The organism is Parabacteroides faecis (assembly GCF_014647375.1).
GTDB lineage: Bacteria > Bacteroidota > Bacteroidia > Bacteroidales > Tannerellaceae > Parabacteroides > Parabacteroides faecis.
On sequence record NZ_BMPB01000017.1, the window covers coordinates 57,672 to 115,342 of the forward strand.

Consider the following 57,671-nt stretch of genomic DNA (forward strand, 5'->3'; position numbering starts at 1 on the left):
ACTATTATTACCTGATCGACCTTTATCGCAATCCGGGTGTTGTCTGGGATGACAGTCCTACGGATGATAAATCGTGGAAACCTTCACAGATAGGAGCAGAAGCATTGTTTGAAAAGGTAGTGAATGAACTTGTCGACCTGTCAGAGAACGGTGATCTCGATGAAACACCTTCTATGGCAACGTATGGCCGTATCACCAAACCGGTAATCAATACCTTGTTAGCCAAGATGTATCTGAACGCCGAAGTGTATACAGGTACACCGATGTACGATAAAGCTGCTACTTATGCTAAGAAAGTGATCGATGCCGGTTTCGGCCTGGAGGATAATTATGCGAACCTTTTCTGTGGTGAGAACCATCTGACCGGTATCCATAAAAATGAGATCATCTATGCCATACCTTTTGACAATGTCAATGCAAAAAGTTATGGAAGCACGATTGTCTTGACTGCCGGTGCTTTCGGTGGCGACCTCGACCAGACGTGGTTTGGTATGTCTTCTTCCTGGACTTGCCTGAAACCGACACGGCAAATGATCGAATTCTTTGACGAAAGCCCGGATGCCGGAACCGATAGTCATGGAAGCCGCGTCAAGAAAGATAAACGGTATGCTTTTTACGATGGTGCCGGAAAACGAACACCTGAATCAAAGATGCAGGACTGGGATTCCGGTTATCTCTGCTATAAATTCACTAATCTGGGATGGGATGGTGCTGCTGTAACACCGACTCCTGATCCGAACACCGACTTCCCTTTGTTCCGTCTGGCCGATATTTATCTGATCTATGCCGAATGTGCAGTCCGTAATGCTGCCGGAACCAGTAAAGAACAGGCTGTTGAATATGTGAACAGATTGCGTGAACGTGCTTATGGCGACCAGAGTGGAAACATTTCTCTATCCGATCTGTCTCTCGACTTTATCCTCGATGAACGTGCCCGTGAATTATATTGGGAAGGACAACGCCGTTCAGATTTGGTGCGTTTCGGTAAATTTACCAGAGATTACGCCTGGGCTTATAAGGGCGGTACACTTGAAGGTGTTGCCAATCTGGACAGCCGTTTTAATGTGTATCCTATCAGCGACCGTGATCTGACGGCCAATCCGAACCTGAAACAGAACACCGGTTACGAATCTTTGAAATAATAACGATTAATCTGAAAGAAAATGAAGAAACTGAATATATTCATGCTGCTTTTAGCCGGTTCCCTGTTATGGATCGGATGCAGCAACGACAGAGACGATAATCCTGTTTTTCAGGAGCCGACCGGGTTCAATCTGAATACACCGGAACAAGCATCCGGTATATATGACCTGCAGAATATTTCGTCTGTCGACCTGACATGTGTACAGCCTGACTATGGCTATGCAGCCGGAACAACTTATAGAGTACAACTATCTTTGGAAAATACCTTTAAAGAAGCCGATGAGGCAACCGGTACAACTGCTAACTATGTAACTTTGTCTACAACTTATCCCCGTCCGGAATTGAAAGTAGATGCAGTTGAGTTTGCAATGGCTTTACTGGATTTATGGAAAGCAGCCAACGAAAATACAGAACTTCCGGAAACACCTATGGCGGTGTATGTCCGTCTGAATGCGGCTTTATCCAATAACGGGATGGGGCAGATCTCGTCCAATGTTATTGAGTTACCGCAAGTTTTGGGATATAACGTAGAGCCTCCCGTATCTTTACCGGGACAGATGTTTTTAGTCGGTGACTTTGCATCCGGTAGCAGTTGGGGTAAATGGGTTGAAATGATTCCGGTAACGGATACTCCGGGTAAGTTTTGGTCTGTTCAGTATTTCGGAGGCAATAATGTAATGAAGTTCAATGCACAGCCTATGTGGGACGGTAATCAGGTCGCTTATTCGGAAGGTCTTGTCCCTGCTGAATCGGCCTCTTTAGCCGGAGTGTCCGGCGTGGATGACGGTAGTGGCGGAATGAATATCGGCGTAAAGAATGCAGGTTGGTATATTGTGGTGGTTACTACGGCATTGGAAGGTAAAAGTCTGAATTATATATTGGAATTTTTCTCTCCGGATATCTACGTAACAGGTGATGTTTCAGGAGGTTGGGATACCTTCGATGATGCTCGTAAGTTTACGGTACCTTCCGGTGAAGGTGAGTTTGTTTCACCTGCTTTTGTTGCAAACGGAAATTTGCGCCTTTGTGTCAAATTACCGTCGACAGACTGGTGGCGAACCGAATTTATGGTCATGAATAATAAGATTGAGTATCGGAAGAACGGAGGTGATCAGGAGGCTGTAAGTGTATCGGTCGGTCAAAAAGCCTATCTGAACTTCCTGGATGGCTCCGGTCGTATCAGATAAAGAACTTTGCAATACCTGATATAATTCGTTTGGTATAGTATTCTGTTTTCGAGGGCGTCATAAATATTTATGGCGCCCTCGTGAATATTTATGGCGCGTAACTGTTATATTTGCAGTACAAAAACATAAAGATATGATAGTCAGAATACTTTGTCTGCTGGTATTTGCGTTGATTTTTAGCTCATGTCATGGTCAGCAAACTGTAAAAACAGGAAAAAAGGATACAACATCGAAAAGCTTTGAAATGGTAGCTGTCCCAAGTATGATCACCGATCCGGGTGAACGGGCGAAATATCTGGTACAGCATTATTGGGATAAATTTGATTTTACCGATACGGCTTATATCCATCTACCGGATATAACGGAACAGGCACTTACAAACTATATCGATCTGATGAAATATGTATCTCCGGAAGTAGCATCTTCGTCTATCAAAGGAATGATGCATAAGGCGACTGCCGATAGTATTTTCTTTGCTCATATGGCCGGTTTATATGAGAAGTACTTGTATGATCCTAATTCTCCGATGCGTGATGAGTCGTTATATATACCGGTTTTGGAATCGATTCTGGCTGCTCCGGTTTTTGATGAAGTGAATAAGATACGTCCGGCCCATTTATTGGAACTGGCATTGAAAAACAGAGTAGGAGAACCTGCTACGGATTTTACTTATACGCTTGCCGACGGAAAGACGGGTACATTATATAATGTAAAGGCAGACTACTTGTTATTATTCTTTTATAATCCGGATTGTCACGCTTGTAAAGAAATTACAGGACAGTTGTTGTCTTCACCGCTGATCTCGGGTTTGCAGACAAACAAAAAACTGAAGATCCTGGCTGTTTATCCGGACGAAGATCTGGAAGCATGGCGAAAGCACATACCGGATGTTCCGGTAGAATGGATAAATTCTTACGATAACACAGTGAGCCTTAAAAATGATGAAATATATGATTTGAAAGCGATTCCTACGCTTTATCTGCTGGATAAAAACAAAAAAGTTATATTGAAAGATGTCACACTTAACCAGTTGATGGAATTTTTACAAATGCAAACAAACTAAGTATGTAAATAAACAAATTGAAGTATGAGAACAACGTTATTATCATTAGCCTTTTTGGCAGGGATTAGTCTGACTGCATCTGCCCAGTTCAAAATTGGAGGAAAAACCATTAATACTAAGAAAGTTGTCGGTGCCGCGACCGATGTGGCAAAAGCGATCACACTTAGTGATACCGATATTGCCAATATGAGTCGCGAATATATCGAGTGGATGGATACGCATAATGAAGTGGCCGGACCTGATACGGAAATGGGAGCACGTCTGGAACGTCTGACCAAAGATATAAAAGTGGATGGCTTGGATCTGAATTTCAAAGTGTATAATGTAGTCGACGTCAACGCTTTTGCCTGTGGTGACGGAAGTGTACGTGTTTGTGGCGGATTGATGAAGATAATGGATGACAATGAAGTGATGGCTGTTATCGGGCATGAGATCGGTCACGTACTTCATTCCGATTCTAAAGATGCTATGAAGAACGCTTATCTGACTTCGGCAGCCAAAAATGCGGCAGGGGCAACTAGCGATGTTGTTGCTAAGTTGTCTGATTCTCAGTTAGGCGACCTGGCTACGGCTTTGGCTGGTGCACAGTATTCGCAGAAGCAGGAAAATGAAGCGGATGATTACGGTTTTGAGTTTAGTGTAGCTAATGGATATGATCCTCACAGCATGCATGATTCATTGGCTAAATTGTTGGAGTTGAGTGCAGATGCACCTAAGTCGTCCAAGTTTCGTCAGCTCTTTTCCAGCCATCCGGAAACGGAGAAACGGGTTCAGCGAATGAAAGAGAAAGCAGACAATTATACAAAGTAGTACGTATATTATGTTATCGTCTCTTAAACGGGTGGAGTCTTTACTGAAATATTGCTAAAACAATCTTCTTTTATGTCGAAAAAGTATGTTGGATAACATAAAATTGCATATATTTGCACTGTGTTTTTCATGGTATTAGATTTAAGGTTAGCAATGAAGATTGGTTGTCGGGAGACAACCTTTTCTTTTTTATATACCTTACTGAATCATTTTCAGCCTTTCTCCCTTTTAATTCCGAAATAATATTACTTTTGTATAGTGACTATAAAATTTATGTGGTGTGGATGCAAAAATAAAATTACGGGTTCAGGGGCTAACGAATAGTCAGATCCAGTCTGGAGCTTATGCTTTGATACTGGCGGAAGAAAACGGAGCCCGTCGTATACCTATTATAGTAGGGACCTCAGAGGCGCAGTCTATTGCTATTGCGTTGGAACATATTACGCCTCCCAGACCTCTTACGCACGATTTATTTGTGACCTTTGCACAGGCTTTTGCTATTCAGTTGCAGGAGGTTTTCATTTATAAATTCGAAGACGGGGTTTTTTATTCGGAACTATTGTTTGACGATGGTATTACCCAGATACGTCTTGACTCCCGCACATCGGATGCGATAGCGATCGCTCTTCGTGTGAAATGTGATATCTATACAACAGAACAAATTGTTTCTGAATGCGGTGTGGTTTTGGAGGAAGCTACATTGTTGGAAGATAAGGACGATGATGAATATTCTTTGCTGGATAAAGAGCCTGAAGATATAGAAGATGAGGCGGAGTTAAAGAAATGGCTTTCTCTTTTGGATGAAGAAGAATTGAGTGAACGGCTGGAAGAAGCGATTGCCGATGAGAATTACGAATACGCCAAGATGTATAAAGATGAGATACGTCGACGTGAAGAAGAAGAGGGGAACGCCAAATGATAGATCAACAGAGCGGGATCAGCTTTGAATCCCTTTTACGTGGAATATTAGGGATTGTAACGGTTCTGGCTGTGGCTTACGCTTTGAGTCAGGATCGGAAACGGATCGATTGGAAGTTGATCGGAGGAGGTCTGGTCATGCAGATCATATTTGCTTTGGCAGTTCTTTATATTCCTTTTGTGGGAACCGCTTTGGAATGGATAGGAAGAGCTTTTATCAAACTGATGGATTTTACGCAGGCAGGTGTAGGTTTTTTATTGGGACCGTATGCCACTAAAAGTAATGGCTTTATTTTCCTGATCCATTCATTACCGGTTGTTATATTCTTTTCTGCGTTGGTATCACTCTTTTATCATTGGGGTATTATTCAGCGTGTAGTAGGAGCTTTTTCCTGGGTATTGCGGAAGTTTATGAACATTTCCGGAGCGGAAGGACTGGTGACTTCCGGTAATATATTTATGGGAATGACTGAATCTCCCGTACTTATAAAGAATTATTTGCCGGCAATGAATCGGTCTGAAATATTTCTGGTTATGGTATCGGGAATGGGAACGATTGCCGGAACAGTAATGGCTACTTATATAGGAATGCTTTCGGGAGGAGATCCGGTTGCACGGGTTTTGTTTGCCAAGCATCTCATCTCAGCATCGTTGATGGCTGCCCCCGGATCGATCGTTTTGGCGAAGATGCTTTGTCCTCAGACAGAAGTTGTAGTTGATCAGGCTGCGAGTCTGGAAAAGGGTAGTTCTCATCCGACGGCATTGGATGCGTTGGCTTCCGGAACGTCAACAGGGATTCGGTTGATGGTTAATATAGCAGCCATGTTGCTGGTCTTCATTGCGTTGGTCGCATTAGCCAATTACTTGTTGGAAGGTTTGTTGGGGCGCTATACCGGATTGAATGAATGGATTGTCTCGGTGACTGACGGGAAGGCTCATGGATTGACGTTCCAGTTTATTCTGGGAATAATTCTTGCGCCGTTCATGTGGTTGATCGGTATTCCGTCACCGGATATTATGTTGGTAGGCTCTTTGCTGGGGCAGAAGACTATCCTGAATGAATTTGTCGCTTATTTTCAGTTGCAGGAATGGAAAGATGCCGGTATGTTTATGTACCAGAAATCGATTTTGATGTCTACTTATATATTATGTGGTTTTGCCAATATCTCGTCTATCGGGATTTTATTAGGTGGAATGGGAGTGCTGGCTCCGGAAAAAAAGGAGATGATTACTCGTTTCGGCTTTCCTGCCATGATTGCCGGAGCTTTGGTATCAGTTCTTTCCGCTACGATTATTGGCATGATACTCGGGTAATTGATCATTGAAAGTTGAAAATTGATAATTTGAGATGCAGATATTTTATACGCCGGATATAGCGGTGAATCCTGAATTACCGGAAGAAGAAGCCGGTCATTGTATTCGTGTGCTTCGTTTGAGTGAAGGAGACGAGATTCTGTTGACAGACGGTAAAGGCTTTTTTTATAAAGCGGCCATCAGTCGTGCCCACCATAAACATTGTGAAGTTTCTATTCTGGAAAGTTGGGAACAACCTGCTTTGTGGAATTTTCATCTTCATATTGCCGTCGCACCTACAAAAAATATGGACCGGATGGAATGGTTTACGGAAAAGGCTACCGAGATAGGTATTGATGCGATAACTTGCCTGAACTGTCGTTTCTCGGAACGGCGCGAAATTAAACCGGCCCGTTTGGAGAAAATATTGGTCAGTGCGATGAAGCAGTCACAAAAAGCGACCTTACCGGAATTGACCGGTATGATTGATTTTAAGACCTTTGTAAAACAACCGTTTGAAGGTCGTAAATTTATTGCCCATTGTGAAGAAGCTGAGAAAAAATTGCTGAAACAACTTTATCATCCGGGAGAGAATGCTTTGGTTCTGATTGGGCCGGAAGGTGATTTCAGTCCTGAAGAGATAGAATTGGCTTTACAGCAAGGATTTGAACCGATCTCATTAGGAGAGAGCCGTTTGCGGACGGAAACTGCCGCGTTGGTAGCTTGTCATACGATACATGTATTGAATCAGTAACAGCATATAGAGACAGAAAAAAGGATATGTTAACCGAAAGGATTCTTTTGGTTCATATCCTTTTTTTATTTTTCTTTGGATCATTCTTTAGTATTCTAACGGAAAAGGAGGAGATAAATAGTAGCTGATAGCTAAACATTGATAGCCGTTTTTTGCACGAATGGTAAAATACCATGATTTTATGTGAATATCGTAGAAATAACAAAATATGCTTGATCGTATATTTGTGCAAGTGACATGAGTATACTATTTGACAACCTTTTTCTTTAATAATTTAATATTATGATACCACTTTATCAGGAATTACCATTTACAAGTAATAGTTACATAAACTTCTATAAAGAGGATCTGCCGCATTTCATTGTTCCGTGGCACTATCATCCGGAAATAGAAATTATGTATATACTGGAAGGTACCGGTACACGTTTTGTAGGAGATCATATTGACAGATACCAGGAAGGTGATGTTTGTATGGTCGGTCCTAAACTGCCGCATGAATGGAGGAATGACGATGAATTCTTCAAACAGGGGGCAGGATTGAAAGCATCCTGCTTGTGTCTCTTTTTCCTGAAAGATATTTTTGAAGAAAACCTGATCCGCTTGCCGGAAATGCAAAATATACGTCAGTTGATAGAGCGTTCCAGGCGGGGAATAAAATTTATGGGTAAGTCTAGGGATGCCATAGGTTCTTTTATTCAACGATCGGTGAGTGATACAGGGGCTACCCGTATCATTAATTTCATCTCATTGCTGGAAATGATGGCTACAACGGACGAATATGAATTACTTGCCAGTGTGGGGTTTACAGAATCTGTCAATTCATCGGATTTTGAAAGATTTGATAAAGTTTACCAGTATATGATGAAGAACTTTACGAAACCCATCAAACTGGAAGAGGTCGCATCTTTGGTCGGTTTGACACCTAATGCCTTTTGCCGTTATTTCAGAGGACGGACCAAGAAGACGTTTGTCCAGTATTTGAATGACATACGTATAGGTCATGCTAAAAAGCTTTTGATAGAGGGACGTATGAAAATCTCCACATTAAGTATGGAATCCGGTTTTAATAATCTGTCGAACTTTATAGAACAGTTTAAACGTTCCACTCAAATGTCGCCATCTGAATATCAGAAAAAATTCGGAGTGAAGAACCAAAAAGTTATCTGATGCAGAAATTATGGTAAAATACCAGAATTATACGCAAGAATCAAGAAAAGAAATAGAGCTAACTGATTATATCTTTGCAATATAGATATATCGAAATGTAGTTAACAGTTATAATTCTAATAAGAAAGCCTATGGATGCAACAGTTTTTTGAATGAACAGTTTTGAGTGAAAAATACAAATTATCCCGTTTTTTAGTAATGAATATGGACAGAAGGAATTTTATAAAACATACTACTATGGCTACTTTAGGTGGTCTTGCTTCTTTTGAAACATTAAGAGCTTCTTCTTATGACAGAATAGCAGGAGTCTCTGAAATAAGTAAAAATAAAGTATCGCCTCGTGCCATTACCATGTGGGACTTTTCCTGGTTGGAACGCCGCTGGCCCGGTGCCGGTTACGAAGATTGGGATAAAGTATTGGATGAATTGCTGGAACGGGGTTATAATGCTATACGTATCGATGCTTACCCACATTTGATAGCAGAAGATCCGACCAAAAAATGGATGTTGAACGAAGTTTGGAATCAACAGGTTTGGGGTAGTCCGGATCTGAACGAAGTTCAGGTTCAGCCCAACTTGAATAAGTTTCTTGAAAAATGTAAGGAGCGTGATATTAAAGTCGGACTTTCATCCTGGTATCGTCAGGATGTAGATGACACCCGGATGAAAATAACGACCGCTGATAAAATGGCTGATTGCTGGATCTCGACTCTCAGGACCATAGAGACAGACGGATTGTTGGATACGGTATTATATGTGGATTTGTGTAATGAATGGCCGGGTAATTTGTGGGCACCTTTTTTCTCTTCCCGGTATCCGCATGTTGTGTGGGGACAATGGCATAAAGAAGAGTCTCTCCAATGGATGAAACATGCCTTGACCCGGATGAGGAAAGAATATCCGGATATGCCTTTCCTTTTCTCTTTCGATAACGGAGATGTTTTAAAATATGAAGAAATAGACACTTCTTTTTTGGATTTGTATGAGCATCATATATGGATGGTACATCAGAATAATAGCGAGTTCTATAAACTCGTTGATTATAAAGATGGACAATATTCTCCTGAAGCGTATAAAAAAGTAGTCAAAGTAGCAGAAAAGCTTTATAAGGAAAAACCTTCCTACTGGCAAAAGTTATTGACGGATAAAATAGAGCTAACTGGAATAATAGCAAAGAGAACGGGCCGTCCCCTTATTACAACAGAATGTTGGGGGATTGTGGATTACAAAGACTGGCCTTTACTGAATTGGGATTGGGTGAAGGAACTTTGTGCACTGGGTACGGTTACTGCTGCTCAGACAGGCATGTGGGCAGGGATAGCAACCAGTAATTTTTGTGGACCTCAGTTTGTCGGCATGTGGCGTGATGTAAAATGGCATCAGCATTTGACAACAATAATCAAATCGGCTATACTGGATGAATCTATTATCATGGACAATGAAGTTGCAGCGAAGTTATTGAGGCGGCTTTAGGTTTCAGTAATCAAAATTCTTATGTTAAAATATATATAGGCAGGAGCTTTTTCGTTCCCGCCAGGGAAGTTACATTAAAAAAAATAGTGATTAATCAATTAAATCAATTCTTTTATGGGAAAGAAAAATAGAAATTTTTATCTGGTTTTCATTTCCGTTTTCCTGCTTTTAGGAAATCTGCTGGCAGAAGCTCAAACGGGAAAAAACATTTCCGGAATCGTGGTATCAGAGGTCGGAAATGAACCTCTGATCGGTGTAAATGTGGTTCAGAAGGGGACGACAAATGGTTCGGTCACAGATTTGGACGGAAGATTCACTCTGACGGTACCGGACGGCAGTATTTTACAAATCTCGTATATCGGCTATCAGGAACAATTGGTAACAGTCAAGCCTGATGTTGCTATGTATCATGTTGTTTTAAAAGAAGATTCACAAGCTCTGGAGGAAGTAGTAGTAATCGGCTATGGTATTCAGAAGAAGAAACTGGTAACGGGCGCAACTGTACAGGTTAAAGGCGATGATATTCAAAAATTGAATACGGTAAGTGCCTTGGGGGCTTTGCAAAGTCAGACACCCGGGGTGAATATAACGCAATCGTCAGGTATGCCTGGTGAGGGTTTCAACGTGACGATACGTGGTTTGGGAACAACAGGTTCTTCCGGCCCCTTGTATATTATTGATGGGGTAACCGGTGCGGATATTAATAATCTGAATCCTGCAGACATCGAATCTATCGATGTATTGAAAGATGCTGCATCTGCTGCGATTTACGGTTCGCGCGCTGCAAATGGAGTAGTATTGGTGACAACTAAACAAGGACGTGCCGGAAAAGCATCGATTTCTTATGATGGGTATTTTGGTGTGCAGAATGTATATAAAATGGCTTCGACATTGAATGCTCAGGAATATGCGATGATACAGAATGAAGGTCGTTTAATGGATGGTTTGCCCGCTTATGATTTTAGTTCGATGGTACCGAACTGGGAAAGTTATGCCAATGGGACAAATAAAGGGACAAACTGGTTGGATGCTATGAGGAATAAAAATGCACCGATTCAAAATCATGCATTGAATATAACAGGAGGAAGTGAACAGTCTGTCTATTCTATCGGTATATCATACACTTCGCAGGAAGGTATTTTAGGAAAACCCGTACAACCTAAGTACGATCGTTATACATTCCGTTTGAATACTGAACATACTTTATTGAAAAATCAGGATCTGGATATTATTAAGTTTGGAGAGAATCTGACATATTCTTATAGTGAGAAATCGGGAATCTCTATCGGTAACCAGTATCAGAACGATATAAACGGGGCTTTGAAGGCAAATCCGTTTCTTCCGATGTATGATGAAAACGGAGATTATCATTATGCATTGAATTGGGATCCTACCGGCGAAAACCCGATTGCCCTGATGGAATATGCACATGGTCAGAATTTGACGAAGAAACATAATATTAAAGCCAATGCTTATGTGACCTTACAGCCCATCAAAAATTTGAAGATCAAGAGTAGTTTCGGTTTGACGATGGAGGCTAATTCTTATCGTAGTTTTGAACCTGTTTATGAATTGGCTTCAAATGTGTATAATAAAGAGAATGAAGTAACTCAGCGTATGTTTATCAATTCCGGCTGGCTTTGGGAAAATACGATAAGCTATGATTTCAAGATAAATAATGATCATAGTTTCAGTGCATTGATCGGCCAGTCCATGGAGAGAAGTGGCTTGGGAGATAATTTATCAGCCAGCAATGTTAATTCAATATTCGATGATTTCGATCATGCATATTTGGATAATACAACAGTCATCTATGCCGATAAAACGACTGTAGGAGGTTCTCCCTATATGAAAAATAAGATTTTACAGAAAAGAGGGATCGCTTCTTTTTTCGGTCGTATAAATTATGATTATAAAGAAACTTATTTGCTGACATTGGTCATGCGTGCAGATGGTTCATCCAATTTTGCAAAAGGACACCGTTGGGGATATTTCCCTTCTGTATCTGCCGGTTGGGTGATGAGTAATGAAGCCTTTATGGAATCGACGAGAAATTATCTGGATTTCCTTAAAATCCGTGCCAGTTGGGGGCAGAATGGTAATCAGGATATCGATCCGTTCCAGTATTTGGCTACGATATCTTTCCTGAAGTCCAACTATTTCTTCGGACCGGATAAACAAACTATTTCTTCCGGTGCTTATCCGGATATTTTACCGAATAAAAATGTAACCTGGGAAACTTCCGAACAATTGGATTTAGGTTTGGATGCCCGTTTCCTGGGTGGTCGCTTGGGATTCTCATTCGATTATTATATAAAGACTACTAAAGATTGGCTGGTACAGGCACCGGTTTTGGATTCTTACGGTACGAGCGCTCCTTATATCAATGGCGGAGATGTCCGGAATAAGGGGGTGGAACTTGCTTTGAACTGGAATGATCATGCCGGAGATTTTACTTATGGAGTAAACCTGAATTTGTCGCATAATAAAAATGAAGTAACCCGTATTGCTAATTCAGAAGGAATTATTCACGGAAGTCCTAACATTTTGAGTGAAGGTACTACTGAAATGTATCGGGCACAGGAAGGCTATCCTATCGGTTATTTTTATGGATATAAAACTTTAGGAGTTTTCCAGAGTGAAAAACAGATAGCGGAATATTCCGGAGCCAAATTATCCGGTACCGCTCCCGGTGACTTGATCTTTGCCGATACGAATAATGACGGAGTAATTGATGACAAGGATAAATGTATGATCGGAAATCCTCATCCCGATGTGACTATGGGATTGACTTTAAATTTAGGGTATAAAGGATTTGATCTGGGAATAACGACCAATGCCGTATTTGGAAATCAGATCGCCAAGTCGTACCGGTCGTTTACTGACCAACCGAAAGAGAATTATACCATTGATATTCTGGATCGTTGGCATGGTGAGGGAACATCCAACCGTCTGCCTCGTGTAGCATCGGGAACAAACGCAAACTGGTTGTATATTTCGGATATATTTATTGAAGACGGGGATTATTTCCGTATCCAGAATGTGACCTTGGGATATGATTTTAAAAAATTATTCCCCCGCATGCCGTTAGGGCAGGCCAGATTGTATGTAACTGCTCAAAACCTGGCAACTTTCACCAAATATTCAGGCATGGACCCGGAAATTGGATATGGTGCAGACAAAAGTTGGGTTTCCGGAATCGATGTAGGTTTCTATCCGAGTCCGAGAACATATATGGTAGGTGTTAATTTAAAATTCTAATCGATTTGAAAATATGAAAAAAATAGCATTTCTTTCATTACTCGTATTCCTTTTGACAGGTTGCGACAGTTTTCTGGACTCAGAAAACTTGGTGAAAAAAGATACGTCGAGTTTCCCTGAAACTTCGCAGGATGCATTGGATGCGTTGACCGGAGTCTATTCTATATTACCGTCAGTTAATGTCAACCAGTGTACTTTCCTGGTGTCTGAGTTACTTTCGGATGATCGCTTGGGAGGTGGAGCTGCGGTAGACAGAAGTTGGGCTGCGATGGATCAACTGAAAAAGATAAATGATGACATGTTTCCGGATTTCTGGAAAAAGATGTATCAGGGAATTTTCCGTTCCAATATGTTACTGGAAACTCTTGATGTTGTAAAAACATGGGAAAAACCGGAACTAAAGGAGCAGATCGCGGCGGAAGCCAGATTTTTGCGCGCTTACTTTTATTTTGAGTTATGCCGTATGTTTGGAACAGTTCCTTTGATCTTAACAACAGAGGCTGTGAATAATCCACGGGCTGAAGCAAAAGATTTATATGCACAAATGGCCGAAGATCTGAAATATGCAATTCAGACTTTGCCGGATAAGAAATATGAGGTAAAAGACAGTCAGCTGGGGCACGCTACAAAATGGGCTGCCGAATCGTTAATGGCACGTGTTTATTTATTTTATACAGGATACTATAAACAGGAGACACTTCCTTTACTGGATGGTGGTTCTGTATCGAAGCAGGAAGTGATCAGTTGGTTGGATGACTGTATCAATAATAGTGGTCATGGTTTGGTTTCCAATTTTGGTAATTTGTGGCCTTATGCAAACTCGGCAACAGCTCCTGATTATAAGTTTGCTACCGATAACAACTTGAGCTGGGTGGGGGACGACCAGAATAATGAAACAATCTTTTCTATTAAATATTCTTCAATGGGGAATCATTCGACCAGTATCTATTATGGGAATCAGCCGGTACTTTATTTCTCTATTCGGGAACAACCGAATTACGAGAATATATTTCCTTTCGGGCAGGGATGGGGAGCCGGACCGGTCAGTACAAATCTGGTAAGTGATTGGGAAATAAGTGAACCGAATGATTTCAGACGCGCTGCATCTATTCTGGATGTAAATAACCCGGATGAAAATATAAAAAGCTATACATGGGGAGCCAGTATGCAGATTCAGGAAACCGGTTACTGGCAGAAAAAATATATCGCAATAAATGCACACCAGGCTAAGTCGGACGGGACAACGGCATGTGTCAATTACAGCTGTATATTATACGGACGTACTCCTGACTTCCAGATCGATAATACCCAGGACCAGGTGATTATCCGTTTTGCAGATGTTTTGTTGATGATGGCTGAATTAAAGAAAGATGTCAGCTATCTGAACAGAGTGCGCGAACGTGCAGGTTTGACTCCTTTGACGGGCTATACTGATAAAGCATTGCAGAATGAACGCCGTTGGGAATTAGCCTTTGAAGGCTCCCGTTATTACGACTTGCTGCGTTGGGGAATCGCTGGTGAATCCCTGGAAAAGCAGAATGGGGTAAAGGTGAAGAACAACGGTGTGGATGATGTAATGAGTATGGGTAATTTGACACAACGTATTCAGGAAACAGGTGGTTTTATGCCTATTCCTAAAACGCAGATAGATTTATCGGCAGGGGTGCTTGAACAAACTCCGGGCTGGGGTAACGATGCATTGTATTAATCAAACAGTTAAATGGAATTATATGAAAAAGATAATGATCGCTCTTTTTTCATTACTGGCAATATTTCAATTGTCTTGTAATCCAATAGAAGAGGAGCATAAACAAGGTAGTATTGTCGCAGAGAGCGAATTGAATTTGGATGTTTATCCGCTGACGGAAGGTGGAAATAAGATTGTAATGATAAATAAAACTCCGATGGTCGGATCACATTGGAATTATGGTTCAGGCATTTCTGTTCGTCAGCAGGATACGGTTCTGGTCCCCTTTTTAGGAGAAAAAGAGATTGTTTTTACGGGAATTTGTGCTGGTGGAACAGTTTCGACAGTACGTAAAGTGACTATCGACAATATTCTTTATCCGATAGAAGATGAATGGGCGATTTTTGCCGGTACGGACAAAGAAGGTAAATCATGGATGTGGGATTATACCAGCCCGGATGATGTTGTTTGGGGCAATGGCGGTTATCCTGGTAATACAGCTCCGGCCTGGGCAACGATCAAAGCTGGAGATATGGACCAGCAAGATCCGGAAGTAGGGAAAGACGGTGTCATGCATTTCGATTTGAACGGTGCGGCGAATTTCACAAAAATAAGCCAGACTGGAAAAGTCGTGGAAAGTGGTAGTTTTAATTTTGATATGACCAAGCAAAAAGTAATGGCAGACGGGACGCCTTGGTCTATCGGTACGTTGACTATTGTGAATGGAACAATTTTGAAAGGCGTTTCTCCGAATGAAGGTGGAAAGACTATTCATGAATTCGATATCCTGAAGTTGACAGAAGACAAAATGGTATTGGCTCATGTATTGTCTAATGGTTGGGAAGCCTGGTTCTGGTGTTTTAAAGTCAAAAAATAGGGAGAAAGGAGCATGTCGGGAATAAGAATGAGTAACGCTCATCGATTCCCGGCATATCTCCGGTATTTGTGAGGTGTTGAATGTGCAGTAAAGAAAGGTTAGTTGGCATGAAAAAGATAGTTCTGCTTTGTGTTTTACTCTGTCATTGCATTTGTGTTTCGGCGCAATATGAACGGGCGCAGCAATGGGAGGAAAAGATTCAGGAGTTAAGAGATAAAAACGAAAAAGAAGGAATCAAACAAGGTTGTGTTTTATTTATAGGTAGCTCTACGTTCACGAGATGGGGAGATACAGAGAAATATTTCCCTAATTCTGTAGTGGTGAATCGAGCATTTGGAGGTTCCATGATGTGTGATCAGATCTATTATTTCGATGAAGTTGTCAAACCTTTTAACCCTCGGCAAATAGTTATTTATGAGGGAGATAATGATTTGAATGAGACGGAAACAACTCCGGAACAGTTTATGGAAGATGTGATTTGTATGTGCCGTCTCATTCATTACCATTATCCGGAGTGCCGTATCTTACTTGTATCGATCAAACCTTGTCCGGCCCGGGTAAAATCTTTTGAAAAATATAAAAGAGCCAATCATTTGATGGAGGAATATGCTGCATTGTATGATTATATGGATTATGTAAGTGTCTGGGACAAATTTGTCGATGAGAAGGATCGTCCTGTCATGAAATATTTTACCCAGGACCATATTCACATAACTCCTGAAGCATATCTTCTTTTTAAGGAGGTGATGGAAGATAAATTGTTGAAAAAGTAGAATAAAGATATGACAAAGGTATATTGGTTAAGCCTACTCTTTTTCTTGATGATGGGAGAGTTGGTCACAGGACAAAGTAAATTGAATTTTGGCAGAAGCGTCAGGCAACAGCCAAATGAGCTCCCTCGTTCAAAAGCCGGGAAAAATATATTGGAAAGGAAAGCTTATCAGGCTATACCCGGACAATTACAAAAAGATGAAGAAGGTAATTACCTGTTTTCCGGTGGCTGGGAAATGATTGAAGGATACAAGTTAGCAGGAAAAGGTATGTCTTTGTGGGATACCGGCACCAATTCTTCCGAATGGTATAATGCTGTGGTACCGGGAACGGTTCTTACGACATTAGTAGAACAGTCCGTATATCCGGATCCTTATTATGGCTTGAATAATTTACTTATACCAGATACGCTTTGCCGTATGGATTGGTGGTACCGGATATCTTTTGAAACGCCGCAGGAGATGGAGGAAACGAACTGCCGGCTTTTGTTGAATGGCATTAATTATAAAGCTGAAGTCTGGTTAAATGGCTACCGGCTGGGGACTATGAACGGCGCTTTTAAGAGAGGTCTTTTCTCAGTGGGGAGTTTACTGAACAGGCAGGGAATAAACACATTGGCTGTTCATATTTTTCCTCCCGATAATCCGGGAATCCCCTTTGAAGAAACTAAGGAATGGTTCGGAGGAAACGGAGGTGCTCTTTGCCTGGATGGCCCTACTTTTATTTCATCGGAAGGATGGGATTGGATACCGGGTATCCGGGATAGAAATATAGGTATATGGCAGGATGTGAAACTGATGCGGGGGGGAGATGTCTGGATGGAAGACCCTCAGGTCATAACAGATTTGCCATTGCCTGATACTACTTATGCCGATATTAAAATAAAAACACGGTTGGTTAATACGACAGAGGAGGTAAAAACTGTTTCAGTGAATGGAAAAATTGACCATATTACCTTTTCTCAGAAAGTCGTATTGAAACCGTCTGAACAGAAAGAAATTTGTTTTACGCCGGAACAATTCGAACAACTCTGTATCCATAATCCTGCTTTATGGTGGCCGAACGGTTACGGTGCACAGCCTTTATATACATTGACTATGACTGTGACTCAGGATGATCAGGTGCAACAAAAAAAAGAAATCCGTTTTGGCATTCGGGAGTTTTCCTATGAGTTAATGGCACAGTCTGCCGAAAAAAAGAATATTCGTTTTCAATATAGCCCCACGGATATAGAAGAAACCGGAAAACCTTTGTTTGACTATAAAAAACGTGTGACAGTTGAAAATACTAGCTTCCCCCAGGTCATTATTCCTTCATTAACAGATGGTGCGATAAAATATCTCCGGGAAGAAACAACACAACCGGAAAATCCTTTTCTGACTATTTGTGTCAATGGAAAACCTATTTTTTGCCGGGGTGGAAATTGGGGTATGGATGATGGAATGAAACGAGTGACTCGTGAACGCCTGGAACCTTATTTCCGTTTGCATAAAGAAGCGAATTTTACAATGGTACGGAACTGGACAGGGGAATCTACAGAAGAATTATTTTATACTCTCTGTGATGAATATGGTTTGCTTGTATGGAATGACTTTTCCATCTCAACCCAGGATTATAACCTGGAACCTCTCGATGATGAATTATTCCTAGCTAATGCACAGGATATTGTTCTTCGTTTCCGTAATCATCCGTCCATTGCCGTATGGTGTCCGCGAAATGAAGGATATGCCCCGGAAATCTTGGAAGATGGTTTTCAGAGAATAATAAGTACGATGGACGGGACCCGCCACTATCATGGTAATTCAAGGGATTTAAACCTTTGTTCAAGTGGCCCCTGGCATTATATCGATAATCAATTGGAATATCTGACCAAGAAAGCCGATGGCTTCAGTACAGAACTGGGAGCGCCCTCCGTGCCGACAGCGGAAACTCTTCGCAAATTTATACCGGCAGAAGATTTATGGCCTATTGGCGATGTCTGGTATTATCATGATTTGCATTATGAAAGTTTTGATTGGAAGAATTATATCCGCGATATAGATCGGTTAGGAGCAGAGCCGTCCCGCGATGCAGATGAATTTTGTTCACGAGCTCAATTTATTAATTATAACCTGTATCGTAACATGTTTGAGACCTGGAATCAGAAAATGTGGAATTATGCCAGTGGCTTATTGCTGTGGATGAGTCATCCGGCATGGCCTAGTGTGATTTGGCAGACTTATTCATTCGATTATGAAACGCATGGTTCTTTTTATGGGGCAAAGAAAGCATGTGAACCGGTACATATCCAGTGGAATTCAGTAAACAGGAAATTGCAGGTAATCAATACCACACTTAAAGAACTCCCGGGAACAAAGGCTTTTTTCAGAATATATGATCTGAAAGGAAAGAAGTTATATGAAAGAAATAGTTTAGTAAACTTAGCAGCGAACAAGTTGACCGATTGTATGGAAGTCGCGTTCCCCCCGGAAATAAAAGATGTATCCCTTGTTCGTCTTCAGTTATTCGACCGGAGAGGAAAGATGCTTTCTGAAAATGACTATTGGATCAACCCTGTTTCGCCGTCTGATTTTTCAGTTTTGCAAAAAGGAGGAAAATCACAGCTTCGTATCAAACAGACTGTTCGTAAGACGGAAGAAGGAAAAGTCGTGGTTCAGGCAGATATCAGGAATAATTCGAAACAGATAGCAACGGGAATTAAAGTGAATGTTCGGGAGAAGGAATCCGGAAAGTCTTTATTACCAGTATATGTTTCTGACGGTTATTTCAATTTATTACCAGGCGAAGAGAAACGTATCTATATGGAAACTCCCGAGGGGCAGGCCGACAAAGCATTTTATTTATCGGCTGATGAATGGATCAGATAAAGATAAAAATCAATGTAAAAAATAAGGATTATGAGAACAAATAGAATTTTTATACCCGAAGTCTTTTTTACCAACAATTGCCTTACTGGGGAAGATGTGATAAAATCGACTCGTGTACTGGGTGAATTGGATGGGATATTTGGAGACAGACAGGCATTTGATGGAATGGATAAAGATCAGGTCATTTATCAGGTCAGTAGTTATCTCCCGGTTTTAGAGAATACACCCGGTGGTCTGTTTATGGGGATTACTACCCTTTATCCGGGGAAGGTCGGCTCTGAATTTTTTATGACAAAGGGCCATTTTCACTCAAATAGCGATCGGGCAGAATTTTATTGGGGAGTGGAAGGTGAAGGTATGCTGATTTTGATGAATGAACAGAGAGAGGTATGGGCTGAACGGATATTCCCCGGTAGTTTGCATTACATACCCGGAAAAGTAGCTCATCGGGTGGCTAATACAGGATATCAGAAGTTAGTGTTTTCTGCTTGTTGGCCTTCTGATGCCGGGCATGATTATGCAACAATCTCTGCTGCCGGGTTTGCACAGCGTTTGATAGATGTAAACGGAGTACCTACTTTAGTTTAAAGGATATGATTAAATATACTGTTGGAATAGATTTAGGAGGAACCTTTATAAAGATCGGATTGATCCAGTCCGGTCAAGTTTTGAATTTTATAATTCTGCCTGCTTATTCGGAAAAGGGGCTTCGAAGTAATTTACCTAAAATAAAAGAAGCGGTTAATGCTTTGTTACATGACAGTAAAATCCGGACTTCCGATCTGGTGGGGATTAGTCTGGCTTTTCCTGGGATTGTCGATGTGAAACATTGCCAGGTGCTTGCCACCAATGAGAAATATAATGACGCCTGTGAATTGAATCTCCGGCTATGGTGTGAGTTGAACTGGGGGGTTCCTTTTTATATGGACAATGATACCCGGATGGCAACTGTTGGTGAATGGGTTTGTGGAGCGGCACGAGGATTGGACAATGTGGTAATGATGACAATAGGAACCGGAATAGGAACCGGAGTCGTTTTGGATGGTCGTGTTTTGTACGGTGAACATTATCAGGCAGGTTCGTTAGGCGGTCATTTCGTGATCGACTATAAGGGACGTAAATGTAGCTGTGGAAATGTGGGGTGTGTGGAAGCACTTTCTTCGTCATTTTTCCTGTCTTCTATTATAAAAGAAAACCCAAAACTATCCGCTGCTTTTCGGGAAAAAGCGGATAGCTATGATTTTGAAGAAATTTTTAATTTGGCCTCTAGCGGCGACATCGATGCTTTGATCGTAAGGAACGAATGTATGGACGTATGGAGTGCTGCTATTGTTACTTATATACATGCATATGATCCTCAGGTGATTGTGCTGGGAGGGGGCGTAATGAAGAGCAAAGATGTTATATTACCTTATATCTGCGAACGGGTCGGACGACTGGCATGGTGCCCTACGGAGAATGTGAAAATTGTGGCATCGGAACTGGGGGATAATGCAGCTGTACTGGCGGCGGAATATAGTTTTACCAATCAAAGAAGGAAGAATGAAATCTTATCTGCATGAAGATAAACCGGGTGTTTCTCCGGTTATTAATGTATTTGATCCGGGACTCGATATCGGTTTGATCGAAGAGCCTATGGGCTTTTCCTACGGTCCGGGTATTTTTGGCCCTCAGGTAGAGAGACGAAAGTTGAAAGACATTTCAAAAAGTTTGATGGACCCCGACTGTGCCGGGCCTGATATAGTCTATTCTATTGCAATGGATGTAGGTAAAATAAAACATAAAGAACTATTGAATTCGATGCATTTGCTGTACGGTGTCGTAACCTATGCTACCGGAAAGCTGGGGATAGAGCCTATCCGGAGTCAGGGACATATCCATAAAGTTTCTTCTTTCAGTAACTGGTCTACTCCTGAGGTGTATGAGATATGGTCCGGTGAAGCAATTATTTATATGCAGGAATATGCAGAAGATAATCCGGGGCGTTGTTTTGCAGTTTATGCCAATCCGGGTGATGTAGTTATTGTTCCTCCTTATTGGGCACATGCGACTATCAGTGCCAATCCGGATAAACCGCTTACTTTTGGTGCCTGGTGCGATCGGGAATATGGTTTCGTTTATGAGGGGGTAAGAAAACATAACGGAATAGCCTGGTATCCGGTTTTTGATGAATTGAATGAGATTCAATGGTTGGAGAATCCAGCCTATCAACCGTCGGAACTGATATGTAAGTCTCCTGCCGATTATTTGGAATTAGGGATAAAAAAAGATAAATCTATTTATTGTACATTTGAAGAAGATCCGGAGACTTTTTTATTTGTTCCTTCTCCACAAATAAAAGAGGAATATTGGAGACGATTTATTCCATAAAGGGATTTTATATATAATTTGAATACCATGAAAACAGAGCATAATAAGATGTTGATTTATATCATAGCGATGATTGCGGCGACTGGAGGTTTACTTTTCGGCTTTGATACGGGTGTGATTTCGGGAGCCATTCCATTTTTTCAGAAGGATTTTGGAATAGACAATAATATGATAGAACTGATTACGTCGGCAGGTTTGCTGGGGGCAATCTTAGGTGCTTTGTTTTGTGGTAGGTTGACAGACCGTTTAGGACGTAAAAAAGTAATTTTAGCCTCTGCCGTAATCTTTGCTGTAGGGGCAATTTGGTCCGGAGTTGCGGTTGATGCCTGGAATTTGGTTCTGGCTCGTCTTTTTCTGGGAATAGCGATTGGGGTTTCTTCTTTTGCCGTCCCTTTGTATATTGCAGAAATTTCGCCAGCCAAAGTGAGGGGAATGCTTGTTTCAATGTTTCAGTTGATGGTTACAATTGGGGTTTTGGTTTCTTATTTATCAGATTTATATTTTGCAGATGAAGGTGATATGTCTTGTTGGAGACCAATGTTCTATGTGGGAGTTATTCCAGCCTGTATATTGCTTGTGGGTATGATCTTTATGCCTGAGACTCCCCGTTGGCTGATGTCGAAGGGAAGGCATAGCGAAAGTATCCGTATTTTGAAAAGAATAGAAGGAGAAGAGCAGGCAAAGGATTCTTTTCAACAGATGCAAGAGGAAATAAAAAGAAGCGAAACAGAAAAATCCGGATGGAAAGAACTTTTGCAACCTTGGTTGAGAACCCCTCTGATCATCTGTATAGGGATTATGTTCTTTCAGCAGTTTGTCGGGATCAATACAGTGATCTATTATAGTCCTAAGATCTTTCTGATGGCAGGTTTTGACGGGACTGTTGCGGCAATTTGGGCTTCTGTCGGAGTTGGGGTGGTCAATGTTATTTTCACGGTTGTATCTGTTTATTTTGTAGATCGCTTGGGAAGAAGAAAGCTTTATTTTATCGGATTGTCAGGGATTGTCGTATCTCTTTTAATCCTGGGGTTATGCTTTGTTTTTGTAAATCAGTTGGGCGATTCGGTAAAATGGGTGGCTATTTTGCTTATATTCTGTTATGTCGCTTTTTTTGCGATCAGTATAGGTCCTTTAGGCTGGCTTATTATTTCAGAAATATTCCCTTTGAAATTACGTGGGTTAGGAGCTTCTCTCGGCTCGCTGTCTGTTTGGCTTTTCAATAGCATCGTTTCATTTACTTTCTTTAAAATTGTAAAAGCATTGACAATACCCGGAAAAGAAATAATACTGGATGGTGAAAATCTGGGGAATCCGGCAGGTGCTTTTTGGTTTTATGGAGGAGTTGCTTTTCTTGCGTTGATTTGGGGGTATTTCTATGTTCCGGAAACAAAAGGTGTTTCACTGGAACAAATTGAAAATTTCTGGCGGAAAAGAGAAAGTCCTCGTAAGCTGAAATAAATCTCCTATATTTGCGGAGAACATAAAGATGTAAATAATGACTGAAAAGGAAAAATGCCGTCTGGGGTTGTTGTATGATGCCAATTATGATACAGAGATATTGGCTGACCGTGAAAAGGCGAAAGAGTTACTTTACGATTACAATCGCCTGCGCCCTTCACAACAAACAGAAAAGGCAGAGTTGTTAAAGCTCTTATTGGGTAAAACAGGTGATAGTCTGATTATTGAGCCCCCTTTTGCCTGCGACTACGGATATAATATCGAAGTAGGAGAGAATTTCTATGCGAATGTGAACCTGGTTATTCTGGACGGGGCAAAAGTCTGTATCGGCGATAATGCCTTTATTGCCCCGAATGTTGGTATTTATACGGCTGGGCATCCATTGGATGTGGAACAGAGGAACCGGGGACTTGAATATGCCCGTCCGGTAACGATCGGTCATAATGTGTGGATCGGTGCGGGAGTCTCTGTCTTACCGGGAGTGACTATCGGCGATAATGCTGTCATCGGTGCCGGAAGTGTAGTGACGAAAGATATTCCGTCGAATGTACTGGCTGTCGGTAATCCTTGTCGGGTAATAAAAGAGATAAAGCAGGGAGAGTCCGGTTGTCAATAAGGGATGTTCTATTCTGAAATATAATAAAGCCCGGTTCAGATTTCAAGACCGGGCTTTATTGTTATAGGATGTTTGTATCGATTATTCCCACTCGATAGTTGCATTCGGTTTTGGGGACATATCGTAGCAAACGCGGTTTACGTTTTTCACCTCTTTCAGTATACGGTCCGTGATCTTCATCAGGATAGGCCAGTCAACCGGTTCGATTGTTGCAGTCATAGCATCTACGGTGTTGACAGCACGGATGATAACAGGCCAGTCGAAGGAACGGGCATTATCACGTACACCTACTGATTTGAAATCAGGTACAACAGTAAAATACTGCCATACTTTCTTGTCTAAACCGGCAAGCTGGAACTCTTCACGCAAAATCGCATCGGCTTCACGAACAGCTTCCAGTCTATCACGAGTGATAGCCCCTAAACAACGTACACCTAAGCCAGGACCAGGGAACGGCTGACGGAAAACCATTTCGTACGGCAAGCCCAGTTCCAGACCGCAAGCACGAACTTCGTCTTTGAATAACTGACGCAGCGGTTCAACCAGTTCGAATTGTAAATCTTCAGGCAGACCACCTACATTATGGTGAGACTTCACCATCTTGGCTGTCTTTGTTCCGCTTTCCACGATATCCGGATAAATAGTACCTTGAGCCAGATAATCTATGCCGTCCAGTTTGCGTGCTTCTTCTTCGAATACGCGGATAAATTCGCCGCCGATAATCTTACGTTTTTCTTCAGGATCGGCAACGCCTGCCAGTTTATCCAGAAAACGATCGGTTACGTCTTTATATATCAGGTTTGCCTTCAGCTGATTTTTGAATACTTCAACTACATCTTCCGATTCACCTTTACGCATCAAACCGTGGTTTACATGTACGCAAACGAGTTTATTCCCGATAGCTTTCAGAAGCAGTGCGGCAACAACCGAACTGTCAACTCCGCCCGATAAGGCCAATAATACTTTTTTATCACCAACCTGACGTCTGACAAGTTCAATCTGGTCATTGACAAAGTTTGTCATATTCCAGTTGGCTTCCGCTTTGCAAGTATCGAAAACAAAAGATTTGACAGCTTTCTTGATCCCTTCTATATCATCGGTAAATTCATCCAATTTAACTTCGCATAAAGCTTTGTCGTGACCGGCAGCCATGACAGGAATGCCCATAGAATAAATAGCCGGGTCTACATCGATAGCAACGCCGTCGATCACATGGTTAGGACCACCGTTGATGATGATACCTTTTACGTTCGGGAGAGCTTTCAATTCCCCGACAGTGATGTCGTGAGGATAAATTTCACTATAAACTCCCAATGCACGGATAGCTCTTGCCAATACCGTATTTTCATGACTTCCCAGGTCTAAAATAACGATCATATCTTGTTTCATCGTATTCCTCCTAAAATTATTAAGTTGATTAGATTATCCTTCTGTTGATTTTATTCCCACTCGATTGTTGCTGGTGGTTTGGAACTGATGTCATACACAACGCGGTTTACACCTTTTACCTTATTGATGATTTCGTTGGATACTTTAGCCAGAAAATCGTAAGGTAATTGTGCCCAGTCGGCTGTCATGGCATCGGTTGATGTTACGGCACGCAAAGCAACGGTATTTTCATAGGTACGTTCGTCACCCATTACTCCGACCGACTGGATCGGGAGCAGGATTACTCCGGCCTGCCAGATCTTGTCGTAAAGACCCCATTCGCGCATCAGTGACATATAAATATCGTCGGCATCCTGCAGGATACGTACTTTTTCAGGTGTTATATCACCTAAAATACGGATACCCAAACCCGGACCGGGGAACGGATGGCGTTTGATCAGGTGCGGCTGCATACCCATCTCGATACCGACACGGCGGACTTCATCTTTGAAAAGGAGACGAAGCGGTTCCACCAGCTTCAGTTTCATGGTATCCGGCAGGCCGCCTACGTTGTGATGGCTTTTGATCACGGTACCAGTAATGGATAAAGACTCGATTACGTCCGGATAGATTGTGCCTTGTCCCAGCCATTTGATATCTTTTAGTTTATGGGCTTCTTCGTCGAATACATCGATAAAACCTTTACCGATGATCTTACGTTTCTGTTCCGGCTCGGTCACTCCGGCCAGCGCTTTATAGAATTTCTCTTTTGCATTTACCCCGATCACATTCAATCCCAAATGCTCGTAATCTTTCATCACGTTCTCAAACTCGTTCTTGCGCAACAAGCCGTGATCGACGAAGATACAAGTGAGGTTTTTACCGATTGCCTTGTTCAGCAATACGGCTGTAACGGAAGAATCCACACCGCCCGATAAGGCAAGGATCACTTTGTCGTCACCCAACTGCTCTTTCAGTTCAGCAACAGTCGATTCGATGAAAGAGGCTGGAGTCCAGTCTTTGGCACATCCGCAGATATTCAGGAAATTATCCAGTAATTTGGTTCCGTCTGTAGAGTGGAATACTTCCGGATGGAATTGTACTCCCCATGTCTGTTCGCCTTCCACATGATAAGCTGCAGCCTTCACATCGTCCGTGCTGGCTATAACCTTAAAGTGATCAGGTAATACGGTAATTGTATCTCCATGTGACATCCATATCTGGGAACCCGTATCGATGCCTTTCAGCAGAGGATCTTCATTGTTGATATACGATAGATTCGCACGTCCATACTCGCGGGAGTTGGCCGGTTCTACATTGCCTCCGGATGTGTAAGCCAGAAACTGAGCCCCATAACAAATACCTAAAACCGGATACTTGCCACGAATTTCACTCAAGTCAGCCTTAAAAGCATTTTCGTCGTAAACGGAGTAAGGACTTCCTGAAAGGATCACACCTTTCACATCTGTAGCATCATGCGGGAATTTGTTGTAGGGAATGATCTCGCAATACATGTTTAATTCTCTGACCCTGCGGCCAATCAATTGCGTTGTTTGCGAGCCGAAATCAAGAATAATAAGTTTCTCGTGCATGCAGTGTTATTATTTAATTGAGTGCGGCAAAGGTAGTAATTTTATTTAGAAAATCTGTACAGCGCTTGCTGTATATATAGGGAATCGATAGGGGAATTTCAATATATTTTTTATGATTTCACATAAGTTTTATTGCTGTGAAGCAGAATTTCCATGCGGGTGGGGATTTTTCCCCACTTAGATGGGTAATAATCCCCACCCGTATGGGGAAATAATCTGCTGCTATAAATAGCACAGGAAAACCCAATAGAATGAATAGTTCTTCCGGACGGAGCTAAAACCGTTTCATATTTGTTGAAAGAATGGTTAAGTTCTTAAAAAATGTATAAACGGTCAGGATATGTTTTAATACATCTGATTAAACATTACCTTTGTACGTTCATTTTTAGAAGGAACCGTATGGATACAGAAAAGAAAGAAGCAAAAGAAATAAATAAGCTCTCATTATTGATCATGGCAGTGGTCATTTTGATATTGATTATCGCTGGTGCCGCTTACTATATTTATCAGCAAAAGCAGCAGATGACTGACTTGGTCGAGGCTTATGATCTGGATAAGCAAACGCTTGAAGACGAGTTCAATGAACTCTCTATGCAATATGAGGGTTACCAATTCAAAGTCGGTAATGACTCATTGATGAGTCTGTTATCTACGGAGCAGGCGAAAGTTCAGCGTTTGATGGAAGAGCTTCGCACGGTGAAAGCGACAAATACCAAGGAAATAGCCCGTTTGAAGAAAGAACTGGAAACGCTTCGTAAGATCATGCGTAATTATGTTGTGCAGATCGACTCTTTGAACAGAGCGAATGAACAATTGCAGGTAGAGAAAAAAGAAGCCGTTCAAAAATATCAGCGTGCCACTTCACAGGCTGCAACCTTGAAGAAAGAGAAAGAGAAGCTATCCGAACGCGTTACGTTGGCAAGCCGCCTGGATGCTACAGGTATAACGGTTACTCCGGTCAATTCGCGTGGAAAGCTGGCGAAGAAGATCAAACGGATGGAACGTTTCGTTGTGGACTTCCGTATTGCGAAAAATATTACTGCTCCCGTTGGAGAGAAGACTGTTTATGTACGTATCCTGAAACCGGACGACGACGTGCTGGTAAAGAGCCGTGCCGATGTTTTTCCTTTTGAAGGAAAAGATATCAACTATTCCATGAAGAAGCTGATCGAATACGATGGAGAAGAATATCCGGTTACGATGTACTGGGATATTGAAGAGTTCCTGTCTCCGGGAACTTACCGGGTCGATATATTTATTGATGGTAACCATATCGGAAAGAAAAGCTTTACGTTGGAAGATTAACGATGGAGACAGATTGCCACTTAGCAAAACTTTTAGCGGATCTTCCGGAATCTCTGGCCCGTGACGAGGTTTTTGTAGGCGAACTCAGTAATATCACAAAAGTGATTGCTGTCGATAAAGGAGACTATCTGCTCCGCACCGGCGAAATATGCCAGGATGCCTATTTTATCAATAAAGGACTGTTCATTAATTTATATGTAAGTGAAAAGGGGGATGAATGCGTAACCGGCTTTTCATCTGACTATCTGTATCCTTTCCTGTCTGCTATCGGGTATTTTACTCAGGCGCCTTCCGAGTTCGAGATCAAGGCGCTGGAATCCGGTGAACTGTTACGGTTGTCACGTACTCATATCGAAGACTTGTCCTTGCGTTATCCGTTATTTGCATCGTACTACCAGAATGCGATGCTGACTATTATATCAAAACTTTACTCCATGTTCGCCATCCGTCAGTCCTGTACGGCTGAAGAATTTATCAAATATCTTTATAATCACTACATGTGGATCATGCAACGTGTCCCCGACAAGTATATTGCTCAGTATATGGGGATCAGTAATGCATGGTACTGCAAGCTGAAAAAGCGCATCTTTAATTGAATTAATTCAATTTTATATTTAAAGTAAACCAGTACTTTTGCATCGGAAAGTCGTACTTTTGTTTGTGTACGAAGATTATAGGTTTATCGAATATAAACAATAGGAGATAACCAGTTGTTTTTTATTATGAATAAGGGTGATAAATTGTTTTAGTGGTTAAAATAAAATCTCCGGATGAAAAAACAATAAAAAGATGAAACGGATTATCGTATTAGTAGGATTGTTGGTCTGGTCTGGTTATGCTAATTCCCAACAGACATTGACATTGGAAGAATGTCGAAACTTAGCTATTCAGAATAATAAGGAATTGCAAATGTCCGGCGAAAAGGTAAAGGCGGCGAATGAAGAAAAGAAGGCAGCTTTTACCAAATATTTCCCGCAACTTTCCGCGATGGGAGGTTATATGTGGAATCAGAAAGATATCAATCTGCTGGACATGGATGCTTTGAGTGCCAAACTCGGTTCTGCCTTGGGGCCGATTGCCCAACTTCCTGTTTTCGGACAATTGATGGGAGGAGTAGATGAGATGCAGCATCTGGATGTACAGAATATCTGGGTAGGAGGTGTTTCGCTGGTTCAACCCGTCTTCATGGGGGGGAAGATCGCATCCTATAATCAAATTACCAAATATGCGCGTGAGTTGGCTGAGTCGATGAACGACCTCCAATTGCAGGAAGTCATTTATAAAACCGACGAAACGTACTGGCAAGTGATCTCTTTGGTCAATAAAAAGAAGTTGGCGGATGCCTATGTCGGACTGCTCCGTAAAATGGATAGCGATGTGACTGCCATGATTACAGAAGGTGTTGCCACACAGGCGGATGGCCTTTCTGTGAAGGTGAAGCTGAATGAGGCGGAAATGGCACAGACAAAAGTGGATAACGGACTCGCCTTGTCACGTATGTTGCTGGCCCAAATTTGCGGATTGCCTCTCGACGAGCCATTGGCACTGGCGGATGAAAATATAGAGAACTTCCCTGTACATTCCAATGATGCCGTAGCGAATGTGAATGAAGCCTTTGCCAATCGCGATGAACTGAAAAGCCTGGAACTGGCAACAAAGATCTATCAGAAAAAAGAACGCATCGTTTTAGCGGATATGTTGCCCAATGTCGCTCTGTCGGCAAATTATCTGGTAACGAACCCGAATGCATTCAACGGCTTTAAAAATGAATTTGCCGGAATGTTCAATGTCGGTGTAATGGTAAAAGTACCCCTGTCCGGTTGGTGGGAAGGCAGTTACAAACGGAATGCCGCTCGTGCCGAAACACGTATCCAGATGTTACAACTAATGGAAGCGCGTGAGAAGGTGGAATTGCAAGTGAACCAATCCGTCTATAAGGTGAATGAAGCCAATAAGAAACTGACGGCTTCTTCCCGTAACATGGAAAATGCGGAAGAGAACCTTCGTCATGCCAATCTGGGCTTTGAAGAAGGTGTTATTCCGGCACTGAATCTGATGGAAGCGCAAACCGCCTGGGTTTCGGCACGCTCCAGCCTGATCGATGCCCAGATAGAGGTGAAATTAACGGAAGTTTACCTGTCGAAAGCAATGGGTAATCTCTCGGTAGACAAACAGAAGTAATAACAATAAAAATATACAAAGATGAACGAGAATAAAAAGTTTTCGATCAGCAACATGATGTTGGCATTTATCACGGTATTGGTCGTGATCGGATTAGTCGCATTGACCGGTTTCTTTTTGCTTACTCCTCCTGATGATATTATTATGGGGCAGGCTGAAGCCAATCAGGTCCGTATTTCCGGGAAAGTTCCCGGACGGATCGAATCATATCGTTTTGACGAAGGAGATAAAGTAAAAGCCGGTGATACACTGGTTTATCTGAATACGCCGGAGGTGCTGGCAAAATTGCAACAGGCGGAAGCTGCTCAGAAAGCGGCTGAAGCGCAGAATGCCAAAGCAATCAAAGGAGCCCGTGCACAGGAAATAGCCGGAGCTTATGAAATGTGGCAGAAAGCACAGGCCGGTCTTGAAATAGCAAAGAAATCGTATACCCGTGTTCAGAATCTGTATGAAAAAGGCGTTATGTCTGCCCAGAAAAGAGATGAAGCGGAAGCGAATTATAAGGCGATGGTAGCCACGGAGAAAGCGGCAAAGTCACAGTATGATATGGCAATGGACGGTGCCCGTTCGGAAGACAAAGCAGCGGCTGCCGCCCTGGTTCAGCAGGCTGGCGGTGCTGTAGCCGAAGTGGAGTCTTATCTGAAAGAGTCGGCTTTGGTTTCACCGATTGACGGTGAAGTATCCGAACGTTTCCCACAAGTGGGAGAGTTGGTCGGAACCGGTGCGCCGATCATGAATATTACAGACCTGAACGATATGTGGGTGTCATTCAGTGTGCGTGAAGATCTGTTGAAAGATATCAAGATCGGATCGGAACTGAATGCTTTTATACCGGCACTCGACAATAAGCCTGTAAAACTGAAAGTATATTATATGAAAGATATGGGATCGTATGCTGCCTGGAAAGCGACAAAGACAACCGGACAGTTCGACTCTAAGACTTTCGAAGTGCGTGCACGTCCGCAGGAGAAAATCGCTGATCTGCGTCCCGGCATGTCTGTTGTAATGAAGAAAAAAGGAAACGAAATATTATGACCCTGAAGCAGAGTTTACATAGTATCTGGAATGTAGCGAAGCGGGAGATACACCGGCTGACATCGAAGCCGATCTATTTCTTCTGTATGCTGATCGCTCCGGTTCTCTGTGTCGTCTTCTTCCTGTCACTGATGCAGGAGGGGTTGCCAACCAATTTGCCGATCGCAGTGGTCGACATGGATGGTTCTGCCACTTCCCGCAACCTGATCCGGCAGCTGGATGCTTTTGAGCAGACAGAGGTTGTTTATAAGACTGCAACATTCGATGATGCACGCCGGGAAATGCAAAAAGGAAATGTATATGGAATTTTCTATATACCGAAAGATTTTGCCGTGGAAGCGACTACGGGAAAACAACCGACGTTGTCTTTTTATACGAACGGAACTTATCTGATTGCTGCTTCCCTGCTTTTCAGGGATATGAAGACAATGTCTGTTCTGGCGGGTGCTTCAGTCGGTTTGCAGACTGGACTGGCGAAAGGATATACGACCGACCAGATCATGGGGCAACTTCAACCTGTGGTTGTAGATACACATGCGCTCGGTAATCCCTGGCTGAACTATTCCGTTTACCTGAATAATACGATTTTGCCGGGTGTGCTCCAGTTGATGATCTTCTTGGTGACGGTTTTCAGTATCGGAACGGAACTGAAATACTCGACAGCCCGTCAATGGCTACAGACCGGAGGCAACTCGTTTACATTAAGTCTGTTGGGGAAACTTTTGCCGCAAACGGTTATTTTCACGGTAATAGCTTTATTGTGCTGTTCCGCTCTATATGGTTTTAATGCGTTCCCGTTGAATAGCGGATGGATGCCTATGATCGTTGCTTTGTTCCTGCTGGTCATTGCCTCGCAGGCTGTAGGTGTATTTATGATCGGGGCATTGCCGACTTTACGTCTGGGACTGAGTTTTGCCAGTTTGTTCGGTATGATCGCTTTTTCAATTGTCGGCTTTTCCTTTCCGGTTCTGGGTATGGACCCGACATTGCAGGCTTTGAGTACCTTATTTCCCCTTCGTCATTATTTCCTGATCTATGTGGATCAGGCATTGAATGGGAGAGACCTGTTTTATTCATGGACTGAGTATGCCTGGTTGATCGGTTTTCTGATCTTGCCGTTCCTGATCGGAAAACATCTCAAAAATGCATTGCTGTACTTTAAGTATATTCCGTAAAACTGAAAGTAATGAAAAGAGAACATCGTTTACGATATATAATCAAAGAAGGCATTCAGGATACCTTTTTTATCTGGAAAGACGAGCTGAAGAACGTCTTCAAAGACTCGGGAGTAATGATCTTTTTCTTCCTGGTTCCGTTCGTCTATCCGCTATTGTATGCCTTTATTTACAATAACGAAGTGGTGCATGATGCCAAGATGGTAGTGGTGGACCAATCGGACTCGTATCTGAGCCGCGAATATATCCGTAAGGTGGATGCGACGGCCGATGTGAAGGTGGTTGCCGTATGTGCGGATATGGAAGAAGCAAAGCGGATGCTGGATGAGAAGAAGGCATACGGGATATTGTATTTTCCCAGTGAGTTCAGTAAAAATATACATAAAGGAAAGCAGGCGACCGTTTCGCTTTATTGCGATATGAGTGCTTTGTTGTTTTATAAAGCGTTCCTGTTGGCTACCACCGAAGTCTCACTTGAGATAGGAAAGGAGTTACGGGCACAGAACAACCCGTCGTCGACGATAGAACAGGAGAAGATTACGATCAACCCTATTCCGTATGAATCGGTCGCTTTATTTAATTCGCAGAACGGGTTTGCCAGTTTCCTTGTACCGGCTATCCTGATTCTGGTTATCCAGCAGACACTGATTCTGGGAATTGGTATGTTGGGAGGAACGGCGCGGGAGAAAAATCGTTTTCACAGCCTGGTCCCTATCAGCCGTCATTTTAACGGGACATTACGTATCGTATTCGGAAAATCGCTTACCTATATATTATTATATGTGGTCGTTTGTATCTGGGCATTGGCGGTGGTCCCGAAATTATTCTCATTGCCGCAGGTAGGGGAACCGTGGACTGTCATGCTGTTTGTTTTGCCTTATTTGTTTGCTTCTATCTTTTTATCTATGACATTATCCGGTTTCATGACAAGCCGCGAATCGCCGATGCTGGTATTTGTATTTACCTCGGTGATCCTGTTGTTTATTTCCGGTGTGTCCTGGCCCAAGGAAGCGATTCCTCCGTTCTGGAAAGCAATAGGTTATTTGTTTCCATCCACGCCTGGAATACAAGGGTTTATCCGTATCAATACGGCAGGAGCCACATTGAATGAAGTAGCTCACGAATACCGTACGCTTTGGGTGCAGGCTGGAGTCTATTTTATTACTTCCTGTATGATTTACAGGTATCAGATTATGCGCAGCCGGAAACTGATAATAAAACAATATCGATACATGAAGATGCAACGAATGATGCATAGATAATCAAAAGTGGTCTTTTTGATGGATTTTAACGAAATAATGTTAGAATCCATCAAATATAGTCTTACTTTTGTACAGATTCTCAATCAAACTTAATTTTTAGTACTATGCAGAACAGACGTAACTTTTTGAAGCAAGCTTCATTGTTGCTTGCAGGAGGTTTAGTTGCACCTCAGTTATTATCTTCTTGTGCCGAAAAATCGAAGAAACATATCGGTTTACAGTTGTATTCTTTAAGAGACCTTGTAAAAGACGAAGGTATTCAGAAGGTTTTGGAAACAGCTTCCAAAATAGGATATACAAATCTGGAAACAGCCGGTTATGACAATGGTAAGATTTATGGTATGGCCCCGGCCGAATTCAAGAAAATGTGTAATGATCTTGGTATGAAGTGTACAAGTGCCCATCTGGGACAAGCTTTTACCAAAGAAAAGGAAGCAGAAGTAATGAGTTGGTGGGATCAGGCGATCGATGCTCATAACGAACTCGGCGTAAAATATATGGTTCAGCCCTGGATGCCGGTCAATGATGAAACGACATTGGATGACCTGAAGATGTATTGCGATTATTTCAATACGGTTGGTTATAAGACTGCAGCTGCCAGTATCGCTTTCGGGTATCATAACCATAACTTCGAATTCCGTAAAATTGGCGATCAGTTGATCTACGACTTCCTGTTGGATAACGTAAGTCCGAATCATGTATTCTTCCAGATGGACGTTTATTGGGTGAAAGAAGGCGGTGCCGACCCTGTTGCTTATCTGAAAGCTCGCCCCAGCCAGTTCAAGACTATCCATATTAAGGATGACAAGGAAATTGGTGCCAGCGGCAAGATCGATTTCAAACCGATTTTCGACCAGATGTATGCTAATAACGTAAAAGACTGGTATGTTGAAGTTGAACAATATACCAATAACGATCCGGTAGCTAGTTGCCAGGAAAGTTTCGACTTCCTGAACAATGCGGATTTTGTGAAATAAATAATTTACGAATATTCATTCGTTATGAAAGCGATGTTTATCGGTGATTATCCGGTGAACATCGCTTTTTTGTTTTGAAAATAATTGTCTGTGCTAATTGCCCGATTTCTTAATACATTCCATAATATTATTCCAATCCTTTGCCAGACTTGTCATATCCGGATACAACAGGTCTGCCCCCGCATCCAGCAATACTTTATCCGGCAGCGGTCCTGTATTGACTGCAATCGTAAAAATACCGGCAGCGACACCGGCTTCTACCCCCATCGGGGCATTCTCTACGACAAAAGCTTCATTGGCCTTTACTCCGGCTTTCTCCAGTCCCATCAGGTAAGGTTCAGGATGAGGCTTTCCGTATTTTACATCAAAGGCCGTTACCATCTTCTCACGTGTGAAATATCCCGGATAAGTATGTTCCAGCTTATTGATAAGGCTATGTTGTCCGGAACCGGTAACGACTAACGTCTGTAAGCCCGCGTTTTTAACTGCAGCCAGGACATCTGCTGCCCCAGTCATCGCTTTCCCGTCATTGTACCGGTTGAAAAACGTTGCTTTCTCTTCGTATATTTCTTTCTTTTCTTTCTCGGTCGCATCGCGCTGGAAAGTACGTTGGTATAGTTCGTTGATAGTACTGTCTCCGGTACGTCCTTCATACATGTAAAAGTCTTCTTCTACAGCCTGCAGGTGATGGTTCATAGCTGTTTCATGCCAGGCACGGGCATGAAAACGCATAGAGTCGTATAAGACACCATCCATATCGAAAAGTACAGCTTTGGGAGAGAGGCAATTCTGCTTAGTCTTTAGCAGATAACGGTTGATAGCTTCTTGTATCATTCTGTTCATATTCTTATATATATCTTTGCAAAGTTACGAAATTTCTTATTCTTATTTCCTATCTTTGATGTGAACAACCCGTAAAAACAGGGTGCGGTAATAACGATTAAAAACTGATGAGTATGAAGAAGAGTTTACTATTGTTATCGATGATGCTGTTTGCTTTCTGTTTTCAGAGCAAAGCTCAGGACTGGATGGATCTGCAGCATGAAGTTTCTTTGAGTTACGGTGGTCTGCCGGTAGTCGACTTGTTACATCATTATGAGAATTATTTCGACCCATCGACTGAATCGGTCAATTTGTATGATGATAAAGGCAAGTTCGGAGCACTGAATATCAGCTATATCTTTTATCCTGATGAGGATTGGGGAATTGGATTGGTATATTCTTATACAAATAGCGACAAGCGTATTATTGCGAATGAAAAGATTGTCGGAGACTTCGTAAGTTCTTTCCACTCCATCTGTCCTTCTTTTAAGTATAATTGGTATAACTACAACTTTGTCACGTTATATTCACGTTTGAATGCAGGTGTCGCTATTGCTACGGCCAAAGCCTCTTTTATCAACGAAGAGAACCGTCCGGATGAAGAAACAAAGGTGAAAGCATTCTTCATGTATCAGGTTTCCCCGATCGGTATTGAACTGGGACGGCAGATAGCCGGATTTGTCGAAGTCGGTTTCGGTCATATGGGTACTGCGATGGCTGGAATACGGTATAGAATGTAAAAAATATAGTATTTGATAAATTTAATTTATTTCCGTTTAATAGTATCGGATTTGGTAGGCTAGTTAAGTCGTACTATAAAATAGCCGTTGATATATCGCGAAAGGCGTATATTAACGGCTTTTAATTTTGAACAGAGTTCGATTAGAACTCTGTTAATGTTGCCGTAAAACTAATGAATAAATCTAAATAAATACCCTGTTTGACTTAAAAATAACTGTCAAACGATGATTTTTATTCCAAGGGGGAGACCTAAATTGATTTTTTTGTATATCAAGATTACTAAAGGCTGCAAAAAAAGAATGAGTTCTAATCGAACTCATTCAAAATTTAGTAATATGGCATCAGAAGAACTGAAAATGTGCAATATCACAGGAAAACTCATACCTAACAAATTGATCGAAAGAGAAGATGATTTCACATTAAATGTAATTTATTTAGCAAACAGGAAAGTTAAATGTCTTTGTATGTTTTTTGCTAAGAGTAACGGTCAGTTTATCCCATCAGAATTGGGGAGTGCTTACAAGGGTATAGAAACTCAAGCTTTAACAGAACTCTATTCTTTATTCTGTTTGGAAATAGAATAAATTGGTATATGATGACTGTATAGAATTGGCCCTGATATAAATTCTCTGAGTATCCCGACCAAATCTGACTTTTGATATTATTTTATGAGATAGTAGTTCTTCCTTTAGTAGTCAAATTTATTATAATTCAGAAAGATATGAAAAGAGTATATTTTTATTTATTGTTAGTCTTATTGTTTAATTGCACTTTCATCTGTGCCCAAAAAAACAAAGGATATATTATTAATATTGAAGGAGAAAAGATTTATGTAGACCTGACTTCTCCGGTAATAAGTGTAGGTGATGAATTAGGCGTTTATGTAGCCGGAGGTTATATGACTCATCCTGTTACTAAGCAAAGAGTCAAAAAAGCAGATGAACTAATTTGTAAAATGGTGATCAGTAGTATATATGCTGATTATTCAATAGCTCTAGCACATGATCCGTCTTCTCTTAATAAAATAAAAGCAGGTCAGGTAGTACAGCTAATAGAAAAGGCAACAAAGAAAATCGATAATAGTTCCCCTGTTACATTATCTGTTTCTTCAAACTCAGATATGTCGGCCTACAAAAAAAATCCTGCGAATAGTAATACGAGTATGGAAAATGATGATAGGATAGCTGTTGTTATTGCACCGGCAGAAATAAATGATGTTGTCAATTCTGGTCATTTTGGAGGTTATGTTGCTGATGTCTTAATGGAGCAATTATTAATGAATAATAAAGTTCGATTATTGGATCGTAGTGTTTTGAATGCGCAATTGGACGAAGTGGATCTTGCGGGTAATGCAATTGATCCTTCGACTGCAATTCAAAGGGGGAAGATTGTAGGAGCACGTTATATAATCCAGGTTACGATGCAAAAGCCTGATGTTGTGAATATTCGTACGGGAATACCTTTGGCTTCTGTTATGGGAGCTATAGGGATGGCAACTGGTAAGAATGTTGGTGCCCAATATGCCTCAAATATGCAAATGGGTAACTTGAAAGCTGCTGTAAACATAAGTACACGTGTAGTGGATTTACAAACAGGAGAAGTCCTTTTTATGACAAGTGGGACTGGAAAAGCACAAGGTAAAGCTCAATTGGCTCTAGAATATGGTGCATTAGGAGGAGCCGAAATCAATGGAGGGGCAGATGGATTCAAACAAACAATAACAGGGAAGGCTATCCAGAAAGCCTTTTTGATAATTGGGCGTAATCTGGATCAGTTTTTTAGTGGAGATATAGATAAAAAGGTCGTTGGTAGTGCTGGTGGTTTTGGTAATTATGGTCAAAATCTGGCATCTCGTGGTTCTAAGCTGTATCTGGGAACAGAGGCTTTGGACAAAGATGGCATACAGATGCTTTTTACAGATCGTCAGGATCTATTTTTTAGATATAAAAGTGCTAAAAAAACAAAAGCCTGGGGATTTGGTATTTTAACTGTAGGTATTGCAGGTGGAGCTGTAGCAGGTGCTGTGGCTGGATTGTCAGATACTGAAGGGACAACGGTCGGTTGTGTTATTGGAGGATGCGTTTTAGTAGGGATAACAGGTTTAACTTTATGTTGTATTTCATCCAATCGATCAATAAAGAATATAGTGAAAGACTATAATAGATCTCAGGAGAAAACTGCTGACTGGCATCTGGATTTTACAACAAGTGGAAATGGGTTAGGGATTCGATTAATATTTTAATGTTATAAAAAGGATGAGAAAAACAATTATTCTGATGCTCTTAGCCATTTTTATTGTAATGGCAAAAGCTCAACAAGTCATTCAAGGGTATATTATCAGCATTGAAGATAATAAAGTCTATTTGGATGTTACTTCTCCTAAAGTTGTAGTAGGCGATGTTCTTTCTGTATATTCAGACGCCGGATATATAATCCATCCGGTCACCAAAAAGAAAATAAAAAAAGAAGGAAGTATTATTGCCGACTTGGAAATAATAGAGGTTAATAATGACTATTCTGTTGCAACTATTTACCCAGAGGATGCGATCAAAAAATTAAAACTAGGAATGACTGCTCAAATGCCGGAGTTGACTCAGGAAATGAAAGAGGCGATAGAAAAAGAGCAAGAAGCAGAGTTGGCAAATGAGGCCGAACTTGTATTCGATAATCCGGAGAATTTCACTACAGCCGAACAGGTTATACAATGGCACTTAAAGTCGACAGGTTTGGATAAGATGGCTGCGAATCCACCTCGAAGTTACCTGATAGAAACGAAGGCAACAACAATAAACAAAAAAGGTAAGACGGTATCAGTCACTCATATTACTCGTATAGTGGATATTATGTCTTCAAGTGTTTACACAAAAGCGGATGTTACGTTAGTTGTAGCATTGAAAAACTTGGAAGTATCATCTTCTTCTGTTGTAAGTAATGGTATTGGTTGGCTTAAAGAAGGGAAGAAAAAAGCTAAACCGCTTGATAATTATAGAATAAAAGAAATAATAAGAGGAATAGATATAATAAAGGATTTCACTTGTAAAGGTTATACTTGTACATTATACGGTGATTTGGTAGTAGATGGAAAGTCCTGTTTTGAGTTGGTGTTTAGTAATAATGTCAAAAGCTGTATTGACAAGAATACAGGATTAATAGTAGCCAAAAGTAGTGTAGGTGAATTTAGGAAGATAGGGATACTAAGCACGAAAGTAGAGAAGAGTCTTGCGATGGAGAAAGTCATTGCTTATCGCCAATTTGGAGATTATATGCTACCATCCATGACGCAAACAGAATTAGATAATGGATTTCTTGTAAAGACTGAAATACTTCAATTTGTGTCCAATTATCCGGTCAAAGATTCCCAATTTACAAAAGAAGCACTGAGTGGTATAAAATAAAAAAGATATTTAGTGAACTGTCCGCTAATAGGCTGAGTTTTTAAATGTTAAGATAATAAGGTGAAAGTAGGAAGTATCGTAACTCCGACTTTCACCTTTTATTTAACTTATAACTATCTATTACAGCTTTTTGCGGATCTCTTCGCTCTCTTTTTCATATCCCGGCTTGTTCAGCAACGCGAACATGTTCTTTTTGTAAGCTTCAACGCCCGGCTGGTCGAATGGGTTGACTCCCAGCATATAACCGCTGATGCCACAACCTTTTTCGAAGAAATAGAACAACTGGCCGATATAATACGCATTTACTTCCGGCATAGTGATCTTGATGTTAGGAACACCACCGTCGACATGTGCCAGCTGAGTACCCAGTTCTGCCATTTTATTTACTTCGTCCACTCGTTTTCCGGCAAGGAAGTTCAATCCGTCCAGATTCGCTTCGTCAGTCGGAACTTCTACCTTATGAGAAGGAGTTTCAACAGAGATAACAGTTTCGAAGATCGTACGTTCGCCATCCTGTATCCACTGCCCCATAGAGTGCAGGTCGGTTGTCAGGTCGACAGATGCAGGGAAAATACCTTTACCGTCTTTACCTTCGCTTTCGCCGTATAACTGTTTCCACCATTCAGCGATGTAATGCAATTTCGGATGGAAGTTTGCCAGGATTTCGATCTTCTTGCCACTCTTATATAATTCGTTACGTGTAGCAGCGTAGATTGCAGAAATATTTTCATTGAAAGGAACGTTCATTCCAGTCGCTTTTTCCATAGATACAGCACCGGCAACCAGGTCACGGATACTGATACCAGCAACAGCGATAGGCAACAAACCGACCGGAGTCAGTACAGAGAAACGTCCGCCCACATTATCAGGGATAATGAATGTCTTATAACCTTCCTGATCTGCTAAAGTACGCAGGGCACCTCTTTTAGCATCAGTAATAGCAACGATACGATGTTTAGCTTCTTCTTTACCGACAGCATCTTCCAGTTGTTTTTTCAACATTCGGAATGCAAGAGCAGGTTCTGTTGTCGTACCAGATTTGGAGATGTTGATCAGACCGAACTGTTTTCCCTTCAGGATCTCACACAGTTCATACAGGTAATCTTCACCAATATTTTGTCCGGCATACAGGATAACCGGGTTCTTACGATCAGATTGCAACCAATCGAAGCTATTGTTCAATGCTTCAACAACCGCCTTTGTTCCGAGGTAACTTCCGCCGATACCGATAGCAACAACAACTTCACATTTTGAACGAAGCACATTGGCTGTGTTCTCGATGTCTGTCAATTCTGCATCCGTGATAGAAGAGGGGAGGTTTAACCAGCCTAAAAAGTCGTTACCGGCTCCGTTCCCATTATGTAAAGTGGCAATACATTCGTTTGCCTTAGCTTCCTGTGCATAGATCTGTTCTTTTGTAACAGTGCCCAGTGCTTTGTCGATGTTAATACTGATGTTTTTCATACCTATTTAAATGTTTCTGTCAACTGCCGTATAACGGTAGTCGGCGATTTTCTTTCATATAAAATATCGTATAAGGCATCCAGGATCGGCATGTTTACCTTATATTTTTCATTTATTTCATGAATACACTTGGTTCCGTAATATCCTTCGGCGATCATTTCCATTTCCAGTTGGGCGATCTTCACTGAATATCCCTTTCCGATCATGGTGCCGAATGTACGGTTACGGCTGAAACGGGAATAAGCTGTTACCAACAGGTCTCCCAGATAAACAGAATCGGTTACGTCGCGTTCCAGGCTGTGCACGGAATTCAGGAAATTGCGCATTTCTTCGATCGCATTGCAAATAAATACAGCCAGGAAATTATCGCCATATTTCATCCCGTGACAAATACCGGCAACGATTGCATATACATTCTTTAGAACAGAAGCATATTCTATTCCTCTAACATCTTTGCAGCAATAGTTGTTTAAGTACGGATTCTGAAATACGTGTGCGACAGCCCGGGCATTCTCTATATTGGAGCAGGCCAATGTTATGTAGGAAAGCCGTTCGAGTGCGATTTCTTCCGCATGACACGGACCGCCTATTACAGCAATATTTTCCGTCGGAACATTGTAATATTCCGTGAAATAATCTGCAATCAACATATTCTCGTCCGGGACGATTCCCTTGATGGCAGAGATGATGAATTTGTCATTCAACGGAGTGGTGACTTTCATCAGATGCTGTTTCAGGAAAGGAGAAGGGGTTGCAAAGATCAGTGTATCGGAATCTTTAACAACTTCGTTTATATCTGTATAAAAGTTTATTTTATCTGTATCGAACTTTACAGCCGACAAATAACTGGGGTTATGTCCGGTTTTTATAAAGTCGTCAACCTGGTCCTGCCGACGCATATACCAGTTAATACTATCCTGTGTAGAAAGAACAATCTTGGCTAAGGCGGTAGCCCAGCTACCACCTCCCATTATTGCAATTTTACCGGGTAATTTCATGGCATTCCCTTTTATTTGGCCGCATTAGCAATCCAGGCTTCAACTTCTTCAGCCGCAGGATTTTGCAGTTCCAGCTTATACTTCTTGTTCATTTCACAAAGCTCCTGACGTAACTTGTTAGGATTTAACTCTTTCAGAGTGTCAACAGTTACGTATCCGGCTTTTTGTAATGCCGGAACCCAAGCTTCATCGATTCCTAATGCTACATATTTATCAGCAGCGTCTTTCTTAACTGTTTTTTCCGGACGCATCTGTGGGAAGAATAAAACTTCCTGGATCGTTGTCTGGCCTGTCATTAACATAACCAAGCGGTCGATACCGATACCGATACCGGATGTAGGCGGCATACCGAATTGCAATGCACGTAAAAAGTCCTGGTCGATGAACATCGCTTCATCGTCGCCTTTTTCACTTAATTGCAATTGGTCTTTGAAGCGTTCTTCCTGGTCGATCGGGTCGTTCAGCTCGCTATAAGCATTCGCCAATTCTTTACCGTTCACCATCAATTCGAAACGTTCGGTCAATCCCGGTTTGCTGCGGTGCATTTTGGTAAGCGGGCTCATTTCAACCGGATAGTCGATAATGAAAGTCGGCTGGATGAATGTGCCTTCGCAGAATTCTCCGAAGATTTCATCGATCAGCTTACCTTTACCCATCGTATCGTCGATCTCCATCTTCAACTCTTTACAAATTGAACGGATTTCATCTTCGCTTTTGCCGTTCAGGTCATAACCTGTCTTTTCCTGGATTGCTTCCAGAATAGGCAAACGGCGGAAAGGTGCTTTAAAGCTGATGGTCTTGCCGTCGACTACAGTTTCGCATGTTCCGTTGACTGCCATACAGATTTTTTCCAGCAATTGTTCCGTGAAGCTCATCATCCAGTTATAATCCTTATACTGGACATACAGTTCCACGCAGGTAAACTCCGGATTATGTGTCCGGTCCATACCTTCGTTACGGAAGTTCTTGCCTATTTCATAAACACCTTCGAAACCGCCGACGATCAGTCTTTTCAGATACAGTTCGGTAGCGATACGCAGATAGAGGTCGATATCTAATGAGTTATGATGCGTGATAAACGGACGTGCACTTGCTCCACCGGCGATAGATTGCAGGATCGGAGTTTCTACTTCCGTATATCCGGCTTCGTCGAGTACGGCGCGCATCGTTTTGATCACTTTTGCTCGTTTCAGGAAAATATCTTTTACACCATCGTTTACGATCAGGTCGACATAACGCTGACGGTAACGTAGTTCAGGATCGTTGAATCCGTCATAAGCCACACCGTCTTTGTACTTAACGACCGGCAGAGGTCTGAGTGATTTGGACAAGACTGTTATCTCTTGTGCATGTACGGAGATTTCACCCATCTGTGTACGGAATACAAAGCCTTTGATTCCGACAATATCTCCGATGTCGAGCAACTTTTTGAAAACGACGTTATATAAATCTTTGTTTTCGTCCGGACAAATATCATCGCGGGAGATATAAACCTGTATTCTGCCTTCAGAATCCTGCAACTCCATGAAAGAAGCCTTTCCCATGATACGGCGGCTCATGATACGTCCGGCAATATTTACGGGACGAGGTTCTGCATCGTCTTTAAAGGATGCCTTTATTTCATTGGAATATGCGTTTGTTACGTACTCGGCAGCGGGATAAGGTTCTATCCCCATTTGGCGCAATTGCTCCATGCTATTGCGTCTTATGATTTCCTGTTCACTCAGTTCTAATAGATTCATTACGCTATTATTTTGTATAATACGGCGCAAAAGTACAAAACTTTTCTCACTTATCGGCTAAATGTGGGTAGTAGTTTGCTTAATTATATATTAGAAAAGCACTTATGGTTTCGTATCGCTTCCGGCAGAAAGAAACGCACATCCTTCCCGGCTTTCAATGATTCGCGGATGAACGTAGAGGAGATCTCCATTAAAGGAGCATCCACTTTGCGGATGGAGGGAATATCGGACGGGATCTGTATCTCGTACCCTTTACGCGGATAGACAAGGATTGGATAGTTAGAGATCAGCTGGTCAGACTCTTTCCACCGTTTTATGAAAGCCCAGTTATCGGCACCCATGATGAAATGGAACTGACGGTCGGGATATGTTTTTTCAAGTGCACGTAGCGTGTCGATGGTGTAAGTAGGCTGGGGGAGAGAAAACTCGAAATCACTAGCCTTGAATTTAGGATACCCGGCAATGGAAGCCTCTACCAATTCATATCGAAGCCGGTCGTCCATCAGGTTGCTACGGTCTTTCAGCGGATTGTGGGGAGTGATGACGAACCAGACTTCATCCAAGCCGGCAAATTCACACAGCCAGTTAGCCAAAGCCAGATGGCCGATGTGAACCGGGTTGAACGAACCGGAGAAGATTCCGGTATTCAGTTTTTTTATTTCCTTTATCGCTGTCTTTTCCACTTGATAAAATTAAAGACTTGCACACCGAATACAAGTCCGGTGGCGAAGGCTATGATATATTCTTTATAAATAAGTCCGGCGATGCAGGTTCCCAATGCTGCAAGAGCGGTTATGCCAAAGATATATCCCCACTTACGTGGTAATTGTCCGTTATTGTTCATTTATTTAGCAAGGAAATTTTTAATTACTTCGAACGTTTCCGTTTGTGCTGTTTCGAGATCGTCGTTCATAATACAAACATCGAAATGAGGAATGAACCCCAATTCAAACTCCGCTTTTGCAATACGGTTGTCGATCACTTCCGGTGCATCTGTTCCGCGGCCTTCCAGACGTTTACGCAGATGATCTATGCTGGGGGGCTGAATGAAAACCGACAAAGCACGGTCGCCATAAAACTTCTTGATGTTACAGCCGCCTACCACATCGACGTCGAATATCACATTATTACCTTCATTCAGGATACGTTCTACTTCACTTTTCAGTGTCCCGTAGTACTTGTCGGTATACACTTCCTCATATTCCAGAAAATCACCAGCTGCGATATGGGCACGAAATTCGTCGGGAGTCAGGAAGTAATATTCCACACCGTTCTTTTCTGTTCCACGCGGCGCACGGCTTGTTGCCGAGATGGAAAAATGCAGGTTCAGGTTCTGCTTCAGCAGATAGTTGATAATGGTTGATTTACCTGAGCCTGACGGAGCAGAGAATATAATGAGTTTACCAGCCATATTATAAAACGTTTAGTACCTGTTCTTTGATCTGTTCCAGTTCGTCTTTCATCTGAACGACGATCTTTTGCATTTCCGCATGGTTACTTTTCGAGCCGAGCGTATTGATTTCGCGTCCCATTTCCTGGGCGATGAAACCGAGTTTCTTTCCCTGGCCGTGTCCGTCTTTCATCGTACTGATGAAATATTTCAGGTGATTGTCGAGACGGTTCTTTTCTTCGTTTACATCCAGTTTCTCTATGTAATAGATCATTTCCTGTTCGAAACGATTCTTATCGTAATCCTGATTGGCCACCTTTTCGAGGTTATCCATGATACGTGTTTTGATCTTTTCGATGCGTTCGCCTTCGTATTCTTCTACTTCGGTGAGCAGGCGGGCAATGTTGCCGATCTTTTCTTCAAACAGTTTCTGAAGCATGGCGCCTTCCTGGATACGGAAGTCGCAAAGATGCTTGATGGCCTCTTTTACTGCATTGAAAACTACTTCCCATTCGCTTTCGTCTACCTCTACGATTTCCGATTTGATCACATCCGGCATTTTCAGCAAGGTCTGAAACCAGTCTGCGGGCAATCCTATGTTCAATTTTTCAGCAATATCCTTGATCTGGCTGTAATAGCTTTCGAAAGCTGTCAGGTTGATCTGAGTAGGAGTATCTTTTCCAATGTATTCAATATAAATGCTGAAATCGACTTTACCCCGTTCAAGCGACTGAAGCAATTGACTACGAATCTGCATCTCTTTATCCTTATAAATGGACGGAATACGGGTCGATAAATCCAGTTGTTTGCTGTTAAGCGCTTTTATTTCTACGGTTACCTTTTTTGAAGGAAGTTCGGCAGTAACCTTACCGAATCCAGTCATTGATTGTATCATTGTGCTAAAAATTTGTGCAAAGATAGGGTATTCAGTTGACAGTTGACGGTTGACAGTTGACAATTCTTCGTCAGGATAGAGAAAAAGTTCGTTTTTTTCGCTTTGTTACAGAGACGATTTTGTACTTTTGCGGCCAATTAATTCGGTTGATAACTGATAGAGTAGTTTTGAAAAATATCTGTCACTTGTCAACTGTCAACTGTCAACTATTATGTCTTGCATTTTAAATATTGAAACATCTACCTCTGTATGTTCCGTAGCTTTGTCTGCCAACGGTGAGGTGCTTTTTGAGAAAAGTTCGTTTGAAGGTCCTTCACATGCAGCATTGTTGGGCGTTTACGTGGAAGAAGCCATTGCGGTAGTGAAAGATAAAGGTTTGAAGCTGGAGGCTGTTGCCGTGAGTAGTGGTCCAGGTTCATATACCGGATTGCGTATCGGTGTTTCGGTAGCCAAAGGATTATGCTTCGGATACGGTATTCCTCTGATCGGTATTCCTACCCTTGAAGTTTTGACGGTTGCCGCTTTGAAACAGCAGCATGCTGAAAAAGATGCTTTCTATTGTGCCATGCTGGATGCCCGCCGCATGGAAGTGTATGCCGCTATTTATGATGCTGACCTGAAAGAGGTCCGTACTACTTCGGCCGATATTGTGGATGCCGATACATATGCTTCTTATCTGGAAAAAGGTAAGGTTTGCTTTTTCGGTAATGGCGCTGCCAAATGCCGTGAGGTGATCGCATCTCCGAACGCTGTATTTATGGATGATATTCATCCGCTGGCAGTCAATATGATCCCTCTGTCGGAAAAAGCTTTCGCAGAAGGTCAATTTGAAGATGTCGCTTATTTCGAACCGTTCTATCTGAAAGAGTTCCAGGCGACGATCGCTAAAAATAAGGTATTAGGATAAACTCCCCGGTTAACCACATCCCATTTTCAGGAAATCATTCAGGCACTTCGATGAATTGTAAGTGCCTGCTAAGTTCGTGTCTTTCTTTCTCTAATTGCATATATAATTTGTAAAATAACTATCATACTATCATTTTCTAATATAAATAGCAGATTATTAGTTTGTTATATTATGATAGTTGTTGAAAAAAACTATCATTCAACTATCATGAACTATCATACATGATAATTATATCCCGGAAGAGAAAACCGTAGTTTAAAGTGCTGTAAATAGACTGAATAAAATTAGATAAACTATTGAAAAACATTGCTTATATATAATATTTTTCTTATATTTGTAAGTATAAGAAGTTGCTGACACCCGGGTGTCGATACCCCTGAGACCCGGGTGTGAGCATCGTTCAGATCCGGGTGTAAAATGGGGTGAAATGCCCGTCCTGATGAAGTTTTCCAGTATTATTATTAAACTAAAATACCTGTTTATGGCACATTTCTATGTTGTTCGCACGAAATCGGATAAGACAGGTCCGATAGAAAAGAAGCTGTTTTATGGAGTTCCCGTTACGACGGGGCGGGTCACTACCGAGCAGTTGGCAGAAGAGATTGCCGACCGTTGTTCATTGACGCGGGGAGATGTGCTTGCTGCCGTCTGCGAGATGAGCGACATTATTCTTGAACGTTTGAAAGATGGTTATTCGGTCGAACTGAAAGATATGGGCGATCTGTATCTCTCGGCAGGGAGTGAAGGTTATGAGAAAGCGAAGGATTGTACTCCCCATCGGGTAAAAGCGAAGCGGGTTTGTTTCAGGATGGGCACGCGACTACGTAAGGAAATGAAGTTTTTTAAATTTGAAAGATACCCGTTCGAATGAAAGTAAGCCAATATCGTTATAAGAAAGACCAGCTTATGTTACAGATACGTAGCCTGGAGCCTGTGGTGGAGATGTTACGCTCTGAGAATATGGGTGTACAAGTTGCTGATGTGCGTAATAGCCTGCATTTTTTCTTGCCGGGGCGTGCCAATGAATGGGTACGGAAATTACCTGTTATCGTTTGGGGTGCAACGTTCCTGAGGAAAGAGGGGAAGGTACGGATGAAAAATTATAACGGATGTGTCTTGTTGGAGATAAACGGTTTGTCGTCTCCTGAAGAGGCGGCTTCGATACGTGAGGAAGCTGCCGCCATGCCTCAGACTTTGCTGGCTTTTATCGGACTGAGCGGTAAGTCGGTGAAGATTATCGTACCGTTTACATTGCCCGACGGTAAGCTGCCGCATAACAAGGAAAAAGCCGGAATGTTTCATGCGGCGGCCTATCAATTGGCAGTCAGACATTTTCAGCCGCAGTTGAGCAGTATGATCACCTTGAAAGAACCCTTGCTGATGCGGGGGACGCGTGTCAGTTATGATACCGGACTGTACTATAACCCTGCGGCAGTTCCTATCCGGTTGGAACAGCCGTTGCAAATGCCGGGTGAGAGCGAACTGCGTGTTATTCAGGATATGCCGGCCGATCCGGTCGAACGTCTACTACCCGGAGTAGAACGTAATACGCAGATAGCCACGTTGTTCAGTGTCGTGCTGGTAGAGGCGGTCCGTAAGTTTGCCGGGAGTAACAGCAACGATCTGCATGCCTTGTTTACCGAGATGGCGCAAAATTGTTGCCGTCTGGGTATCCCGGAGGAGGAAGCGGTGGGATGGACTTTGCGTTATGAGGCTTTGGAGCCGCATGCGTTATTGGTACGACAGGTATTCCGTTCCGTTTATTTGTTGAAAAAGGCGATGGGAAATAAGTTGCCTTTGCCGGAATGTCTTTCGATGGTAATGCAACTGGATGAATTTATGTCGAGGCGTTATTTCTTCCGTATGAATGAGATGAGCGGGGGAGTGGAATATCTCGATCGTTCAGTCATACAGTTTGTGTACCGTCCTTATACACTGAAAGTCCGTAACAGTATTTGTCTGGAAGCACAGAAGGAAGGATTGAATGTATGGGATAAAGATATAGACCGGTATGTGAATTCCGACCAGATCCCTCTATTCCATCCGATCGGGTCGTATCTGGCGAATCTCCCTGCTTGGGATGGGAAACCGCATATCCGTGCGATGGCCGACAGGGTTCCTAATAGTAATCCGTCGTGGAGCGATTGTTTTTACCGTTGGTTCCTGAGTATGGTTGCCCATTGGATGCAACTGGATAAGGATCATGGGAACAGTACGACGCCGTTGTTGGTCGGTGACCAGGGGTGTGGCAAGTCGACCTATTGCCTGCATTTGTTACCTCCGCCGCTCCGTCCTTTTTATACCGACAGCATCGATTTCGGTAACAAGAAAGAGGCGGAACTGGCTTTGCATCGGTATGCATTGATCAATATCGACGAATTCGATTCGGTAAAACCGTCACACCAGAGTTTCCTGAAGCATGTATTGCAAAAGGCTGTGGTCAATGCGCGGTTGCCTTACCAGAGTACGACGCGTAGCTTGCGGCGTTATGCCACCTTTATTGCTACCAGTAATAATTTCGATTTGTTGACCGATCCGACCGGAAGCCGTCGTTTTGTCTGTGTGGAGGTAGAAGGATTGATCGACTATATCCAGCCGGTCGATTATGAACAGCTTTATGCCGAAGCGAAAGAGATGCTGCGCCGTGGGGAGCGTTTCTGGTTTACACATGAGGAGGAGGCGGCAATTGTTGAGAACAACCGGCGTTTCCAGCAATTACCGGCAGAAGAACAGTTATTCTTACGTTATTTCTGTATCCCGGACGATACGGAAGGGATAAAGCCTTTACTGGCATCGGAGATATTGGATATAATTGCAGAGAAACAGCCCGGTTTTGTTGTCACAAAGAAGATGATACTCAATTTTGGTAAGCTTTTGAAGCGAAATAGCGTACCCAATAAGCGGACGACACGGGGAAATTGCTATTACGTGGAAGAACTATATTCTTGATTGTTAGTTGTTTGTGTGGATTGTGTATGATAGATGCCATGATAGTTATTTGTTTTAACTATCATGGTATTAAGTGTTTTATAATCAGTGATTTATTTGTGAATATGATAGTATGACAGTATATTTTGCATATATCCAAAACTACACAGACAATAAAAGAAGAGATAATGATTTTTAAACCAAATCCGGATTTCTGTTGTTTAATGGTCATATATTAAGAATTAGACTTGCAAAAGTATGAAAAAGAAAAATGTATGGTTGATCATCGGGATAGTTGTAGCAATTGTTCTTCTGATGATATGGTTATTCGTCGGAACGACAGTGGAAGAAGTGGCAGATCCGGTAGTAAGTCCGATGGTAGTTGAATAAAGTATGTAAGTGAACTGCTATTAACACAAAGATGGCATGCAAAATGGAGTTTAATATCCATTTCACATGCCATCCTTTATTTGTTTATAGGTATTTATTGAATACCCGGATTAAATCTTATCCCAAGAATCCTAACAGGATACCGGCTGCTACAGCAGAACCGATTACACCTGCTACGTTCGGACCCATAGCGTGCATCAACAGATAGTTGGTCGGGTCGTATTCCAAACCTACGATCTGAGAGATACGTGCAGAGTCAGGAACGGCGGATACACCGGCGTTACCGATAAGCGGGTTGATCTTGTTACCTTGTTTCAGGAACAGGTTGAAGAACTTCACGAACAATACACCGGCACATGTTGCGATTACGAATGACAACGCACCCAGACCGAAAATCTTAACAGAGTTCAGGGTCAGGAACTGAGTTGCCTGCGTAGAAGCACCTACTGTAATACCTAACAGGATCGTGATTGTATCGATCAGCGGACCGCGGGCAGTTTCTGCCAGACGACGTGTCACACCACTTTCTTTCAACAGGTTTCCGAAGAACAACATACCCAGCAAAGGCAGACCGGAAGGAACCAGGAAGCAAGTCAGCAACAGACCAACGATCGGGAAGATGATCTTTTCTGTGGAAGAAACGGCTCTCGGCGGTTTCATACGGATCAGACGTTCTTTCTTTGTCGTAAGCAGTCTCATGAACGGCGGCTGGATAATAGGCACCAACGCCATATATGAGTAGGCCGACACCGCAATGGCACCCATCAGGTTCGGAGCTAGTTTAGAAGACAGGAAGATAGCCGTAGGGCCGTCGGCACCACCGATAATACCGATAGCACCAGCCTGGTTCGGTTCGAATCCCATCTGAAGAGCGATGATGTAAGCACCAAAGATACCGAACTGGGCAGCAGCACCGATCAACATCAACTTTGGATTGGATATCAAAGCAGAGAAGTCGGTCATGGCCCCGATACCGAGGAAGATCAATGGCGGATACCATCCGGAGGTCACCCCCTGATAGAGGATGTTGAGCACAGACCCTTGTTCGTAGATACCTACCTGTAATCCTGCATCTTTAAAAGGAATATTACCGATCAGGATACCGAATCCGATAGGGATCAGCAGCATGGGTTCAAATTCATATTTAATCGCAAGGAATATAAAGAGCAAACCTACCAATATCATGACGATATGACCGGGAGTTGCATTATATACCCCTGTGTAGGTGAGGAACAGCTGTAGGTTCTCACCCAGGAATGACATAAAACTCTCTTGCATACTCTTATCCGATTACGACGAGATCGGCACCTTCCAGTACAGAATCTCCTTTATTTACTTTAATTTCAATAACTTTACCGTCGCGGTCTGCGTTGATGTTATTTTCCATCTTCATGGCCTCAAGGATAAGAAGTGTTTGTCCTCTTTTTACTGTGTCGCCTACATTGCATTTGATCTGTAAGATAACACCGGGCAGCGGAGTTTTAACAGCTCCCTGTGTGGTAGATGCGGCCGGACGTGTAATAACCGATTCGCCTGAAGGAGTTGTCGGAGCCTGTGCCGGACGTTTCAGAGTAACCATTTGTTTCTTTGCTGGTTTCTCCATCTTTACATTATAGGGAGTACCGTTTACTTCTACTTCAGCGATGTCGTCAACCACTGAATTGATATGTACTTTATATACGTTACCGTTGATGGTATATTTAAAACTTTTCATTCTTGTTTGTTTTTAGAGATAATCACTTTCTGGGAGTTTCACGTAAGCTATAGATCTTTGAACTCCATGGAGAATATGCACGGCGAACCTTGCGGATCGTAAGTACTGTATGTTCGATGTCATGGTTGTCATCGCTCATTTCATACAGAGCCGTAGCGATAGCTGCAAAGACTTCTCCTGATACCTCGTCAGGTGCACTGGCACTGGCTGGTACTCCGGCTTTCTGTGCATTACGTTTGCTGGCAGCGATAGCTGCTTTACCTACCTGTTTGAAGATGAGATAAAGAAGAAGCAACCCCAGGAATACAACCACCATTGCGGTGATAGTCATACCGATACCGAGCGAGTCATTTCGTTTGAAGTTTTCAATCTTTTCGTTAGAATCTAACGTCAGGTTGTTTGTGTCGGGAGTCACTTTTGTTAACTGTGCCCATTTGTCCTGACCATCAATTATTCTACCGTAGCTGATATCCGGCTTTTGTGAAGCAGGAATCGTTACTTCATCAATCAGAGTTTTACCATCGGCATCATAAAGTGCAATGTAGTTTTCTTTTGTCGGATCGAAAGTGAAATTCACATGGAAAGTACCACGATCAGGTTCTCCATCTACCCAGAACAATGTATGCTGATGGGGTTGTATGAGCGTTTTTACATCCCCTTTGGGGATTGGATATTTTTTAGGGTTGTTCTTGTCATCAGTCAGGAAGCAACCGGCTATGTTTACCGAACCGGCAGAGGTATTGAATAACTCCAGCCAGGGGTGGCGTTTGCCATAGTCGTCAACGAAGTTGTCGTCGTTGATGACCAGCACTTCATTTATTCGCATGGAGGTTGCACGCTGCGCTTTTGCTCCGAATGAAACGAGCAGAACGAACAGCAGCAATACTCCAATTTTTTTGTTAATCATATTCATTTCCTGTTTTAAGAATTATAGAGGCAGATTGTCATGTTTCTTAGCAGGATTGCTTAACTTCTTAGTCTGCAATTGTTGTAATGCACGAATAATACGGAAACGAGTGTTACGCGGTTCGATCACATCGTCGATATAACCGTACTGAGCGGCATTGTATGGATTTGCAAATGCTTTCTTGTATTCTGCTTCTTTTTCTGCGGTTGCTTTTGCAGGATCTTCCGATGCAGCTACTTCTTTAGCGAAGATTACTTCTACAGCTCCGCTCGGTCCCATAACAGCGATTTCAGCAGTAGGCCATGCGTAGTTCATATCGCCACGAAGGTGTTTAGAACTCATCACACAGTAAGCTCCACCGTAAGATTTACGCAGGGTGACTGTGATTTTAGGCACAGTGGCTTCGCCGTAAGCGTAAAGCAATTTGGCACCGTGAAGGATTACACCATTGTATTCCTGGCCTGTTCCCGGAAGGAATCCTGGAACGTCTACCAATGTTACCAGAGGAATGTTGAATGCGTCGCAGAAACGAACGAAACGGCCTGCTTTACGTGAAGCGTTGCTGTCGAGGCAGCCTGCCATTACTTTCGGCTGGTTAGCTACGATACCAACAGACTGGCCGTTGAAACGGGCGAAACCAACGATGATATTTTTAGCATAATCGGCATGTACTTCCAGGAACTCGCTATTGTCGACGATTGTTCCGATCACTTCGTACATGTCGTATGACTGGTTTGCATTGTCAGGAATGATGTCGTTCAATACGTCATCCAAACGGTCGATCGGGTCTGTACATTCGATCAGCGGAGTTTCTTCCAGGTTGTTCTGCGGAAGGAAACTGAGCAATTTGCGGATCAGTTGCAGACCGTCTTCTTCAGTGTCGACTGCAAAGTGGGCAACACCTGATTTTGTTGTGTGAACGCTTGCGCCACCCAGTTCTTCCTGGGTTACGTCTTCACCGGTAACGGTTTTTACTACTTTCGGACCAGTCAGGAACATGTAGCTGGTACCGCGTGTCATGATGTTAAAGTCGGTCAGTGCCGGAGAATAAACAGCACCACCTGCACACGGGCCGAAGATACCTGAGATCTGGGGAACAACACCGGATGCGAGGATATTACGCTGGAAGATTTCTGCATATCCTGCCAGGGCATTAACACCTTCCTGGATACGTGCTCCACCTGAGTCGTTCAAGCCGATGACAGGGGCACCCATCTTCATGGCCTGATCCATAACTTTACAAATCTTCATGGCCAGTGATTCTGACAAAGCTCCGCCGAATACGGTGAAGTCCTGTGCGAAGATGTAGACCAGACGTCCGTCGATCGTACCATATCCGGTTACGATACCATCACCCAGGAATTTTGTTTTTTCAATACCGAAGTTAGTACAACGGTGCTGAACGAACATATCAAACTCTTCGAAACTACCTTCATCAAGCAACATGGCGATACGTTCGCGTGCTGTGTACTTGCCTTTCTTGTGCTGAGATTCGATTCTTTTTTCTCCACCACCTAAACGGGCTTGTTCGCGAAGAGCGATAAGCTCTTTTACTTTTTCAAGTTGGTTACTCATTGTATTTCTGATTTGTTGTTAGAAATGAACTAAATTAGTTGACAAGTGACAGTTGACAGTTGACAGTTTTTTCAGGTTATTCAACCTGTTAACTGTCACTTGTCAACTGTCAACTGAATTATTTATTGCCCGGCATGCAAAGTTCTGTCAATACGCTGCAAGTTGATTTCGGGTGAAGGAATGCGATGTTCAAGCCTTCTGCACCACCACGGGGAGCTTTGTCGATCAGCTTAACGCCTTTTTCTTCGACTTCATTCAATGCTGCCTGTACGTCAGGTACAGCAAATGCGATGTGATGGATACCTTCGCCTTTCTTTTCGATAAATTTAGCAATAGTACTGTCTTCGCTGGTCGGTTCAAGTAATTCAATTTTGGTCTGGCCTACTTTAAAGAAAGCAGTTTTCACTTTCTGGTCAGCTACTTCTTCGATGTTATAGCATTTCATGCCTAAAATTTCTTCGTAATACGGCAGACAAGCTTCGATACTTTTCACTGCAATGCCCAGATGTTCAATATGTGTAATTTCCATGTCAATAATAATTTATTAATTGATAAATGCTTTTTGTTCTGATGGCAAAGGTACATTCTTTTTAAAGAATCAAGAAATATTTCATTAATTATTATCCACAGGAAAATGATATGTTCAAAAGAACCTGAATAATGTTGGTTTCAGACTAAAAATCAACTATCAGCCGAGCGTTGAGTTGTCGACCTGTCAGGTAGTTAGGTACTGCGTACTGCTGGTTGTCGATGTTGGTGATCCAGTAGTAGGAACTAACATTTTTTATGTCAAATAAGTTGAACACATCGAGCCCGATCCAGATGTTTTTCAGGTGGCGGAAGAAGCCGCGGTCCATGATTGCATCGGTGCCTCCGGCCAGCTGATAGGAGAAGCCCAGATCGACACGTTTGTAGGCCGGGGTACGGAATGTACTTTTGACGTCTTCGTATTTTGTGCGAGGTGCAATAAAAGGAAGTCCGCCGGAGATAACGCCCTTCAGATTCAGTTTTACACGTTTGTATCCCGGAAAATAATCCTGGAAGAATAAGGACACGTTATAGCCCTGGCTGTTAGGCATCGGAACGGTCACTTTGTCGCGGATCGTTTGTTCGGCTTTCATCAGTGAGAAGCTGATCCATGAATCGGTTCCCGGAACAAACTCTCCGAAGAATTTGACATCGATACCCATTGCATGTCCTTTAGCGCAGTTTTCACCGTAGTAACGGATCTTTACGTTGTCGACGGTATAGGGGATGAGGTCATCCAGTTTTTTATAATAGAGATCGGTGCTGACCTTGAAGTTACGGTCACCGGCCTTGAAGGTATAGTCGCCGCCCAGAATGAAATGGATGGAGCGTTGCGATTTGATATCTTTGTTCAGTTCGATGACATCGTTGCCTGCTGCGTCCTGTACGGTGGTTCGTAGTTCCTTATAGAACGGCGATTGGTAATAGATACCTGTTGCTGCGCGGAATGTCAGTCTCTGGTCGAAATTAGGAATGAATCCCAGGGATACACGCGGACTGAAAATGAATTCTTTATTATAGCTCCAATAACTTCCGCGGATACCTCCGATAAGGGTAAACATTCCTTGTTTGGTACGGAATTTGAAAACATCCTGGATGTATCCCGATACACGTGTACTGGATAAATCATTGTTCGAATAAAGGTTGGAGATCACGTTGACGCCATCTCCCGTTTGAGGCAGCGAATATCCGGCCGAGTCACGTTTTTCCCATTCGCTGATACGGTCGTTTATTTTTTCCATCTGCACGGTCGCTCCCCATTGGATCGTGTTGTTCCTGATCTTGCTGCTACCGTAATGGCCTACATTCATAATCGTAGAACTCAGGCGGTTGCGGGCATGTTCGTGATAACGGGCTACCTCAAGAGCTTCTTGTCCGCTATTGTTTTCTGTTGTTGCATTGCCCAGCCAGTATTCGCCGGTGATGTCATACGTTTCTATCTCTTTGCTGGAAAAAGCGGAAGCCTGGAGACCCAGTTCTGTTTTCTCGTTCGGGTTATGTTTAAGGGTCAGTGCCCCGAATAAAGTCTGGAATTTATCCCGTTCGCGGCTGTTGGGGAAATATACTTCAAAACGTTGGGCGTTTTCCACCGTACCGAAATTGGTCTCCCGCTTATTAGGCGTAAATTTGAATGTGTTGGATGCCAGGTTTCCGAGGAAGTTCACTTCCCATTTCGGAGCCAGCTGATAAGTCATATACGATTGCAGGTCGACGAAGTCCGGCTGGTATTCCGCATCCGTATCCATTGTTTTCAGCAGCGAGCGTCCGGTCTTATATCGAATACCGGTGATCTGTGTGAATTTTCCGACTGCACTCCCGACATAAGCATTGGCTCCCAGTAAACTGGCGGATGCCGAGCCCTCGAACAACTTGGGCTTTTTATAGGTAATGTCGAGAACGGAACTCATTTTATCGCCGTATCGTGCCTCGAATCCTCCGGCGGCAAAGTTTACGGCTTCGGTCAGGTCCGGATTGATAAAACTCAAACCTTCTTGTTGCCCGGAGCGGATCAGCAACGGACGGAACACTTCCAGGCCGTTTACATAAACTATATTTTCATCGTAACTACCGCCGCGAACCGAATATTGAGAGCTTAATTCATTACTGGACGATACCCCGGCGAAGGTAACCACCAGACTTTCGATACTACCTCCGGCAGGGTCGGGGAGTAGCTTGACACGATCTGCATTCATGGTTTGAAGGGTGCTGGTCTGGTAACGGGTACCTACGGCAACAACTTCCCCCAGGTCGATACTGGTATAGTTCATCTGTACATTCAGGCGCATATCCTGTTGCAGGCTGGGCAGGATGCGTTCCGCTTTATTGTAACCCAGGCATGAGAATATGACCGCAACGGAATCACCCGGAGAGGTTGTGATCGAGTAGTAACCCTTTTCATTTGTCATAGCCCCGTTCAGGGTATTTTTTATCTGGACGAGTACCAGTTCGAGCGGACTACCGTCGGCATCCCGTACATATCCCGTTATTTTGACATGCTTTTGTCCAAAAGCACTGATTGAAACCAATATAAATAGCAGTGCAGCTATCGCACGAATCTTCATAATAAATAATGTTATAGCTTTACTAACGCGAAAAATGAAGGAAGCGTATATTCAGCGTGTAAAAAATCTTTATCTTTGTCCTGTTCAGAAATATCTTCCCTATT

At 42.5% G+C, this 57,671-nt stretch carries 50 protein-coding genes (1 of these 50 only partly in view); 34 read left to right on the top strand and 16 right to left on the bottom strand.

What is annotated here, in order from left to right:
* The 19 genes from IEY67_RS22285 to IEY67_RS22375 form a co-directional block, all read left to right on the top strand.
* Positions 1 to 1,142: the 3' portion of a RagB/SusD family nutrient uptake outer membrane protein gene (locus IEY67_RS22285; protein ID WP_183672418.1), read on the top strand. The gene continues 490 nt to the left of window position 1, outside the view; the window shows 1,142 of its 1,632 coding nt (coding positions 491-1,632); the start codon falls outside the window, past its left edge; its stop codon occupies positions 1,140 to 1,142.
* Between the two features lie 21 nt (positions 1,143 to 1,163).
* Complete coding sequence (locus tag IEY67_RS22290) at positions 1,164 to 2,330, top strand: SusF/SusE family carbohydrate-binding protein (RefSeq protein ID WP_183672419.1); 1,167 nt, start codon at positions 1,164 to 1,166, stop codon at positions 2,328 to 2,330.
* Positions 2,331 to 2,463: 133 nt separating this feature from the next.
* On the top strand, positions 2,464 to 3,393 hold the full coding sequence (locus IEY67_RS22295; RefSeq protein ID WP_183672420.1) for a DUF5106 domain-containing protein: 930 nt from the start codon (positions 2,464 to 2,466) through the stop codon (positions 3,391 to 3,393).
* Positions 3,394 to 3,417: 24 nt separating this feature from the next.
* Complete coding sequence (locus IEY67_RS22300) at positions 3,418 to 4,203, top strand: M48 family metallopeptidase (protein WP_183672421.1); 786 nt, start codon at positions 3,418 to 3,420, stop codon at positions 4,201 to 4,203.
* Between the two features lie 280 nt (positions 4,204 to 4,483).
* Positions 4,484 to 5,122 (top strand): bifunctional nuclease family protein, encoded by a 639-nt coding sequence (locus tag IEY67_RS22305; protein ID WP_183672422.1) that lies wholly within the window; start codon positions 4,484 to 4,486, stop codon positions 5,120 to 5,122.
* Entirely contained in the window at positions 5,119 to 6,435 is a 1,317-nt protein-coding gene (locus tag IEY67_RS22310; protein WP_122375280.1) for a NupC/NupG family nucleoside CNT transporter, read from the top strand. The genes IEY67_RS22305 and IEY67_RS22310 overlap by 4 nt, the downstream gene beginning before the upstream one ends.
* 34 nt (positions 6,436 to 6,469) lie before the next feature.
* Positions 6,470 to 7,168, top strand: coding sequence for a 16S rRNA (uracil(1498)-N(3))-methyltransferase (locus tag IEY67_RS22315; protein ID WP_183672423.1), 699 nt, complete (start codon positions 6,470 to 6,472; stop codon positions 7,166 to 7,168).
* A 282-nt stretch (positions 7,169 to 7,450) separates the two neighbouring features.
* The gene (locus IEY67_RS22320) at positions 7,451 to 8,335 is read left to right on the top strand and encodes an AraC family transcriptional regulator (RefSeq protein ID WP_122352065.1); all 885 of its coding nucleotides are present in this window, start codon (positions 7,451 to 7,453) and stop codon (positions 8,333 to 8,335) included.
* 237 nt (positions 8,336 to 8,572) lie between these two features.
* Positions 8,573 to 9,808 carry a cellulase-like family protein gene (locus IEY67_RS22325; RefSeq protein WP_229801171.1) on the top strand — a complete coding sequence of 412 codons (1,236 nt, stop codon included), beginning with the start codon at positions 8,573 to 8,575 and terminating at the stop codon, positions 9,806 to 9,808.
* A 114-nt stretch (positions 9,809 to 9,922) separates the two neighbouring features.
* Positions 9,923 to 13,069 (top strand): SusC/RagA family TonB-linked outer membrane protein, encoded by a 3,147-nt coding sequence (locus tag IEY67_RS22330; RefSeq protein WP_183672425.1) that lies wholly within the window; start codon positions 9,923 to 9,925, stop codon positions 13,067 to 13,069.
* 13 nt (positions 13,070 to 13,082) lie between these two features.
* Positions 13,083 to 14,777, top strand: a complete 1,695-nt coding sequence (locus IEY67_RS22335; protein ID WP_122375283.1) for a RagB/SusD family nutrient uptake outer membrane protein — start codon at positions 13,083 to 13,085, stop codon at positions 14,775 to 14,777.
* A gap of 22 nt (positions 14,778 to 14,799) precedes the next feature.
* On the top strand, positions 14,800 to 15,633 hold the full coding sequence (locus IEY67_RS22340) for a hypothetical protein (protein ID WP_183672426.1): 834 nt from the start codon (positions 14,800 to 14,802) through the stop codon (positions 15,631 to 15,633).
* 107 nt (positions 15,634 to 15,740) lie between these two features.
* Positions 15,741 to 16,406 (top strand): GDSL-type esterase/lipase family protein, encoded by a 666-nt coding sequence (locus tag IEY67_RS22345; RefSeq protein WP_158607088.1) that lies wholly within the window; start codon positions 15,741 to 15,743, stop codon positions 16,404 to 16,406.
* Between the two features lie 9 nt (positions 16,407 to 16,415).
* On the top strand, positions 16,416 to 19,271 hold the full coding sequence (locus IEY67_RS22350) for a glycoside hydrolase family 2 protein (RefSeq protein WP_183672427.1): 2,856 nt from the start codon (positions 16,416 to 16,418) through the stop codon (positions 19,269 to 19,271).
* 30 nt (positions 19,272 to 19,301) lie between these two features.
* Positions 19,302 to 19,859 carry a glucose-6-phosphate isomerase family protein gene (locus IEY67_RS22355; RefSeq protein WP_122375286.1) on the top strand — a complete coding sequence of 186 codons (558 nt, stop codon included), beginning with the start codon at positions 19,302 to 19,304 and terminating at the stop codon, positions 19,857 to 19,859.
* Positions 19,860 to 19,864: 5 nt separating this feature from the next.
* The gene (locus IEY67_RS22360; RefSeq protein ID WP_183672428.1) at positions 19,865 to 20,833 is read left to right on the top strand and encodes an ROK family protein; all 969 of its coding nucleotides are present in this window, start codon (positions 19,865 to 19,867) and stop codon (positions 20,831 to 20,833) included.
* Complete coding sequence (locus IEY67_RS22365; protein WP_122352072.1) at positions 20,814 to 21,641, top strand: glucose-6-phosphate isomerase family protein; 828 nt, start codon at positions 20,814 to 20,816, stop codon at positions 21,639 to 21,641. Before IEY67_RS22360 ends, IEY67_RS22365 begins: the two co-directional genes overlap by 20 nt.
* A 27-nt stretch (positions 21,642 to 21,668) precedes the next feature.
* A complete protein-coding gene (locus IEY67_RS22370; RefSeq protein ID WP_183672429.1) occupies positions 21,669 to 23,099 on the top strand; it encodes a sugar porter family MFS transporter in 1,431 nt (476 codons plus the stop codon).
* A gap of 37 nt (positions 23,100 to 23,136) precedes the next feature.
* Entirely contained in the window at positions 23,137 to 23,715 is a 579-nt protein-coding gene (locus IEY67_RS22375) for a sugar O-acetyltransferase (RefSeq protein ID WP_183672430.1), read from the top strand.
* 81 nt (positions 23,716 to 23,796) lie between these two features.
* On the opposite strand, the gene guaA (IEY67_RS22380) is transcribed toward IEY67_RS22375, so the two are convergent.
* Positions 23,797 to 25,104, bottom strand: a complete 1,308-nt coding sequence (gene guaA / locus IEY67_RS22380) for a glutamine-hydrolyzing GMP synthase (protein WP_183672431.1) — start codon at positions 25,102 to 25,104, stop codon at positions 23,797 to 23,799.
* 50 nt (positions 25,105 to 25,154) lie between these two features.
* Entirely contained in the window at positions 25,155 to 26,675 is a 1,521-nt protein-coding gene (gene guaA / locus IEY67_RS22385; RefSeq protein ID WP_122352076.1) for a glutamine-hydrolyzing GMP synthase, read from the bottom strand.
* Between the two features lie 399 nt (positions 26,676 to 27,074).
* Here guaA (IEY67_RS22385) and IEY67_RS22390 point away from each other — a divergent pair, with 399 nt between their 5' ends.
* The 7 genes from IEY67_RS22390 to IEY67_RS22420 all read left to right on the top strand — a co-directional run bounded on the left by IEY67_RS22390 (position 27,075) and on the right by IEY67_RS22420 (position 34,610).
* Positions 27,075 to 27,980, top strand: a complete 906-nt coding sequence (locus IEY67_RS22390) for a DUF8429 coiled-coil domain-containing protein (protein WP_122352350.1) — start codon at positions 27,075 to 27,077, stop codon at positions 27,978 to 27,980.
* 2 nt (positions 27,981 to 27,982) lie between these two features.
* Positions 27,983 to 28,576 (top strand): Crp/Fnr family transcriptional regulator, encoded by a 594-nt coding sequence (locus IEY67_RS22395; protein WP_122352077.1) that lies wholly within the window; start codon positions 27,983 to 27,985, stop codon positions 28,574 to 28,576.
* Between the two features lie 193 nt (positions 28,577 to 28,769).
* Positions 28,770 to 30,161, top strand: coding sequence for a TolC family protein (locus tag IEY67_RS22400; protein WP_183672432.1), 1,392 nt, complete (start codon positions 28,770 to 28,772; stop codon positions 30,159 to 30,161).
* 21 nt (positions 30,162 to 30,182) lie between these two features.
* Entirely contained in the window at positions 30,183 to 31,196 is a 1,014-nt protein-coding gene (locus IEY67_RS22405) for an HlyD family secretion protein (protein WP_122375293.1), read from the top strand.
* Positions 31,193 to 32,371, top strand: a complete 1,179-nt coding sequence (locus tag IEY67_RS22410) for an ABC transporter permease (RefSeq protein WP_122352080.1) — start codon at positions 31,193 to 31,195, stop codon at positions 32,369 to 32,371. The genes IEY67_RS22405 and IEY67_RS22410 overlap by 4 nt, the downstream gene beginning before the upstream one ends.
* A gap of 11 nt (positions 32,372 to 32,382) precedes the next feature.
* Positions 32,383 to 33,633 carry an ABC transporter permease gene (locus tag IEY67_RS22415; protein WP_183672433.1) on the top strand — a complete coding sequence of 417 codons (1,251 nt, stop codon included), beginning with the start codon at positions 32,383 to 32,385 and terminating at the stop codon, positions 33,631 to 33,633.
* A gap of 104 nt (positions 33,634 to 33,737) precedes the next feature.
* Positions 33,738 to 34,610: a sugar phosphate isomerase/epimerase family protein gene (locus IEY67_RS22420; protein WP_122352082.1), complete on the top strand. Its 873-nt coding sequence runs from the start codon at positions 33,738 to 33,740 to the stop codon at positions 34,608 to 34,610.
* Between the two features lie 93 nt (positions 34,611 to 34,703).
* Here the strand turns inward: IEY67_RS22420 and IEY67_RS22425 are convergent, their stop codons facing one another.
* Positions 34,704 to 35,444, bottom strand: a complete 741-nt coding sequence (locus IEY67_RS22425; protein WP_183672485.1) for an inorganic diphosphatase — start codon at positions 35,442 to 35,444, stop codon at positions 34,704 to 34,706.
* Positions 35,445 to 35,566: 122 nt separating this feature from the next.
* Here IEY67_RS22425 and IEY67_RS22430 point away from each other — a divergent pair, with 122 nt between their 5' ends.
* From IEY67_RS22430 to IEY67_RS22445, 4 genes are all read left to right on the top strand, one after another.
* A complete protein-coding gene (locus IEY67_RS22430) occupies positions 35,567 to 36,172 on the top strand; it encodes a hypothetical protein (RefSeq protein ID WP_183672434.1) in 606 nt (201 codons plus the stop codon).
* A gap of 336 nt (positions 36,173 to 36,508) precedes the next feature.
* Positions 36,509 to 36,757, top strand: a complete 249-nt coding sequence (locus IEY67_RS22435; RefSeq protein WP_183672435.1) for a hypothetical protein — start codon at positions 36,509 to 36,511, stop codon at positions 36,755 to 36,757.
* A 137-nt stretch (positions 36,758 to 36,894) separates the two neighbouring features.
* Positions 36,895 to 38,415: a CsgG/HfaB family protein gene (locus IEY67_RS22440; RefSeq protein ID WP_147382548.1), complete on the top strand. Its 1,521-nt coding sequence runs from the start codon at positions 36,895 to 36,897 to the stop codon at positions 38,413 to 38,415.
* 13 nt (positions 38,416 to 38,428) lie between these two features.
* Complete coding sequence (locus IEY67_RS22445) at positions 38,429 to 39,568, top strand: hypothetical protein (RefSeq protein WP_183672436.1); 1,140 nt, start codon at positions 38,429 to 38,431, stop codon at positions 39,566 to 39,568.
* A gap of 120 nt (positions 39,569 to 39,688) precedes the next feature.
* Here IEY67_RS22445 and IEY67_RS22450 read toward each other — a convergent pair whose 3' ends face one another.
* The 7 genes from IEY67_RS22450 to IEY67_RS22480 form a co-directional block, all read right to left on the bottom strand.
* Positions 39,689 to 41,032 (bottom strand): glucose-6-phosphate isomerase, encoded by a 1,344-nt coding sequence (locus IEY67_RS22450; protein WP_183672437.1) that lies wholly within the window; start codon positions 41,030 to 41,032, stop codon positions 39,689 to 39,691.
* A gap of 2 nt (positions 41,033 to 41,034) precedes the next feature.
* Positions 41,035 to 42,030, bottom strand: coding sequence for an NAD(P)H-dependent glycerol-3-phosphate dehydrogenase (locus IEY67_RS22455; RefSeq protein WP_122352095.1), 996 nt, complete (start codon positions 42,028 to 42,030; stop codon positions 41,035 to 41,037).
* An 11-nt stretch (positions 42,031 to 42,041) separates the two neighbouring features.
* Positions 42,042 to 43,772 carry a lysine--tRNA ligase gene (gene lysS / locus IEY67_RS22460; protein ID WP_183672438.1) on the bottom strand — a complete coding sequence of 577 codons (1,731 nt, stop codon included), beginning with the start codon at positions 43,770 to 43,772 and terminating at the stop codon, positions 42,042 to 42,044.
* An 83-nt stretch (positions 43,773 to 43,855) separates the two neighbouring features.
* Positions 43,856 to 44,455, bottom strand: coding sequence for a nicotinate (nicotinamide) nucleotide adenylyltransferase (gene nadD, locus IEY67_RS22465; RefSeq protein WP_122352097.1), 600 nt, complete (start codon positions 44,453 to 44,455; stop codon positions 43,856 to 43,858).
* Positions 44,437 to 44,616: a hypothetical protein gene (locus IEY67_RS22470; protein WP_122375302.1), complete on the bottom strand. Its 180-nt coding sequence runs from the start codon at positions 44,614 to 44,616 to the stop codon at positions 44,437 to 44,439. The genes nadD and IEY67_RS22470 overlap by 19 nt, the downstream gene beginning before the upstream one ends.
* The gene (gene gmk / locus IEY67_RS22475) at positions 44,617 to 45,183 is read right to left on the bottom strand and encodes a guanylate kinase (RefSeq protein ID WP_122352099.1); all 567 of its coding nucleotides are present in this window, start codon (positions 45,181 to 45,183) and stop codon (positions 44,617 to 44,619) included.
* Between the two features lies 1 nt (position 45,184).
* A complete protein-coding gene (locus tag IEY67_RS22480; RefSeq protein WP_122352100.1) occupies positions 45,185 to 46,057 on the bottom strand; it encodes a YicC/YloC family endoribonuclease in 873 nt (290 codons plus the stop codon).
* Between the two features lie 211 nt (positions 46,058 to 46,268).
* Between IEY67_RS22480 and tsaB the strand changes: the two genes are divergently transcribed.
* The 4 genes from tsaB (at position 46,269) to IEY67_RS25355 (ending at position 50,282) form a co-directional block, all read left to right on the top strand.
* Complete coding sequence (gene tsaB / locus IEY67_RS22485) at positions 46,269 to 46,964, top strand: tRNA (adenosine(37)-N6)-threonylcarbamoyltransferase complex dimerization subunit type 1 TsaB (RefSeq protein ID WP_122375304.1); 696 nt, start codon at positions 46,269 to 46,271, stop codon at positions 46,962 to 46,964.
* A gap of 481 nt (positions 46,965 to 47,445) precedes the next feature.
* A complete protein-coding gene (locus IEY67_RS22490) occupies positions 47,446 to 47,835 on the top strand; it encodes an HU family DNA-binding protein (RefSeq protein ID WP_122352352.1) in 390 nt (129 codons plus the stop codon).
* Positions 47,832 to 49,913 (top strand): BT4734/BF3469 family protein, encoded by a 2,082-nt coding sequence (locus IEY67_RS22495; RefSeq protein ID WP_183672439.1) that lies wholly within the window; start codon positions 47,832 to 47,834, stop codon positions 49,911 to 49,913. Before IEY67_RS22490 ends, IEY67_RS22495 begins: the two co-directional genes overlap by 4 nt.
* A gap of 237 nt (positions 49,914 to 50,150) precedes the next feature.
* Positions 50,151 to 50,282: a hypothetical protein gene (locus IEY67_RS25355; protein WP_255419599.1), complete on the top strand. Its 132-nt coding sequence runs from the start codon at positions 50,151 to 50,153 to the stop codon at positions 50,280 to 50,282.
* Between the two features lie 117 nt (positions 50,283 to 50,399).
* Here the strand turns inward: IEY67_RS25355 and IEY67_RS22500 are convergent, their stop codons facing one another.
* The 6 genes from IEY67_RS22500 to IEY67_RS22525 all read right to left on the bottom strand — a co-directional run bounded on the left by IEY67_RS22500 (position 50,400) and on the right by IEY67_RS22525 (position 57,567).
* The gene (locus IEY67_RS22500) at positions 50,400 to 51,560 is read right to left on the bottom strand and encodes a sodium ion-translocating decarboxylase subunit beta (protein WP_122375306.1); all 1,161 of its coding nucleotides are present in this window, start codon (positions 51,558 to 51,560) and stop codon (positions 50,400 to 50,402) included.
* 4 nt (positions 51,561 to 51,564) lie between these two features.
* Positions 51,565 to 51,996 (bottom strand): biotin/lipoyl-containing protein, encoded by a 432-nt coding sequence (locus IEY67_RS22505; protein ID WP_122375307.1) that lies wholly within the window; start codon positions 51,994 to 51,996, stop codon positions 51,565 to 51,567.
* 22 nt (positions 51,997 to 52,018) lie between these two features.
* Complete coding sequence (locus IEY67_RS22510; RefSeq protein WP_122375364.1) at positions 52,019 to 52,903, bottom strand: OadG family transporter subunit; 885 nt, start codon at positions 52,901 to 52,903, stop codon at positions 52,019 to 52,021.
* Between the two features lie 21 nt (positions 52,904 to 52,924).
* Entirely contained in the window at positions 52,925 to 54,478 is a 1,554-nt protein-coding gene (locus IEY67_RS22515; RefSeq protein ID WP_122375308.1) for an acyl-CoA carboxylase subunit beta, read from the bottom strand.
* A 118-nt stretch (positions 54,479 to 54,596) separates the two neighbouring features.
* On the bottom strand, positions 54,597 to 55,007 hold the full coding sequence (gene mce / locus IEY67_RS22520; RefSeq protein ID WP_122352106.1) for a methylmalonyl-CoA epimerase: 411 nt from the start codon (positions 55,005 to 55,007) through the stop codon (positions 54,597 to 54,599).
* 145 nt (positions 55,008 to 55,152) lie between these two features.
* A complete protein-coding gene (locus tag IEY67_RS22525) occupies positions 55,153 to 57,567 on the bottom strand; it encodes a TonB-dependent receptor (RefSeq protein WP_122375309.1) in 2,415 nt (804 codons plus the stop codon).
* Between the last annotated feature and the right edge of the window lie 104 nt (positions 57,568 to 57,671).

Excerpts from the sequence above, each read along its gene's own strand:
- IEY67_RS22290 (WP_183672419.1), top strand. The coding sequence starts at position 1,164 with ATGAAGAAACTGAATATATTCATGCTGCTTTTAGCCGGTTCCCTGTTA.
- IEY67_RS22295 (WP_183672420.1), top strand. The coding sequence starts at position 2,464 with ATGATAGTCAGAATACTTTGTCTGCTGGTATTTGCGTTGATTTTTAGC.
- IEY67_RS22300 (WP_183672421.1), top strand. The coding sequence starts at position 3,418 with ATGAGAACAACGTTATTATCATTAGCCTTTTTGGCAGGGATTAGTCTG.
- IEY67_RS22310 (WP_122375280.1), top strand. The coding sequence starts at position 5,119 with ATGATAGATCAACAGAGCGGGATCAGCTTTGAATCCCTTTTACGTGGA.
- IEY67_RS22315 (WP_183672423.1), top strand. The coding sequence starts at position 6,470 with ATGCAGATATTTTATACGCCGGATATAGCGGTGAATCCTGAATTACCG.
- IEY67_RS22320 (WP_122352065.1), top strand. The coding sequence starts at position 7,451 with ATGATACCACTTTATCAGGAATTACCATTTACAAGTAATAGTTACATA.
- IEY67_RS22325 (WP_229801171.1), top strand. The coding sequence starts at position 8,573 with ATGGCTACTTTAGGTGGTCTTGCTTCTTTTGAAACATTAAGAGCTTCT.
- IEY67_RS22330 (WP_183672425.1), top strand. The coding sequence starts at position 9,923 with ATGGGAAAGAAAAATAGAAATTTTTATCTGGTTTTCATTTCCGTTTTC.
- IEY67_RS22335 (WP_122375283.1), top strand. The coding sequence starts at position 13,083 with ATGAAAAAAATAGCATTTCTTTCATTACTCGTATTCCTTTTGACAGGT.
- IEY67_RS22340 (WP_183672426.1), top strand. The coding sequence starts at position 14,800 with ATGAAAAAGATAATGATCGCTCTTTTTTCATTACTGGCAATATTTCAA.
- IEY67_RS22345 (WP_158607088.1), top strand. The coding sequence starts at position 15,741 with ATGAAAAAGATAGTTCTGCTTTGTGTTTTACTCTGTCATTGCATTTGT.
- IEY67_RS22350 (WP_183672427.1), top strand. The coding sequence starts at position 16,416 with ATGACAAAGGTATATTGGTTAAGCCTACTCTTTTTCTTGATGATGGGA.
- IEY67_RS22355 (WP_122375286.1), top strand. The coding sequence starts at position 19,302 with ATGAGAACAAATAGAATTTTTATACCCGAAGTCTTTTTTACCAACAAT.
- IEY67_RS22360 (WP_183672428.1), top strand. The coding sequence starts at position 19,865 with ATGATTAAATATACTGTTGGAATAGATTTAGGAGGAACCTTTATAAAG.
- IEY67_RS22365 (WP_122352072.1), top strand. The coding sequence starts at position 20,814 with ATGAAATCTTATCTGCATGAAGATAAACCGGGTGTTTCTCCGGTTATT.
- IEY67_RS22370 (WP_183672429.1), top strand. The coding sequence starts at position 21,669 with ATGAAAACAGAGCATAATAAGATGTTGATTTATATCATAGCGATGATT.
- IEY67_RS22375 (WP_183672430.1), top strand. The coding sequence starts at position 23,137 with ATGACTGAAAAGGAAAAATGCCGTCTGGGGTTGTTGTATGATGCCAAT.
- guaA (WP_183672431.1), bottom strand. The coding sequence starts at position 25,104 with ATGAAACAAGATATGATCGTTATTTTAGACCTGGGAAGTCATGAAAAT.
- guaA (WP_122352076.1), bottom strand. The coding sequence starts at position 26,675 with ATGCACGAGAAACTTATTATTCTTGATTTCGGCTCGCAAACAACGCAA.
- IEY67_RS22390 (WP_122352350.1), top strand. The coding sequence starts at position 27,075 with ATGGATACAGAAAAGAAAGAAGCAAAAGAAATAAATAAGCTCTCATTA.
- IEY67_RS22395 (WP_122352077.1), top strand. The coding sequence starts at position 27,983 with ATGGAGACAGATTGCCACTTAGCAAAACTTTTAGCGGATCTTCCGGAA.
- IEY67_RS22400 (WP_183672432.1), top strand. The coding sequence starts at position 28,770 with ATGAAACGGATTATCGTATTAGTAGGATTGTTGGTCTGGTCTGGTTAT.
- IEY67_RS22405 (WP_122375293.1), top strand. The coding sequence starts at position 30,183 with ATGAACGAGAATAAAAAGTTTTCGATCAGCAACATGATGTTGGCATTT.
- IEY67_RS22410 (WP_122352080.1), top strand. The coding sequence starts at position 31,193 with ATGACCCTGAAGCAGAGTTTACATAGTATCTGGAATGTAGCGAAGCGG.
- IEY67_RS22415 (WP_183672433.1), top strand. The coding sequence starts at position 32,383 with ATGAAAAGAGAACATCGTTTACGATATATAATCAAAGAAGGCATTCAG.
- IEY67_RS22420 (WP_122352082.1), top strand. The coding sequence starts at position 33,738 with ATGCAGAACAGACGTAACTTTTTGAAGCAAGCTTCATTGTTGCTTGCA.
- IEY67_RS22425 (WP_183672485.1), bottom strand. The coding sequence starts at position 35,444 with ATGATACAAGAAGCTATCAACCGTTATCTGCTAAAGACTAAGCAGAAT.
- IEY67_RS22430 (WP_183672434.1), top strand. The coding sequence starts at position 35,567 with ATGAAGAAGAGTTTACTATTGTTATCGATGATGCTGTTTGCTTTCTGT.
- IEY67_RS22435 (WP_183672435.1), top strand. The coding sequence starts at position 36,509 with ATGGCATCAGAAGAACTGAAAATGTGCAATATCACAGGAAAACTCATA.
- IEY67_RS22440 (WP_147382548.1), top strand. The coding sequence starts at position 36,895 with ATGAAAAGAGTATATTTTTATTTATTGTTAGTCTTATTGTTTAATTGC.
- IEY67_RS22445 (WP_183672436.1), top strand. The coding sequence starts at position 38,429 with ATGAGAAAAACAATTATTCTGATGCTCTTAGCCATTTTTATTGTAATG.
- IEY67_RS22450 (WP_183672437.1), bottom strand. The coding sequence starts at position 41,032 with ATGAAAAACATCAGTATTAACATCGACAAAGCACTGGGCACTGTTACA.
- IEY67_RS22455 (WP_122352095.1), bottom strand. The coding sequence starts at position 42,030 with ATGAAATTACCCGGTAAAATTGCAATAATGGGAGGTGGTAGCTGGGCT.
- lysS (WP_183672438.1), bottom strand. The coding sequence starts at position 43,772 with ATGAATCTATTAGAACTGAGTGAACAGGAAATCATAAGACGCAATAGC.
- IEY67_RS22470 (WP_122375302.1), bottom strand. The coding sequence starts at position 44,616 with ATGAACAATAACGGACAATTACCACGTAAGTGGGGATATATCTTTGGC.
- gmk (WP_122352099.1), bottom strand. The coding sequence starts at position 45,183 with ATGGCTGGTAAACTCATTATATTCTCTGCTCCGTCAGGCTCAGGTAAA.
- IEY67_RS22480 (WP_122352100.1), bottom strand. The coding sequence starts at position 46,057 with ATGATACAATCAATGACTGGATTCGGTAAGGTTACTGCCGAACTTCCT.
- tsaB (WP_122375304.1), top strand. The coding sequence starts at position 46,269 with ATGTCTTGCATTTTAAATATTGAAACATCTACCTCTGTATGTTCCGTA.
- IEY67_RS22490 (WP_122352352.1), top strand. The coding sequence starts at position 47,446 with ATGGCACATTTCTATGTTGTTCGCACGAAATCGGATAAGACAGGTCCG.
- IEY67_RS22495 (WP_183672439.1), top strand. The coding sequence starts at position 47,832 with ATGAAAGTAAGCCAATATCGTTATAAGAAAGACCAGCTTATGTTACAG.
- IEY67_RS25355 (WP_255419599.1), top strand. The coding sequence starts at position 50,151 with ATGAAAAAGAAAAATGTATGGTTGATCATCGGGATAGTTGTAGCAATT.
- IEY67_RS22500 (WP_122375306.1), bottom strand. The coding sequence starts at position 51,560 with ATGCAAGAGAGTTTTATGTCATTCCTGGGTGAGAACCTACAGCTGTTC.
- IEY67_RS22505 (WP_122375307.1), bottom strand. The coding sequence starts at position 51,996 with ATGAAAAGTTTTAAATATACCATCAACGGTAACGTATATAAAGTACAT.
- IEY67_RS22510 (WP_122375364.1), bottom strand. The coding sequence starts at position 52,903 with ATGATTAACAAAAAAATTGGAGTATTGCTGCTGTTCGTTCTGCTCGTT.
- IEY67_RS22515 (WP_122375308.1), bottom strand. The coding sequence starts at position 54,478 with ATGAGTAACCAACTTGAAAAAGTAAAAGAGCTTATCGCTCTTCGCGAA.
- mce (WP_122352106.1), bottom strand. The coding sequence starts at position 55,007 with ATGGAAATTACACATATTGAACATCTGGGCATTGCAGTGAAAAGTATC.
- IEY67_RS22525 (WP_122375309.1), bottom strand. The coding sequence starts at position 57,567 with ATGAAGATTCGTGCGATAGCTGCACTGCTATTTATATTGGTTTCAATC.